The sequence below is a fragment of the Nonomuraea sp. NPDC050478 genome (genome assembly GCF_044458265.1).
In the GTDB taxonomy this organism is placed as follows: Bacteria; Actinomycetota; Actinomycetes; order Streptosporangiales; family Streptosporangiaceae; genus Nonomuraea; species Nonomuraea ferruginea.
On sequence record NZ_JBITHT010000009.1, the window covers coordinates 112604 to 169289 of the forward strand.

50 protein-coding genes (2 of these 50 cut by a window edge) are annotated in these 56686 nt (G+C 72.4%); 24 read left to right on the plus strand and 26 right to left on the minus strand.

Features of this window, described 5'->3' with window-relative positions; genetic code table 11:
- Window positions 1–86, plus strand: partial view of an acetate--CoA ligase family protein gene (locus ACIBF7_RS38005; protein ID WP_397199284.1) — the end only. Its footprint begins 2032 nt before the window's first position; 86 of the gene's 2118 nt are visible here — the last part of the coding sequence; its start codon lies off the left edge, out of view; it ends in the stop codon at window positions 84–86.
- Window positions 87–168: 82 nt separating this feature from the next.
- On the opposite strand, the gene ACIBF7_RS38010 is transcribed toward ACIBF7_RS38005, so the two are convergent.
- The 5 genes from ACIBF7_RS38010 to ACIBF7_RS38030 form a co-directional block, all read right to left on the minus strand.
- A complete protein-coding gene (locus ACIBF7_RS38010) occupies window positions 169–906 on the minus strand; it encodes an NIPSNAP family protein (RefSeq protein ID WP_271278197.1) in 738 nt (245 codons plus the stop codon).
- 17 nt (window positions 907–923) lie between these two features.
- Entirely contained in the window at window positions 924–1751 is an 828-nt protein-coding gene (locus ACIBF7_RS38015) for an acyl-CoA thioesterase domain-containing protein (protein ID WP_397199285.1), read from the minus strand.
- A complete protein-coding gene (locus ACIBF7_RS38020; RefSeq protein ID WP_397199286.1) occupies window positions 1748–3460 on the minus strand; it encodes a hypothetical protein in 1713 nt (570 codons plus the stop codon). The genes ACIBF7_RS38015 and ACIBF7_RS38020 overlap by 4 nt, the downstream gene beginning before the upstream one ends.
- The gene (locus ACIBF7_RS38025; RefSeq protein ID WP_148031141.1) at window positions 3457–3702 is read right to left on the minus strand and encodes a hypothetical protein; all 246 of its coding nucleotides are present in this window, start codon (window positions 3700–3702) and stop codon (window positions 3457–3459) included. Before ACIBF7_RS38025 ends, ACIBF7_RS38020 begins: the two co-directional genes overlap by 4 nt.
- A 173-nt stretch (window positions 3703–3875) precedes the next feature.
- Window positions 3876–4622 carry an FCD domain-containing protein gene (locus tag ACIBF7_RS38030; RefSeq protein ID WP_364234332.1) on the minus strand — a complete coding sequence of 249 codons (747 nt, stop codon included), beginning with the start codon at window positions 4620–4622 and terminating at the stop codon, window positions 3876–3878.
- Window positions 4623–4657: 35 nt separating this feature from the next.
- On the opposite strand from ACIBF7_RS38030, the gene ACIBF7_RS38035 reads away from it, so the two are divergent.
- The 4 genes from ACIBF7_RS38035 to ACIBF7_RS38050 all read left to right on the plus strand — a co-directional run bounded on the left by ACIBF7_RS38035 (window position 4658) and on the right by ACIBF7_RS38050 (window position 8909).
- Window positions 4658–5224 (plus strand): VOC family protein, encoded by a 567-nt coding sequence (locus ACIBF7_RS38035; RefSeq protein ID WP_271278194.1) that lies wholly within the window; start codon window positions 4658–4660, stop codon window positions 5222–5224.
- 106 nt (window positions 5225–5330) lie between these two features.
- Window positions 5331–7634, plus strand: coding sequence for a xanthine dehydrogenase family protein molybdopterin-binding subunit (locus ACIBF7_RS38040; protein ID WP_397199287.1), 2304 nt, complete (start codon window positions 5331–5333; stop codon window positions 7632–7634).
- Entirely contained in the window at window positions 7624–8091 is a 468-nt protein-coding gene (locus ACIBF7_RS38045) for a (2Fe-2S)-binding protein (RefSeq protein WP_148031137.1), read from the plus strand. The genes ACIBF7_RS38040 and ACIBF7_RS38045 overlap by 11 nt, the downstream gene beginning before the upstream one ends.
- Entirely contained in the window at window positions 8088–8909 is an 822-nt protein-coding gene (locus ACIBF7_RS38050) for an FAD binding domain-containing protein (RefSeq protein WP_397199288.1), read from the plus strand. The genes ACIBF7_RS38045 and ACIBF7_RS38050 overlap by 4 nt, the downstream gene beginning before the upstream one ends.
- A 44-nt stretch (window positions 8910–8953) precedes the next feature.
- On the opposite strand, the gene ACIBF7_RS38055 is transcribed toward ACIBF7_RS38050, so the two are convergent.
- The 3 genes from ACIBF7_RS38055 to ACIBF7_RS38065 form a co-directional block, all read right to left on the minus strand.
- The gene (locus tag ACIBF7_RS38055) at window positions 8954–9424 is read right to left on the minus strand and encodes an Lrp/AsnC family transcriptional regulator (RefSeq protein WP_345483103.1); all 471 of its coding nucleotides are present in this window, start codon (window positions 9422–9424) and stop codon (window positions 8954–8956) included.
- Window positions 9425–9431: 7 nt separating this feature from the next.
- Window positions 9432–9821, minus strand: a complete 390-nt coding sequence (locus ACIBF7_RS38060; RefSeq protein WP_397199289.1) for a nuclear transport factor 2 family protein — start codon at window positions 9819–9821, stop codon at window positions 9432–9434.
- A gap of 283 nt (window positions 9822–10104) precedes the next feature.
- Complete coding sequence (locus tag ACIBF7_RS38065; RefSeq protein ID WP_397199290.1) at window positions 10105–11292, minus strand: cytochrome P450; 1188 nt, start codon at window positions 11290–11292, stop codon at window positions 10105–10107.
- Window positions 11293–11491: 199 nt separating this feature from the next.
- Between ACIBF7_RS38065 and ACIBF7_RS38070 the strand changes: the two genes are divergently transcribed.
- The 4 genes from ACIBF7_RS38070 to ACIBF7_RS38085 all read left to right on the plus strand — a co-directional run bounded on the left by ACIBF7_RS38070 (window position 11492) and on the right by ACIBF7_RS38085 (window position 14632).
- Entirely contained in the window at window positions 11492–12712 is a 1221-nt protein-coding gene (locus tag ACIBF7_RS38070; RefSeq protein WP_271280491.1) for a cytochrome P450, read from the plus strand.
- Window positions 12709–12927, plus strand: coding sequence for a ferredoxin (locus ACIBF7_RS38075; protein WP_397199291.1), 219 nt, complete (start codon window positions 12709–12711; stop codon window positions 12925–12927). The genes ACIBF7_RS38070 and ACIBF7_RS38075 overlap by 4 nt, the downstream gene beginning before the upstream one ends.
- A gap of 87 nt (window positions 12928–13014) precedes the next feature.
- Window positions 13015–13755, plus strand: a complete 741-nt coding sequence (locus tag ACIBF7_RS38080; protein WP_219549585.1) for an SDR family oxidoreductase — start codon at window positions 13015–13017, stop codon at window positions 13753–13755.
- 97 nt (window positions 13756–13852) lie between these two features.
- Window positions 13853–14632, plus strand: coding sequence for an SDR family NAD(P)-dependent oxidoreductase (locus ACIBF7_RS38085; RefSeq protein ID WP_345483102.1), 780 nt, complete (start codon window positions 13853–13855; stop codon window positions 14630–14632).
- 733 nt (window positions 14633–15365) lie between these two features.
- On the opposite strand, the gene ACIBF7_RS38090 is transcribed toward ACIBF7_RS38085, so the two are convergent.
- The 4 genes from ACIBF7_RS38090 to ACIBF7_RS38105 form a co-directional block, all read right to left on the minus strand.
- Entirely contained in the window at window positions 15366–16061 is a 696-nt protein-coding gene (locus ACIBF7_RS38090; RefSeq protein WP_397199292.1) for a ThuA domain-containing protein, read from the minus strand.
- Window positions 16062–16329: 268 nt separating this feature from the next.
- On the minus strand, window positions 16330–17034 hold the full coding sequence (locus tag ACIBF7_RS38095; RefSeq protein ID WP_397199293.1) for an SDR family NAD(P)-dependent oxidoreductase: 705 nt from the start codon (window positions 17032–17034) through the stop codon (window positions 16330–16332).
- 145 nt (window positions 17035–17179) lie between these two features.
- On the minus strand, window positions 17180–18211 hold the full coding sequence (locus ACIBF7_RS38100) for an amidohydrolase family protein (RefSeq protein ID WP_271280112.1): 1032 nt from the start codon (window positions 18209–18211) through the stop codon (window positions 17180–17182).
- The gene (locus ACIBF7_RS38105) at window positions 18204–19565 is read right to left on the minus strand and encodes an amidohydrolase family protein (RefSeq protein WP_397199294.1); all 1362 of its coding nucleotides are present in this window, start codon (window positions 19563–19565) and stop codon (window positions 18204–18206) included. Before ACIBF7_RS38105 ends, ACIBF7_RS38100 begins: the two co-directional genes overlap by 8 nt.
- Before the next feature lie 120 nt (window positions 19566–19685).
- On the opposite strand from ACIBF7_RS38105, the gene ACIBF7_RS38110 reads away from it, so the two are divergent.
- The 6 genes from ACIBF7_RS38110 (at window position 19686) to ACIBF7_RS38135 (ending at window position 25415) form a co-directional block, all read left to right on the plus strand.
- Window positions 19686–20582 carry a TrmB family transcriptional regulator gene (locus ACIBF7_RS38110; RefSeq protein WP_261808494.1) on the plus strand — a complete coding sequence of 299 codons (897 nt, stop codon included), beginning with the start codon at window positions 19686–19688 and terminating at the stop codon, window positions 20580–20582.
- Between the two features lie 249 nt (window positions 20583–20831).
- On the plus strand, window positions 20832–21692 hold the full coding sequence (locus ACIBF7_RS38115) for a branched-chain amino acid ABC transporter permease (RefSeq protein WP_148031125.1): 861 nt from the start codon (window positions 20832–20834) through the stop codon (window positions 21690–21692).
- On the plus strand, window positions 21692–22708 hold the full coding sequence (locus ACIBF7_RS38120) for a branched-chain amino acid ABC transporter permease (RefSeq protein ID WP_148031124.1): 1017 nt from the start codon (window positions 21692–21694) through the stop codon (window positions 22706–22708). The genes ACIBF7_RS38115 and ACIBF7_RS38120 overlap by 1 nt, the downstream gene beginning before the upstream one ends.
- Complete coding sequence (locus ACIBF7_RS38125; protein ID WP_271280114.1) at window positions 22705–23475, plus strand: ABC transporter ATP-binding protein; 771 nt, start codon at window positions 22705–22707, stop codon at window positions 23473–23475. The genes ACIBF7_RS38120 and ACIBF7_RS38125 overlap by 4 nt, the downstream gene beginning before the upstream one ends.
- A complete protein-coding gene (locus tag ACIBF7_RS38130; RefSeq protein WP_219549569.1) occupies window positions 23456–24163 on the plus strand; it encodes an ABC transporter ATP-binding protein in 708 nt (235 codons plus the stop codon). Before ACIBF7_RS38125 ends, ACIBF7_RS38130 begins: the two co-directional genes overlap by 20 nt.
- A gap of 31 nt (window positions 24164–24194) precedes the next feature.
- On the plus strand, window positions 24195–25415 hold the full coding sequence (locus ACIBF7_RS38135; RefSeq protein WP_271280115.1) for an ABC transporter substrate-binding protein: 1221 nt from the start codon (window positions 24195–24197) through the stop codon (window positions 25413–25415).
- An 87-nt stretch (window positions 25416–25502) separates the two neighbouring features.
- Here the strand turns inward: ACIBF7_RS38135 and ACIBF7_RS38140 are convergent, their stop codons facing one another.
- The gene (locus ACIBF7_RS38140) at window positions 25503–26267 is read right to left on the minus strand and encodes an SDR family NAD(P)-dependent oxidoreductase (protein ID WP_261808493.1); all 765 of its coding nucleotides are present in this window, start codon (window positions 26265–26267) and stop codon (window positions 25503–25505) included.
- 232 nt (window positions 26268–26499) lie between these two features.
- On the opposite strand from ACIBF7_RS38140, the gene ACIBF7_RS38145 reads away from it, so the two are divergent.
- The 3 genes from ACIBF7_RS38145 to ACIBF7_RS38155 are packed head-to-tail and all read left to right on the plus strand — an operon-like array spanning window position 26500 to window position 32968.
- Window positions 26500–29907 carry an indolepyruvate ferredoxin oxidoreductase family protein gene (locus tag ACIBF7_RS38145; RefSeq protein WP_397199295.1) on the plus strand — a complete coding sequence of 1136 codons (3408 nt, stop codon included), beginning with the start codon at window positions 26500–26502 and terminating at the stop codon, window positions 29905–29907.
- A complete protein-coding gene (locus ACIBF7_RS38150; protein WP_397199296.1) occupies window positions 29904–31916 on the plus strand; it encodes a 2-oxoacid:acceptor oxidoreductase subunit alpha in 2013 nt (670 codons plus the stop codon). The genes ACIBF7_RS38145 and ACIBF7_RS38150 overlap by 4 nt, the downstream gene beginning before the upstream one ends.
- A gap of 5 nt (window positions 31917–31921) precedes the next feature.
- Entirely contained in the window at window positions 31922–32968 is a 1047-nt protein-coding gene (locus tag ACIBF7_RS38155; protein ID WP_397199366.1) for a 2-oxoacid:ferredoxin oxidoreductase subunit beta, read from the plus strand.
- Between the two features lie 67 nt (window positions 32969–33035).
- Here ACIBF7_RS38155 and ACIBF7_RS38160 read toward each other — a convergent pair whose 3' ends face one another.
- The 7 genes from ACIBF7_RS38160 to ACIBF7_RS38190 all read right to left on the minus strand — a co-directional run bounded on the left by ACIBF7_RS38160 (window position 33036) and on the right by ACIBF7_RS38190 (window position 43459).
- A complete protein-coding gene (locus ACIBF7_RS38160) occupies window positions 33036–35300 on the minus strand; it encodes a hypothetical protein (RefSeq protein WP_397199297.1) in 2265 nt (754 codons plus the stop codon).
- 118 nt (window positions 35301–35418) lie between these two features.
- A complete protein-coding gene (locus ACIBF7_RS38165) occupies window positions 35419–37986 on the minus strand; it encodes an ATP-dependent Clp protease ATP-binding subunit (RefSeq protein WP_364234292.1) in 2568 nt (855 codons plus the stop codon).
- 90 nt (window positions 37987–38076) lie between these two features.
- The gene (locus ACIBF7_RS38170; RefSeq protein ID WP_271277511.1) at window positions 38077–38856 is read right to left on the minus strand and encodes an enoyl-CoA hydratase/isomerase family protein; all 780 of its coding nucleotides are present in this window, start codon (window positions 38854–38856) and stop codon (window positions 38077–38079) included.
- 25 nt (window positions 38857–38881) lie between these two features.
- Window positions 38882–39919 carry a TIGR03617 family F420-dependent LLM class oxidoreductase gene (locus tag ACIBF7_RS38175; RefSeq protein WP_271277512.1) on the minus strand — a complete coding sequence of 346 codons (1038 nt, stop codon included), beginning with the start codon at window positions 39917–39919 and terminating at the stop codon, window positions 38882–38884.
- Window positions 39916–41484: an AMP-binding protein gene (locus ACIBF7_RS38180; protein WP_364234285.1), complete on the minus strand. Its 1569-nt coding sequence runs from the start codon at window positions 41482–41484 to the stop codon at window positions 39916–39918. Before ACIBF7_RS38180 ends, ACIBF7_RS38175 begins: the two co-directional genes overlap by 4 nt.
- A 149-nt stretch (window positions 41485–41633) precedes the next feature.
- Window positions 41634–42551 (minus strand): SDR family NAD(P)-dependent oxidoreductase, encoded by a 918-nt coding sequence (locus ACIBF7_RS38185; protein WP_219549557.1) that lies wholly within the window; start codon window positions 42549–42551, stop codon window positions 41634–41636.
- Window positions 42552–42619: 68 nt separating this feature from the next.
- Window positions 42620–43459, minus strand: a complete 840-nt coding sequence (locus tag ACIBF7_RS38190) for a MaoC family dehydratase (protein WP_219549555.1) — start codon at window positions 43457–43459, stop codon at window positions 42620–42622.
- 223 nt (window positions 43460–43682) lie between these two features.
- Here ACIBF7_RS38190 and ACIBF7_RS38195 point away from each other — a divergent pair, with 223 nt between their 5' ends.
- From ACIBF7_RS38195 to ACIBF7_RS38205, 3 genes are all read left to right on the plus strand, one after another.
- Entirely contained in the window at window positions 43683–44090 is a 408-nt protein-coding gene (locus ACIBF7_RS38195; protein WP_364234280.1) for a Zn-ribbon domain-containing OB-fold protein, read from the plus strand.
- Window positions 44087–45244 (plus strand): thiolase C-terminal domain-containing protein, encoded by a 1158-nt coding sequence (locus tag ACIBF7_RS38200; RefSeq protein ID WP_364234277.1) that lies wholly within the window; start codon window positions 44087–44089, stop codon window positions 45242–45244. Before ACIBF7_RS38195 ends, ACIBF7_RS38200 begins: the two co-directional genes overlap by 4 nt.
- Before the next feature lie 210 nt (window positions 45245–45454).
- Window positions 45455–46012 carry a TetR family transcriptional regulator gene (locus ACIBF7_RS38205; RefSeq protein WP_148031111.1) on the plus strand — a complete coding sequence of 186 codons (558 nt, stop codon included), beginning with the start codon at window positions 45455–45457 and terminating at the stop codon, window positions 46010–46012.
- A gap of 6 nt (window positions 46013–46018) precedes the next feature.
- On the opposite strand, the gene ACIBF7_RS38210 is transcribed toward ACIBF7_RS38205, so the two are convergent.
- The 6 genes from ACIBF7_RS38210 to ACIBF7_RS38235 form a co-directional block, all read right to left on the minus strand.
- Window positions 46019–46783, minus strand: a complete 765-nt coding sequence (locus tag ACIBF7_RS38210; protein ID WP_364234273.1) for an SDR family NAD(P)-dependent oxidoreductase — start codon at window positions 46781–46783, stop codon at window positions 46019–46021.
- 26 nt (window positions 46784–46809) lie between these two features.
- On the minus strand, window positions 46810–48039 hold the full coding sequence (locus tag ACIBF7_RS38215; protein WP_364234270.1) for a CoA transferase: 1230 nt from the start codon (window positions 48037–48039) through the stop codon (window positions 46810–46812).
- Window positions 48039–49325 (minus strand): CaiB/BaiF CoA transferase family protein, encoded by a 1287-nt coding sequence (locus ACIBF7_RS38220; protein ID WP_397199298.1) that lies wholly within the window; start codon window positions 49323–49325, stop codon window positions 48039–48041. The genes ACIBF7_RS38215 and ACIBF7_RS38220 overlap by 1 nt, the downstream gene beginning before the upstream one ends.
- Window positions 49322–50320: a nitronate monooxygenase gene (locus ACIBF7_RS38225; RefSeq protein ID WP_364234266.1), complete on the minus strand. Its 999-nt coding sequence runs from the start codon at window positions 50318–50320 to the stop codon at window positions 49322–49324. The genes ACIBF7_RS38220 and ACIBF7_RS38225 overlap by 4 nt, the downstream gene beginning before the upstream one ends.
- A gap of 65 nt (window positions 50321–50385) precedes the next feature.
- Window positions 50386–51495: an acyl-CoA dehydrogenase family protein gene (locus tag ACIBF7_RS38230; RefSeq protein WP_219549539.1), complete on the minus strand. Its 1110-nt coding sequence runs from the start codon at window positions 51493–51495 to the stop codon at window positions 50386–50388.
- Between the two features lie 25 nt (window positions 51496–51520).
- On the minus strand, window positions 51521–52717 hold the full coding sequence (locus ACIBF7_RS38235; protein ID WP_271277523.1) for an acyl-CoA dehydrogenase family protein: 1197 nt from the start codon (window positions 52715–52717) through the stop codon (window positions 51521–51523).
- Window positions 52718–52972: 255 nt separating this feature from the next.
- Between ACIBF7_RS38235 and ACIBF7_RS38240 the strand changes: the two genes are divergently transcribed.
- The 3 genes in view from ACIBF7_RS38240 to ACIBF7_RS38250 are tightly spaced (at most 36 nt apart) and all read left to right on the plus strand, a layout consistent with a single transcriptional unit that may run on beyond the window.
- Window positions 52973–53785 (plus strand): ABC transporter ATP-binding protein, encoded by an 813-nt coding sequence (locus tag ACIBF7_RS38240; RefSeq protein ID WP_271277524.1) that lies wholly within the window; start codon window positions 52973–52975, stop codon window positions 53783–53785.
- A gap of 25 nt (window positions 53786–53810) precedes the next feature.
- Entirely contained in the window at window positions 53811–56645 is a 2835-nt protein-coding gene (locus ACIBF7_RS38245; RefSeq protein WP_397199299.1) for an ATP-binding cassette domain-containing protein, read from the plus strand.
- Window positions 56646–56681: 36 nt separating this feature from the next.
- Window positions 56682–56686, plus strand: the 5' end (the start) of a protein-coding gene (locus tag ACIBF7_RS38250; RefSeq protein WP_271277526.1) for an ABC transporter substrate-binding protein. 1408 nt of this gene lie beyond the right edge of the window; 5 of the gene's 1413 nt are visible here — the first part of the coding sequence; its start codon is at window positions 56682–56684; its stop codon lies off the right edge, out of view.

The following is a 56686-nucleotide window of genomic DNA, read 5'->3' on the forward strand; positions in this document are numbered from 1 at the left end:
TACGCGAACTGGACGTCAACCCCCTGCTGGTACGGCCGAGCGGCCTCGGAGCGGTGGCCGTCGACGCCCTGGTGATCACGTCCTGACGTGAACCCCCGCACGACGCGGGGCCGGGCCGGGCTCCCACACCCGGCCCGGCCCCGCGCGCGGTGCGGCGGGCTGGTCTGGTTACTCTGACCAGTCCTCGGTGCGGTCGGAGCGGGCCGGTTGGCGGCCGATGCGCATGGGGGACAGCGGGGCGTCGACCAGGAGGATGCGCTGGAACGACCGGGCCGTGTCGCGGAGCCGGGTCTTCCAGCCGCCGGCGGCCCGGTCGGCGTCGTTCGCGGCCTCGAAGGCGGCCCACCGCTCGTAGTCAGGCACGGCCCAGAGCAGGAAGCACTCGGAGTCGTCGCCGAGCGCGGTCCGCCAGGCGCCGGCCAGGTCCCAGCCGAAGCGCCCGTAGTGCGGGACGGCCTGGTCGCGGACCCGTTCCAGAAAGTCGGCCGCGTCCCCCGGCGGCACCGTGATCCGCTCGTGCGCGTACACCTCGCCGCGCACCCCGTCGGCGCACAGCTCCTCGATGGTGCGCGTCCACGGCGCGGGCAGGAGCAGGCGGTCGACGCCGCCGGAGCGCATCTCGGCGGCGGCCGCCCACCAGGCGGCCAGCTTCGGGTCCTGCAGCGACGGGTGGCCCAGCTCGTGCCGGAACGACGACGCCAGGCCGTCCCACCCGTCCTCCTCCCAGATGTTGACCACGCCCGGCCACCAGGCGGTCGAGCCGACGACGCCCCACACCCCGTAGCAGAGCTGGTCGCGCTCCTCCTGGGCGATGGGGCTGAAGTTGGCGGTCATGTGGTGCATGTAGCGGGCGCGGTTGTGGCCGGTGACGTCGATGAACTCGTGGATGTACATCTTGTCGTTCACGGGGACCCTCCGGAGGTTCAGGCGCTGAGGCGCATGGTCTGCTCGGCGACCCCGGCCAGGGAGGCGCCGTCCTGCCACAGCGCCACCCGGCCGGCGGCGGTGCGGCCGGCGCGGGCCACCAGGCTCACGTCGAGCAGGACCCACTCGGCGACGGGACCGCCGAACAGCCGGAGCGACGCGCTGACGGTGGTCACCCGGGGCCGTCCCGGCAGGGTCCGGCGCAGCAGGTAGGGGACGTGGTCGCTGACCACCGCGAGCCGCACCTCGTCCGGCACGTCGCAGAGCACCCGCGCCCACAACAGCACCGACCCGGGCGACCCACCGGCCACCCGGACGTCGAGCATCATCGCGCCGCCTGACCCCGACTCGTACGAGCGCTCCGGACACTCCAACGGCCCGGGAACCCGCGGCGGGCTCGCGACGCCGCCCGAGGTCACCGTCCCAGGGCGAGCGACGCCGCCGCCCGGCGCCACCGTCCCAGCGCCCGCGATCTCAAGGAGCGCGGCGGCCCCGGCCGAGGCCGCCGTCTCAGGGTGCGCGGCTGAGGTCGCCTCCACGACGGCGGTGCCGGTGAGGGCCGGTCGGTCGCCGTCGGTGGCGTCGAGGCGGCAGTGGGACAGGGCCCGGCCCTCGGTGAGCACGTCGCACCGTACGGAGAGCCGGGCGCCACGCGCGACGGGCCGCAGGAAGGCCGCGGACAGGTCGCGCAACCGCCGCCCGGTAGCGCGCTGGGCGGCGTCGGCGAGCAGCCCGAGCCCCCAGCCGCCGAAGAGCGCGCCGGTCCCGGAGCAGATCTCGCGGGACACGGGCACGTCGGACGGCGGGCCGCCGAGCGGCCAGGTCATCGCCTGATCACGGGTTTGGTCACCGAGTTGGTGCCGCCGAAGCAGAACTGGCTGCGCCCCGCCTTGGCCCCGACCACGAACAGCTCGAAGCAGTCGGCCGACGGGTTGACGGTGACCGGCGTCTCGGGGGCGTCGAGCAGCCAGCGCAGCTCGGGGTGCGAGGTCTCGAAGGCCGGCATCGACTGGTTGAGCATGAGCTGGCGGAAGGGCAGCTTGGTGCGCCGGTGGATGGCCTCCTTGATGTCGGCGGGCGTCCACCCGGCGGCGGCGAACGCGGCTGCGTGGTCGGGCGCCATCAGCAGCAGGTTGGAGAACGTGCCGTGGAACGGGTAGCCGGCCTCCAGCGGCGCGTCCTTCTTGATCAGCCACGCCCCGGCGGACGGCGTGCCGACCGCGTGGGAGGTGAGCGTGGACCAGCTCTCGATGAGCTTCTCCGGGTCGGAGTTCTGGAAGTCGAAGAACTCGGTCATTCCGTACGGCACGTTCACGGTGACCGTGGAGTCTTCGAGGGAGTGGCCCTGCTGCACCCGCCACGGCGCCCACGGGGTGCGCTCCTCGTTCTCCGCCACGCAGGCGGAGAACTTCATCGGCGTGCCGATGGTGTCCATGTCGGTGATGCCGGGGTAGGACAGGCCGACGTTCATCATGATCAGCCGCAGGGCGCGGCCGATGGCGACGTTGACCTCGGAGACGGAGCCGGGGCCGAGGGCGCACATGCCGCGGTTCATGCCGATCTCGTCGGCGATCGGGCCGGACACCAGCACCACGGGCGCCTGCGGGCCGGTGGACATGGCCCAGGTGCGCAGCCCGATGGACGGGTCCAGCACGCACTCCATCATGGCCATGATCACCGGCATGGTCTCGGGCCGGCAGCCGGCCATGACCGCGTTGGCCGCGATCTTCTCGACCGTGCCGATGCCGAACCCCGGCGCGAAGTCGCCCACGACGTGGCCGCCGTCCAGCCCGGACGCCGCGACCATGGCGTCGACCTTGGCCCGGGTGGGCGGCACCAGCGGCATGCCGTCGCTCCAGCCGTTGGCCACGAACCGGCGCTGCATCTCGTCGAACGCCTCCAGCAGGTCGCCCCCTCCGTAGTGCAGCTCGGGGGCGCTCTCCAGGACCATCGAGGCGAACTCGGGCAGCACGTCGAAGACCGGCCGCGGCTTGGTCAGGCACTCGACCACCTCGGCGAACGATTCCTCGACCATGCGGTGGATCTCGGCGGTGTCCTTGTTGGAGAAGCACTCGGGCACGATGACCGGGCAGGCCTCGGGCACCCCGAAGGTCTTGGCGCTGAACCGGGCGTCCTCGTCGAAGATCGCCGCGGTGTAGCCGATCGCCGGCACGCCGCGCCGCTCCACCTCGCACAGGTCGCGGATGAGCCAGGAGGTGCAGCTGCCGCAGTCGGCGGAGGTGCCCACCAGGGCGTCGACCTTCTCCTCGATGAGCGTGAGCTGCTCCTCCGACAGGTAGCGGGTCGTGCCGCCGAGCGCGCCGGTCATCTCGACGAACGTGACGTCCTCGTACGCGGCCTCGATCAGCTCGCGGGCCTTGACCAGCGCGTCGAGGCCGTTCTGCTTGCCGTTCCAGTAGAGCGCCACCGTGGCGCCGTCGAGCGTCTCCGGCCGCGGCGCGGGCGGGAACCGGTCGCCGTCGGCGTGGGAGCGTGGCGTGGCCACCGGGTTGACGATGCTCAGCCGGGCACTCATGTAAGGACCTCCACCACGATCTCCGTTCCTGGGCTGCGGCGGCGCAGTGTCTCCGCCATGAGCTGGCTCAGCTCGTGCTGCGGCAGGACGCACACGTCGTCCGCGCAGTCGGGACCCGCGCTGCCGGGCCGGTAACCGACCCGGATCGTGCCGGCGTCCTCCGCCAGCAGCACGAGCTCGCCGCCGTCACGGCTGACCATCCGCTCGAACTCCGCCACCAGCCGCGCTCCGGTCGACGTCACGGCCATCACCACCCTTGCTTCCATAACCAGGTACCTAGTTTTACAGCCCGTGCGAGCGGCCGACAAGAGACCGGAGGAGAATTCAGGTACCTAGTTTTTCTCAGCTATGTTTTCTATCATTGCTACGATAAAGTGAAACGGTGGCAACCCTCAAGCGGGTGCGCGCGGGAAAGTCAGGACGGCTCGCGCACGTCCGACCAGTCGATCACCTGGGCGATCTGCCGGGGGTAGCCCTCGCGCAGCCGCCGCCCGAACTCCTCCTCCAGCTCGCGCATCGCGTCGCGGGCCGCCTGCGCGTCACGCGCCGCCACCGCCGCGTGCACCGTGCGCAGCCGGCCCAGCACCTGCGCGCGGTAGCGCTCGTCCGGCACGAACCCGGCGCTGTTCACGATCGCCCGCAGGGCCGGGCTGAGGAAGGCGAACAGCTGGTTGTGGCAGCTCTCGGCCAGGTGGCGCCAGTAGGACTCGTAAGCCGCGGAGAAGGCCCGGTAGGAGCCGAGCCCGCGCTCGATCGCGTCGAGGTCGCCCGCCATCGCGGCCAGCTCCTCGTCGGTGGCGTTGCGCGCGGCCAGCTCCGCCAGGCCGGGCTCGATCATCACCCGGGCGTCCAGCACCGAGCTCAGCGGCGCCCCGGCGAACTGCAGCAGCAGGGCGACGGTGGAGGCGAGGTTGGGCCAGCCGGGCTGCACGATCTCCGGCCCGCCGTTCGGCCCCGGCCGCATCACGATCAGCCCCTGGTGTTCCAGGAACCGGAGCGCCTCCCGGTAGGTGCCCCGCCCCACGCCGTGCCGCCGCATCGCCTCGGCCTCCGGCAGGTAGCGGTCGCCCGGGCCCATGCCGCTGTCGCGCATCGTCTCCACGATCTGCCTGGCGACCTCGAGAGACAGCTTCGGGCGGCGCTCACCGGGATCAACTCGCACCCGCAGATTGTACGCAGCACGCACAGGAGGACCCGATGACCGATCTCGGCCTGCTCGGACTGTGCCACGTGGGCATCGCCGTGCCCAGCGTGGCGGAGTTCACCCGCACCTGGGGCACGCTGCTGGGCGTCTCCGACTGGCTGGTCACCGAGATCGACCAGCCGGCCGGCCTCCTCCAGCTGCACGGCGAGCGGCAGGGCCCGTCCCGCTCCAGGATCGCCATGGCCCGCCTGGCGGACACGGCGATCGAGCTGGTCGAGCCGCTGGAGGGCCGCACCCGCACCTCGGCCTGGCTGGAGACCCGCGGCCCCGGCATCCACCACCTGGCCTTCTGGGTACGCGACCTGGACCACGCCGTGGCCGCGCTCGCCGATCACGCCGACGTCACCTACTCCCCCGCCGCCCGCCTCCGGCCCGGGCCCGCCGGGGCGCCGGTGTCCGCGGTGGCCCGCGGCAGCGGCCCGCTTCCCGTCGATCCGGGGTTCTGGCTGTACTCGGAGTCGCGTGACGCCCAGGTGCCCTGGTGCCTGGAACTCCTGGACGCGCGCCGGGCGGACGTGGTGCGCGCCGCCTTCGGCGACCACGTCGTGTACCCCTCTTGATGATCGGCCGCACCAAGGTCTTGCCGGAGGTGTGACGTAGGCGACAATATAAGTCGCTATACGTCTAACGACGCGCCCCTGGCACCAACGGAGGTGGCCTGTGACGATGATCGGCTCGGCAGTACCACGCAAGGAGGACGCCGCGTTGCTCACCGGGCGCGGCACGTTCGTGGACGACATCCATCGTCCCGGGCTGCTCCACATGGTCTACGTGCACAGCACGGAGGCCCACGCGCTCATCACCGGCGTCGACGCCGAGGAGGCCCGCTCGCTGCCCGGCGTGGTCGGCGTCTGGACCGCGCGGGACTTCGCCGGCCTGCCGCCCCGCCCGTCCGTGCCCGGCCTGGAACGCGGCTACCTGGCCGCCGGCAAGGTGCACTACGTCGGCGAGCCGGTGGCCGTCGTCGTCGCCGCCGACCGGTACGCCGCCGCCGACGCGGCGCGCGCCGTGCGCGTGGCGTACGAGCCGCTGCCGGTGATGGCCACGGTGGCCGACGCGCTGGCGCCGGACGCGGTGCCCATCTTCGCGCCGCTGCCCGGCAACCTCGCCCTGGAACAGCAGGTGACGCCGGACGACGTGACGGCCGATCTGGAGGCCGCCCCGCACCGGCTGCGCGCCCGCCTGGTCAACCAGCGCTGCGCCGGAGCGCCGATGGAGCCGTACGGGGTGCTCGCCGACTGGACCGGGGCCGGGCCGACCGTGTGGGCCACGGTGCAGGCGCCGCACCGGGTCCGGGCGGAGATCGCCGAGCGGTTCGGGCTCGCCAGGCACCTGGTCCGGGTGGTCGCGCCCGACGTCGGCGGCGCCTTCGGGGTGAAGTCGTCGTTCATGCCCGAGCTGTTCCTCGCGCCCGAGCTGTCGCGCCGGCTCGGCCGGCCGGTCAAGTACGTCGAGACCCGCGGCGAGCACATGGTGCACACCTACCACGGCCGCGACCAGCTGCAGGACGTCGAGGTGGGCTTCGACGACGAGGGCCGCATCCTCGCCCTGGACGTGACGCTCACGGTCAACATCGGCGGCGTGCCCGACCCGGTGGGCATCGGTCTCGCCACGCTCACCTCGTACATGCTGGGCGGCTGTTACAAGATCCCGAAGATCGCCGCGCGCTACCGGAGCGTCGTTACCAATACCACGCCTACCGCGTCCTACCGGGGGGCGGGACGGCCCGAGGCGAGCTTCCTGATCGAGCGGGTGGTCGACCTGGTCGCCCGCGAGCTCGGCAGGGACCCCGCCGACGTCCGGAAGGCGAACCTGATCCAGCCGGGCGAGATGCCGTACCAGACCCCGTTCGAGGGGATCGTGTACGACGAGGCCGACTACCCGGCCGCGCTGGACCTGCTGCTGGACCGGCTCGGCTACGCCGGGTTGCGCGAGGAGCAGGCGCGGCGGCTCGCCGACCCGCGCGCGCCGCTGCTCGGCGTCGGGCTGTCCACGTTCGTGGAGATGGGCGGGTTCGGGCCCACGCCGCTGTTCGAGCAGTTCGGCTACCTCGGCGGCTGGGAGTCGGCGAACGTCCGGATGCAGCCGGACGGGTCGGTGATCGTCCTGGTCGGCACCGCCCCGCACGGGCAGGGCCACCAGACGGCGCTGGCCCAGATCGCCGCCGACCAGCTGGGCGTGCCCTTCGACGCCATCAGCGTGCTGTACGGGGACACCGCGGTCGTGCAGGAGGGCACCGGCACCATGGGCAGCCGCGGCATGCCGGTCGCGGGCAACGCCGTGCGGATGGCCGCGGTGGAGGTGGCGGACAAGGCCAGGCGCGTCGCGGCCCACATGCTGGAGGCCGACGCGGACGACCTGGTGCGGATCGGCGACGGGTTCCAGGTCAAGGGCGTGCCCGACGCGACGGTGACGCTGGCGGAGGTGGCGGAGCGCGCCTTCAAGCCGCACCTGCTGCCCGAGGGCGCCGCGCTCGGCCTGGAGAACACCTCGTACTTCGAGCCGAAGAACCTCAGCTACCCGAGCGGGGCGCACGGGTGCGTGGTGGAGATCGACCGCGACACCGGGCGGGTGTCGATCCTGCGCTACGTCTGCGTGGACGACTGCGGCACCGTCATCAACCCGATGACGGCCCGCGGGCAGATCCACGGCGGGGTCGCCCAGGGCATCGCGCAGGCGCTGTTCGAGAAGGTCGCCTTCGACGCCGGCGGCCGGCCGCTCACCGCCTCCCTGGAGGACTACATGGTGCCGGGCGCGCTGGACCTGCCCCCGTACGAGACCCACCACATCGAGACGAGGTCCAGCTTCAACCCGCTCGGCGCCAAGGGGCTCGGCGAGGCGGGCGCGACGGCGGCGCCGCAGGCCGTGGTGAACGCCGTGGTGGACGCGCTGGCCCATCTCGGCGTGCGCGACGTGGAGATGCCCTGCACGCCGGAACGAGTCTGGAAGGTCATGCACGATGCGAGTTGAGATCACCGTCAACGGGCAGGCGCACAGCCGGGAGATCGAGCCCCGGCTGCTGCTCGTCCACTTCCTGCGCGACACGCTGTCCCTGACGGGCACGCACGTCGGCTGCGACACCTCCAGCTGCGGCGCCTGCACGGTCCTGCTCGACGGCGAGGCCGTGAAATCCTGCACCGTCCTGGCGGCGCAGGCCGACGGCCTCGCGGTCACCACGGTCGAGGGGCTGGCCGGTGAGGACGGGCTGTCGCCCGTGCAGGAGGGTTTCCGGCAGTGTCACGGGCTGCAGTGCGGGTTCTGCACGCCGGGCATGGTGATGGCGGCCACCGCGCTGCTCGCCGAGAACCCCGACCCGACGGAGCAGGAGATCCGCGGCGGGCTCAAGGGCAACATGTGCCGGTGCACCGGCTACCAGATGATCGTCGAGTCGGTCCAGTGGGCCGCCGCGAACGGAGGCGCGAAGTGATCCCGGCCGGCTTCTCCTACGTGCGCGCCGGCTCCGTCGAGGAGGCGCTCGACGAGCTCTCCCGGCACGGCGACGCCGCCAGGCCGCTGGCGGGCGGTCACTCGCTGCTGCCCGCGATGAAGCTGCGGCGGGCCGAGCCGGGCGTCCTGGTCGACATCGGCCGGCTCCGCGAGCTGTCGTACGTCAGAACGGACGGCGACCGGATCGCGGTCGGCGCGCTCACCAGCCACCGGACCCTGGAGCGCGACCCGGTGGTGGCCGCGCAGGTGCCGCTGCTGGCCGCCGCCGCGCGCCGGATCGGCGACCCGCAGGTGCGCAACCGGGGCACGATCGGCGGCTCGCTGGCCCACGCCGATCCGGCGGCCGACCTGGCCGGCGCCGTGCTCGCGCTGGACGGGGTGCTGGTGGCGCGCGGCCCTGCGGGCGTACGGGAGATCCCGGCGCGGGAGTTCTTCACCGGCCGGCGCCGTAACGCGCTGGCGCCGGGCGAGCTGCTCACCGAGATCCGGCTGCCGGCCGCGCCCGGCCGGTCGTACGCGTTCGAGAAGTTCAGCCGCCGCGCCCTGGACTGGGCCGTGGTCGGGGTCGCGGCCCAGGCCCGGCCCGGCGGGGGCGTGGCGATCGCGCTGATCGGCATGGGGCCGACGCCGGTGCGGGCGACGGCGGTGGAGGAGGCCCTGGCGGCGGGCGAACCGGCCGCCGAGGCTGCCCGGCTGGCCGCGTGGGGCTGCGAGCCGCCGGACGACGCGGTGGCGAGCGCGTCCTACCGCACCCACCTCGCCGAGGTGCTGGTGACCCGCGCCCTGGCCGCGCTGTAGAAGCCCGGGGCCCGGCCGCGACCTCGCGGCCGGGCCCCGCTCGTTCAGGACGTCGGCTTGACCTGCTGGAGGAGCGGGAGCACGCGGTACGGGACGCGACCGCGCAGGGCTACCTCGGTACGGGTCCGGACCACGCCGGGAAGCGCGAGCAGGGCCTGCACGATCTGCTCCAGGTGACCGTTGTCCAGGGCGGCGATCCGGCACAGCAGGTCGCCCTCTCCGGTGGTCGAGTGTGCCTCCAGCACTTCCGGGAGCTGGCCGAGCCGCTCGGTCACGTCGTCCAGCCTGCCCTGCGCGAGGTGCAGGTGCACGAACGCCTGGACCGTGTAGCCGAGGGCGGCCGGCGACACGTGCGCGGCGTAGCCGGTGATCGCCCCGCGCCGCTCCAGCCGCGCGATGCGGGCCTGCACCGTGCCCCTGGCGACGCCGAGCACCCGCGCGTACTCGCGGTAGCCCGCGCGCGGCTCCTCCAGGAGCAGGCGCAGGAGGGCCAGGTCCAGGTCGTCGAGGTCCACGAGACTGTCAGCCCGCCAGCACGGGGGCGATCAGCGCCCGCCAGGGGGCCAGATCGGTGTAGTCGCGGAAGCCGGTGATCAGCTCGCGGGCGGGATCCACCTCCGCGACGCCGTTGCAGGCGACGCTGTACTCCCGGCCGTCGATCCAGAACCGGTCGACCCGTTCGAGCCACGCGCGCTCGTCCGTGTAGCTCGCGGTCACCAGCTCCCACCGCACCCGCTCGGCGCGGCCCAGAATCGGCCGGAGCAACGCCGCGACGGGGGCCCGCCCGGCCACGGGCGCATGCGGGACGTTCGCGTAGGTACCGTCCTCCGCGAAACATCCGGCCGCCGCGTCCGCATCCCTGGCGTGCACCGCCGCCAGAAAACGCTCCGTCACCCGATACCCGGCCGTCACCCGTCCCCACCCACCCTCCCGTGAGCGCCCAACACCCCACAGCCGGTCGTCACCGCACAGACGGACCTCACCGCACAAGCGGACGCCACCGCACAGGCAGATGTCACAGCGCGAGCGGATGTCATCGCCTGGTCAGGCGTCACCGCGCAAGCGGACGCCACCCTCCGGGCGGATGGCACCGCCTGGTCGGATCCCACCCCACAGCCGGTCGTCACCGCACAGACGGATCTCACCGCACAGACGGATCTCACCGCGTAGGCCGATCTCACCGCGTGGGTGGATGTCATCGGAACAGCACTGGATAGGAGGCGAAGTGGTCGCGGGAGGAGTTGGGGTCGCGCCTGGGCGGATGGTGGGGGTCGGGGCGGGCGCCGGCGGTGAGCAGGGCCGACAGCATGAGGGTGACCGTACCGAGAACCTGCTCGGCGTCGTCCGCCGCCGGGACACCGCCGGCGAGTTCGGTGCCGATGCACGCGTGGGTGCCGCCGCCGAAGGCGTGGCCCCAGCGGGGGACGCCGGCCGGGACCTCGCGCAGGGGGTCGAACTCGTCCGGGCGCTCGAACATCCGGGGGTCGCGGTTGGCCGCCGCGATGTCCAGCACGACGAACGCGCCCTCGGGGATCTCGGTGCCGCCGCGCAGCACGGCGGGGGCCAGCGCGCGCCGCTGCGCGACAGGGCTGGCCGGGTGCAGCCGCAGGGTCTCGTGCACACAGCGCTGGAGCAGGGCCGGGTCGTCGAGGGCCTTCTCGGCGGCGGCCGGGTCGCGGCGGACCCAGGCGAAGAACTCGTCGGCCGAGTGCGTGAACGCGTCGGCGGTGCTGTGCGAGCCTGCCTGGAGGTAGAAGGCGCATTCGCGGAGCAGGATCTCCTGGTCGATGCCGAGCTCGTCCCAGTGGCGCAGCAGGCCGGTGAGCACGTCGCGGGGCAGGTCCTGCTCACCCAGCTCGCCGGCCGCGTGCCGGGCCAGCAACGCCCTGCGGCGCTCCAGCGACGGCCGCATGAACGTGGCGTCGAACTCGTCCAGCGCCGCCCGCACCTCGGCCCGGACGACGTCCGGGTCCCGGGTGGTGTGCACCAGGGTGGCGCCTTCGGAGAACTTCTTCGCGTAGCGGTAGAGCGCGTCCGCCTCGGCCGCGGAGCCGGTGGGCCGGTCGATGCCGGCGACCAGCGCGGTCAAGCTCATGATCGTGCGGTAGCCGAGCTCGACCAGGTCCGCGCGGCCGTCGGCGGCGAACGGCGCCAGCGTGTCGCGGACGACGTCGTGCAGGAACTCGCGCTCCCAGTGCCGGAACGTGCCCCGGCGGAACAGCCGGTTCTCCACCCTGCGCCGCACGCGGTGGTCCTCCCCGTGCAGCACCAGCAGGCAGTCGGCCATGACGACCCCGCCCTCGTCGTAGAGCGCCTGCTTGAGGTCGCGCAGCCGGAAGGCCTCGCGTACGTCGGCGTAGCCGTCAAGAGTGATCGTCGTCATCGCCACGCGCTCCCTGATTGACACGGGGTTAGAACACTAACGACGCTACCAGCGGACACCGCCCTGCGGAAGATGTGACCCTGCGTACCGCCCTGTCATTCGTCGTTAGGGTCTTGACGCCGCTCGGTGAGCCACGAGACCCTCAGCAGGGACCGGCAACCCCCCGATCCGGTCGTGCGCAACGGAGGAGCAAGTCCAGATGACAGCCGTCGCCGAAGAGACAACGATCGTCCTCACCACGTTCGCGGACGCCAAGGACGCCTATCGCAGCAAGGACCTGCGCCAGTCGCTCTACGACGAGGGCGAGGTCGTGATGGCGGACGTGCTGGTGAACCTGCACGGCGACGAGCACCGGTCCCGGCGCCGGGTGGAGAACCGGATGTTCCGCCGCGAGGTGTTCGAACGCTACGAACGCGAGCTGTTCCCGCGGGTGATCGAGCAGACCCTGGCCCCGTACCAGGCGGAGGGCCGGGTCGACCTGGTGCACCTGGGGCACGAGCTGATGCTCAACCTCGCCGCCCTGACCGCGGGCGTCGACCGCCCCGCGGGCACCGCCGAGGAGACCGGCCGGCTCTACGCGTACATGATGAGCTTCATCGAGGGCGCCACGCTCGCGCACTCGACGAAGGACAAGGACGAGCAGCGGCGCGTGATCGCGCGGGCCCTCGAAGACTGGGACGCGGAGTTCCTGGCCCCGTCCATCGCCCGCCGCCGCGACCTGCTGGAGCGGGAGGCGGCCGGCGAGGACGTGGACGTGCCCAGCGACGTGCTGACCACGCTGCTGCGCCACACCGGGGAGTTGCGCCTGCCGCACGAGGTGATCCGCAGGGAGGTCGCGTTCTTCCTGCTGGCCGGCGCGCACACCAGCGCCACCGCGTTCGTCCGCTCGGTCGATCACATCCTGGGCTGGATCGAGGCGCACCCCGAGGACGCCGGGCTCGCCGCCGCCGACCCGCTGTTCGTCCAGCGCTCCGTGCACGAGACCGTACGGCTCAACCCGTCCAGCCCGATCGGCCGGAGGCGCGCGCTGGCTCCGGTCTCGCTGCGTTCCGGCATCGAGATCCCCGAGGGCGCGACCGTGGTGATCGACCTGCAGTCGGTCAACCGCGACCCGGAGGTCTTCGGCGCGGACGCCGCCGCGTTCGACCCGCACCGCACGTTCCCCCCGAACGTGGCCCCGTTCGGGCTGAGCTTCGCCGCGGGGATGCACGTGTGCATCGGCCAGGACCTCGCCGCCGGGGTCGTGCAACGGGCCGGCTCGGATCCGGACGACCACCTCTTCGGCCTGGTCACCGGTGTGGTCCAGCGGATGTTCGCGGCGCGGGTGCGGCGCGACCCGGACAACCCGCCGCAGCGTGACGCCAACACTCAGCGGCCCTACTGGGGCTCCTACCCGGTCCTGTTCGGAGGCGGCGAGTGACGTACCGGATCCAGCTCGACCGGGACGTGTGCATCAGCTCCGGCAGGTGCGTCGCGGAGGCGCCGGAGTCGTTCCGCTTCGACGACGACGAGATCGTCGCGCTGGTCCCTGGCGGGCCGCGGCTGACGGACGAGCACATCTTCGACCTCGCCCGCGACTGTCCCTCCGGCGCCATCCGCGTCTTCGACGGGGACGAGGAGATCGATGTCTACTGAGGGCGCCTTCGCGTCACGACTGATCCCGTTCGTGAACACCTCGGGCGGGCTGCTCGGGCGGTCCGCCGCGCGGCGCGAGCCGTAGTCGTGGACCTGGGAATCCGGGGCCGGCGTGCGGCCGTGGCGGCGGCGAGCGCGGGGCTCGGTCACGCGAGCGCGGCCGCGCTGGTCGCGGAGGGGGCGCGGGTCACGATCTGCGGCTCCGACGAGGAGCGGGCGCGCGCCGCGGCGGAGCGCCTGGGGCCCGGCGTGCGGTGGCTGCGCGCCGACGTCTCAGGACCGGACGGTGCCGCGGCGTTCGTGGAGGAGGCCGCGGCGCTGATGGGCGGGCTCGACATCCTGGTGGTGAACGGGCCGGGCCCGCCGCCCGGCACGATCGCGCAGACCCCGCTGGACGCCTATCGACCGGCGCTGGAACGCAGCCTGCTCGCCGTCGTGCGGATGTCGCTGGCCGCGCTGCCGTTCATGCGGGAGGGTGGCTGGGGCCGGATCGTCGCGATCACCTCGCTCGGCGTGCGCCAGCCGTACCCGAACCTCGCGCTGTCCAACACCGCACGCGCGGGCGCCACGGGTTTCCTGCGCACGCTGGCCCGCGAGGTGGCCGCGGACGGGATCACGGTGAACTCCGTGCAGCCCGGCCTGCACCGTACGGAACGGGTCACGCAGGTGTACGGCGACAGCCCGCCGGTCGGCGACGTGCCGGCGGGACGGCTGGGCGAGCCGGCCGACCTCGGCGCGGTCGTCGCGTTCCTGTGCTCGGCGCAGGCCGGTTACCTCACCGGCGCGGCGGTGCCCGTGGACGGAGGGGCCTACCAGGCGCTGCTGTGACCCGTCGAACGTTGTGAACAAGGCACGCCGCCGCGTCCACTAGCGTAGTTAACCTTATGACGACGCTTAGGACAGGCCGACAAGGGGAGAGAACAGCATGACGAAATGGGCCGTGGTCACCGGGGCGGCGCACGGCATCGGAGCCGTCATCGCCGAGTACGCGGTGAAAGAGGGCTACCGGGTCGCCGCATGGGACGTCGACGGCCCGGCCGTCGAGCAGACGGCCCGCGACATCGGCGACGCGTGCGCGGGCACGGCCGTCGACGTCGCCGACGAGGAGTCGGTGCGCGCCGCGGCGGCGCTGCTGCCGGAGCCGCCGCAGCTGGTGGTGAACAACGCCGGCATCGTCCGGTTCGGGCCGCTGCTCGACCTCCCGGTGGCCGAGTGGGAGGCCGCGCTGCGGGTCAACCTGACGGGCACCTTCATCGTCGCCAGGACGCTCGCCAGGGCGATGGCCGACGCCGGCGGAGGCGCGATCGTCAACCTGGCCTCGATCAACGGCATCGCGGCCGCCCCGAACGCGGGCGCCTACTCGGCCAGCAAGGCCGGCGTCGTCCGGCTGACCGAGCACATGGCGATGGAGTGGGCCAGGCACGGCATCCGGGTCAACTGCGTGGCTCCCGGGCTCATCCACGCGGGCATGTCCGACGCCATCTACGCCGACCCCGAGGTCCGGCGCGTCCGCGAGGGCGCGGTGCCCCTGGCCCGGCTCGGCTCGGCCGAGGACATCGCCGCCGCCGTCCTCTTCCTCGGCTCCGAGAAGTCCGCCTACGTCAGCGGCCAGACCCTCGCCGTCGACGGCGGCCTCATCAAGAGCACCCTCGCCTCCCTCCCGCGCCCGGCATCAGTGGACTCCGTCGGCTTCGCCGAGGCCTGACGACTGGGGGCGCGTCACGTCGTACGTGACGCGCCCCCGCCGTCGTGTGCACGGGCTGCTCGCGCACCTGCGGGGCCGTCTCGCGTATGTGGGGCCGTCTCGCACACCGCGTGCCGGGGGCGATGGAGGGCTGTCTCGCACATGCGGGGCTCTCCATACATGTGGGGCCCTCGCGAGTACGGAGCCCTCGCGTATGTGGGGCCGTCTCGCGAACGCGGACTGTTTTCGCGCACGCGGTACCACCGTCTCGCCTGTACGACCCAACTCGCGCGTACAAGGCCATTTCCCCGACTCGTGGACCCCATTCGCGCGTATGCGGGGCCGTCTCGCGAACTCCCGCCTGTTCAGGCGCACGCGGTACCACGGTTCTCTCCTGTAAGAGCGACTCCCTCGTACGAGGCCGTTCACGGGCTCGTGGGCCTGTCCGGCGCGTACCCGCCAACTCCCGTATCCGCCGCTCCGCATGTACGAGCCGACTCGCAAGCACGTAGGGCTCGCGGCACGGGGACTCTGGGGTGTCTGCGGTTGGCTGCGCGTGGGACTCACGGGTGCCTGCGGACTGACAGATACGGCGGTGCCACAGGCATGGACCGTCTCGCGTGTGCGTGGCGTCTCACGTGTGGCGGGTCGTCTCGCGGTGGCGGCCGTTTCATGGCGCTGGTCGGTAGGGGGGTGCGGGTTGTCTTCACATGTGCGGGTGTTTCGCGTGCGGGTGCGGTTTGGGGTGTGTGGGTCAGCCGTGGGTGGTCCAGTGGATGGCGCGGCGGAGGATTTCCCGGTGTTCGGGGACCTCGTACGACGGCGGGTGGTGGCCGAGGGCGTCGTAGACGATGCGGCCGCCGGCGTGTTCGCGGGCCCACAGCAGGGGGTGACGGCTGTGGGTGTCCGGGCCGGTGGGCTGGGCGGCGGTCAGGAGCGGGACGGTCCCGGGCGTCCGTTCCAGGTCCCCGTAGACCTCGTCGACGACCGTGAACGGGTCAAGGCCGTCGACCAGTTCGTGCCCGTACTCCGGCCGCACCTCGACCGCGGGGCCGATGGGCGGGTGGTGCGAGCGGCCCCACACCCAGGCGGCGCCGAGCGCCCGCCCCCACTCCGGCCAGTCGTCGAAGCAGATGCTCGCCGTGTGCATGCCGAGCACGCCGCCGCCCGCTTCTAGATGGGCCGCCAGCCTGGCCCTGGCGCTCTGGGACGGGCTCACGCCCTCCGTTCCGGCCAGTTCCCGATAGCGGTCGGGGGTGCCTGGCCCGGTCATCGTCCAGCGCAGCGCGTTCACCACCAGCAGCCCTGCACCGGGCAGGGCCCGCAGGGCGGCGTCGACGTCGGTATGGACCTCCGCCCGGATCCCTTGCCCCGACAGGAGCTCCACCAGGCAGGCGGTGGTGGCGGGGAAGTCGTGAGTGAGCCCTCCGGACAGCACAACGGCACGCATGGGGTGTCCCCTTCGCAGTTAGGTGTCAGATCAGCCTGGGTGCCCTATCGACAGCCACCGGGGCAGGCTGGGTATCCGCACGAAGCCTCCGTCTCCGCACGGAAGCTCTGTCTCCGCACGAGAGCTCTGTCTCCGCACAAAAGCTCTGTCTCCGTACGGAAGCTCCGTCGCCGTACGTTCCGTCTCCATAGGAAAGCTTCGTCTCCGTACGGAAGCTCCGTCGCCGTACGAAACGCTGCACGAAGAGGCTGTGGAGGGCATGGGGTCGTCAGGTGGCTGTCCAGGCGCCGTCGACCGGGATCACCGCGCCCGTGAGGTACGACGCTCCGCCGGAGAGCAGGAACGCCACGGTCGCCGCGACCTCTTCCGGCTCGCCCACGCGCGCCATCGGGACGCGGTTCATCAGCCACGCCGCCTGCTCGGGTGCGCCGAGCCGGTCCGCTGTCATGGGGGTACGGATGACGCCGGGCGCGATGGCGTTGACCCGGATCCTGGCGGGGGCCAGCTCGGCCGCCGCCGCGCGGACCAGCCCGGCGACCCCGGCCTTGGCGGCCACGTAGTGCGGCTGTCCGGCGACGGCGTGGGTGCCGGTCACCGAGCTGATGGTGACGACGGCGCCGCCGACGCCGGCCGCCAGCCAGCGCCGGGCGCAGCCCTGGATGCCCAGGAATGTCCCGGTGACGTGCACGGAGAGCATGCGTTCGAACTCGGCGACGTCGAGCTCGGTGATCGCGCCGCGGCTGCGGTGGCCGGCGCAGTTCACCAGGGCGTCGAGCGGCCAGGCCGCGTCGAGCACGCGCTCCCAGGACTCCCGGTCGGCCACGTCGAGCTCGTGCCGCCCCTGCCCGGGGCGCAGGTCGGCGACCTCGACCTCCCAGCCCTGGGCGGCGAGGAGCTGCGCGCACGCGAGGCCGATGCCGGAGGCGCCACCGGTGACGAGGACGCGGCAGGATGCGCTGGCCGAATCTCCCACTTGGCCGAGGGTCCTCGATGGACTTCCCACGTGGCCAGGCGCCGTCATCGGACCTCCAGCAGACTTCCCTCGCGGCCGGGCGCCGTTAGCGGACTTCCCTCGCGGCCGAACGCCATCAACGGACCTCCCACACGGCCGAACGCCGTCATCGGACCTCCAGCAGGTCAGGGCGGCGCAGGAGTCTGGCGGCGTTGGCGGCCAGGACCGCGGGGTCGAGCCCCGGCCCCTCGTGGGCGCCGGAGTCCCAGCCTGCGAAGTTGGTGCCGAACACCAGCCGCTCGGTCCCCGCGTGCTCGGCGAGCAGGTGAAGCGACAGGTCGTCGTGCACGTGGGTGTCGAACCACAGACGGCGGTAGTAGTGCTCGAACCCGTTCTCCCGCAGCTTCGCGCCGGCCCACGGGCGCTTCTCCACGGCGCGGGCGAACCGACCGGCGACGAACGCCGCGGCGCCGCCGCCGTGCGAGACGCACACGTCCAGGCCGGGGTGCCGGTCGAGCACGCCGCCGAAGACCAGCGCGGCCACGGCCAGCGTCTCGTCGCGGGCGAACCCGAAGAGCAGGTCGAGGTCGAAGCGGCGCAGCCGGGGGTCCTGCGGCGGCCCGTCCGGGCCGAGCGGCGACGGGTGCACGAACAGCGGCACGTCCAGGTCGGCGAGCGCCTCGTAGAGCGGGTCGAGTCCGGGGTCGTCGAGGGTGCGCCCGGCGGGGTCGGTGCCGATGTACACGGCCGCCATCCCCAGCTCGCGCACGGCGCGCCGGGCCTCGGCGATCGACGCGGGGACGTCCTGCACCGGCAGCTGGGCGGCGCCGAGCAGGCGCGCCGGGTGCTTGCCCACCGTCTCGGCCAGCGCGTCGTTGTGGGTGCGCGCGTAGGCCACCGCCGCGCCGGGGTCCAGCCGGTCGAAGTAGGTCAGCGGGTTGGGCGACAGCAGCTGCACGTCGACGCCGGCCTCGTCCATGGCGGCGATGCGGACGTCCACGTCCATGAAGGGGCTTCCGGCGTAGCGCACGCCGTTCAGCACGTACCCGCCGACGCGGTAGAAGGGCGTGCCGTCGGGCGAGACGCCCAGCTCGGGCCCCGCCGCGCCGGCCGCCCCGAGGCTGACCTCCAGTACGGCGTGCGCGTGCACGTCGATCACCGGGGAACGCCGGGAAGGAAGCTCGGGGTGGTCAGACACGGGCCAGCTTCTCCAGTTGATCCTCGGTCAGGGCCAGCCCGCGGGTGAGGGGGCAGGAGGCGAGGAACCTCACCTGGTCGGTGGAGCGCATGCGGCGCTCGGGGATCGGGGTGGTGAGGTCGATCCGGCGCCCGCCCTTGATCACCTCGGCGATCCGGGTGCGGTCCTGGAGGATCGTGACGTCCTTCAGCGGGTCGCCGTCGACGATGAGGACGTCGGCGAGCCGGCCGGTCTCCAGGGTGCCGACCTCGCCTTCCATGCGCAGCGCGAAGGCGCCGTTGCGGGTGGCGGCGACGATCGCCTCCATCGGCGTCATGCCCATGTACTGGACGAACATCTCCAGCTCGCGGGCGTGCCACTCGCCGACGGGGGTGACGGCGAAGCCGGTCTCCGAGCCGGTGAGGAACGGCACGCCGGCGGCGTGCGCCTTGGCCATCTGCGCGGCGGTGACCTCGATCTCGGCGCGGAACACGTCGAGCAGCTCGGGCGCGCTGCCGATCTTCTGGCCGTAGTCGGCGAGGTTGCCGAGGAGCGTGAACGTCGGGCACAGCGCGCTGCCGGACTCGACGACGGCTTCGAGCGCCTCGTCGTCCATGTAGGAGGCGTGGTAGATCAGGTCGACGCCCGCCCTCGCGGCGTCGCGGGTGCTCTCGGAGTTGCGGCAGTGGGCGACGACCTTGGTGTTGAGCTCGTGCGCGGCGTCGCAGACGGTACGGAGCTCGTCGAAGCTCCAGACCTTGACCTCGGGGCCCTTCATGGACGGGATCAGGCCGGTGACCATGATCTTGATCCAGTCGACCCCGTACTTGATCTGGCGTCGTACCTCTTTGACCATCATGTCGCGGTTGTGGACGACGGTCGCGTAGCCGGTGGTGCCCTCGTCGCGGATCATCCGGCCGGCGGTGCCGCCGAGCATGGTCATCAGGGCCTGTCCCCCGGCGCGCATGCGGGGACCTTCCACGATGCCGGTGTCGATGGCGTCCCGCAGCTCGACGCCGATGGACCACAGGCAGTCGGCGTCGAGCACGCCGGTCACCCCGGCGCGGAGCACCTTGCGGGCGTGGTAGGCCGACAGCATCGAGCTGTAGCCCTGCGTGCGGTGGTTGAGCAGCTCGTCGTTGCCGGTCGGTTCGCCGAAGCTGAGGTGGGTGTGGGCGTCGATCAGGCCGGGCATGACCGTGCGCCCGCTCGCGTCGATCCGCTCGTCCACGCCGCCCGACTCGGCCTGGGCCAGCGCCTCGGCGCCCAGGGCGGCGATCCGGTCGCCGCGCACCAGCACCGCCTCGTCGGCTCGCGGCGCGGCGCCGGTGCCGTCGATGACGGCGCCTCCGGTGATCAAGATGCTGTCGGCCATCGGCTCTCCTCGGACCTCGTTATGCGTCAGAAGGTTAACTACTATGAAGCGTCCTGGCTAGACTGGCCTGGCGGTGATCGGAATTCGTCCCGGAGCCCGAGGTGATGCGACGATGGCAACGTGTCTCAGCAGAGAGTGATCGAAGAGCTCCAGCGCCTCGGCATGTCCGGTTACGAGGCCAAGGCCTACGTCGCGCTCGTGGCGGCCGGCGCCCCGCTCAACGGCTACGAGGTGGCCAAACGATCGGGAGTGCCGCGCAGCACGGTCTACGAGACGCTGGGCAAGCTCGTGGGCCGGGGAGCCGCCTACGAGGTGCGGCTCGGCGACGCGGGCGTGGGCTACATCTCGCTGCCCCCGATGTCGCTGCTCGACCGGATGCGGCGCGAGTTCGACCAGTCGATCAGCACGCTGCGCGAGTCGCTGCCCGAGGTGGCCTCGCCCACCCAGGTCCGGCTGATCCACAACCTGACCGACCGGTCGTCGCTGATCACCCGGGCCGAGGACGTGGTCTCGGCGGCGCGCAGAGACCTGTTCCTGTCCGGCTGGCCGGCGGAGCTGGAGCCGCTCAAGCCGCTGGCCCGCAGGGCCGAGTCCGACGGCGTCGACGTCTCCACGGTCGTCTTCGGCGACGACCCCGACCCGGTGGGCCACACCACCCAGCACCGCTTCTCCAGCCCCAAGGTGGCGCTTGAGAACCTGGGCTGCCGGCTGCTGGTCGTGGTGGCCGACCGCGAGCAGGCGGTCATCGGCGGCGTGATCAACGACGACGCCTGGGGCGTCTACACCGACGACCCGGCGGTGGTCCTGGTCGCGGTCGAGTACGTGCGCCACGACATCGCCATGCACCTCATCGTGGAGAAGTTCGCAGCCGAGGACTTCGAGACCTTCTGGAAGTCCGATCCGGCGCTGCTGCGGCTGCGCGCCGACCACGGCGCCCCCGCCACGCTGCTCAGAAGGGGCGCCGGCGCGCCCCCGCCCGCCCCCGGCCGCCGGCGCGGGAACGACACGTCCCGCTGATCCGCTGACGCGGGGGCGTCCGGCGGACGGACCCCCGGACCCGCCGGACGGCCCCGCCCGCCGATCCGGCCGCATCAGGATCGCGACGGCGTCCATCTGACGATGGGCGCCGTTTCCGCGTGCCCGCAGGCCGGGCCGCCTGATCGCGCTCCGGTCGCTCCGGTCTCGCCGCGTCGTTGCCAAATCGGGACTGTCGCGTCTTCCCATTGGACGTTAGCATCCTGACGACTAGCGGCTGGAGGCGTAACCGTGTGGCAACAGATCATCAGCGGCTTGCAGGCGGGGAGCTGGTACTCCCTCATGGCACTGGCCATCGTCCTCGTGCTGAAGGCGACCGACGTACCCAACTTCGCCATGGCTGAGCTGGGATTGTTTCCGGCTTTCTGCACCTGGGCGCTCATCGACGGCGCGCACCTGTCATGGTGGCTCGCGGTACCGATCGGGTTGCTCATCGGCGTCGCGCTGTCCGTAGTGGTGGAACGAACGGCTATCCGTCCGATCCTGGCGGAGAACCACTTCGCCACGGTCCTGATGACGATCGCGGTCTTCGTCGTGATCAACGCGGTCGTCCAGCTCGTGTGGGGATCCGAGCCCCGCAAGATCGACTCCCCGTTCGCGGGCTCGTTCACCGTGGCCGGGCAGGTCGTGGCGTACGAGCAGCTGCTCAGCATCGCGGCCGGGCTGGCGGTGATGGCCGGGCTCATCCTCTTCTTCCGCACGCCGCTCGGCGTGCGGATGCAGGCGATCGCGGAGGACCGCGTGACGCCGAGGCTGCTCGGCGTCTCGGTCACGACGGTGTTCCGCACCTCGTGGGCCCTGGCGGGGGCGATCGCCACGATCGCGCTGCTGCTGCAGGGGCAGGCTTCGCTGCTCACCGACCAGAATGGCTCCGGGCTGCTCATCAAGGGCTTCGTCGCGGCGACGCTCGGCGGGTTCTCCAGCATCACCGGGGCGTTCGTCGGCGGGCTCGCGCTCGGCGTCGCGGAGAACCTGGCGGGCGCGTACATCTCGACGTCGAGCAAGACCGCGATCGCGCTGCTGGCCATCGTCGTGGTGCTGTCGATCAAGCCGCAGGGGCTGTTCGGCCGCCACCAGGTCCGGGAGGTCTGATGACACCGCTCGCGCTGCTCTCCGGCTCGCCCCGGCGGGTCGCCGGCGTGGCCGGCGCCGTGGCGGCGGCGCTCGTCCTGCTCGCGCTGCCCGGCCTGGTCAACCCGTACCTGCTGTTCCAGGCGTGCCTGGTCATGGTGACGGCGACGGCCGGGCTGGGGCTGGTCCTGATCATGGGATGGTCGGGGCAGATCGCGCTGTCCCAGGCCGGTTTCCTCGGCGTCGGGGCGTACGCGACCACGTACCTGGTCGCGCAGGGCTGGGCCTGGCCGCTCGCGGCGGTCACCGCGGGCCTGGTCGCCGCGCTGTTCGGGGTGCTGATCGGGCTGCCGGCCACCCGGCTGCGCGGCTTCTACCTGGCGATCGCCACGCTCGCGTTCGCCGAGCTGATGATCCGCGTGTTCGTGGAGGCCACGCCGGTCACCGGCGGCATCGCCGGCACCGCCGTGCAGGCCGTGGTGCTGCCCGGGATCGACGTCGACGGCAGCCGCTGGTACCTGTGCCTCGCCGTGGCGGCCGTCACCACCGCCGTCGTCATGCGCATCGGCCGTGTCGGGCTCGGCAGGCGCCTGCGGGTCGTGCGGGACGCGGAGATCGCCGCGCCGTCGCTGGGGGTGAGCCCGATGCGGACGAAGCTGCTGGCCTTCGCGCTGTCGGCGTTCATCGGGGGCGTCGCCGGGGCGCTGTACGCGCAGTGCCTGTCGTACCTGACGCCGGAGATCTTCGACATGGGGCTGCTCATCGAGTTCCTGGTCGTCGCGTTCCTCGGCGGCGTGGGTTACGTCGCCGGGCCGTTCCTCGGCGCGGTCGTCGTGGTGGTGCTGCGTGACCTGCTGCAGGACCTGGGGAGCTGGCAGCGACTGGTGTACGGGCTGATCCTCGCGCTGGCGATCGCGTTCCTGCCGCGCGGGCTGGCCTCGCTGCCCGCCCGACTGCGGGCCAGGCGCCCGGCCCCGCCTGCGCCCGAACCGCCGCCCGTGTCCGGGCAGGCCGACCTGACGGGAGCCGCCCGATGAACGCGCTCGAACTGTCCGGGATCGCCGTGCGCTTCGGCGGCAACGAGGTGCTGAAGGGCGTCGACCTCGCCGTCGGCCCGGGGTTCACCGGGCTGATCGGCCCGAACGGCGCGGGCAAGACGACGGTGTTCAACGTGGTGACCGGCTATGTGCGGCCGGTCGCGGGGTCGGTCCGGATCGCGGGCGAGCCCGTACGCGCCGGCCGCCCGGCCGTCGTGGCCCGCAGGGGCGTGCGCCGGACGTTCCAGACTCCCCGGCTGGTGGCCGAGCTGTCGGTCGAGGCGAACGTGCTGGCCGGGCTGGACGCCGGGCTGCCCCCGGGCGGCGGGCTGGCCGACTTCCTCGGGGTCTCGCGCGGGGCCCGCGCCGCCAGGGAGCGGGCGCGCGAACTGCTCGACGCCTTCGGGCTGGCCGCACGCGCCGCCGAGCCCGCCGGCAACCTGCCGCTGGGCAGCCAGAAGATCGTCGAGGTCGTCCGCGCGCTGGCTCCGCGGCCGCGCATCGTGCTGCTGGACGAGCCCGCCGCCGGACTGTCGGCGGCCGACGTCGACCGGATGGTGGCGCCGCTGGCCGAGATCGGCGAGCGGGACGAGCTGTCGATCCTGATCATCGAGCACGACCTGGAGCTCGTCTCGCGGCTGTGCCCGCGGGTCGCGGCGCTGCACTTCGGGCGCATCCTGGCGGACGGCACTCCGGCCGAGGTCGTCGCCCATCCCGATGTCGTCAAGGCCTACCTGGGAGCCGGCGTTGCTACTGTCGATTCGTGAGCTGACCTCCGGCTACGGCCGGGTCCCGGTGCTGCGCGGGGTCGACCTCGACGTGGCGGAGGGCGAGATCGTCGCGCTGCTCGGGGTCAACGGCGCGGGCAAGACCACGACGCTGCGCGCCGTCTCCGGCGTGCTGCCCACCTGGTCGGGCTCGGTGAGCTTCGACGGCGCCACGCTCGGCGGGCGGCCGCCGGAGGCCAGGGCCAGGCTCGGCCTCGGCCACGTCCCCGAGGGCCGCGGCATCCTCTCGTCCCTCACCGTGCGGCAGAACCTGCGCCTGGGCGCCACCGCCCGCGGGCGCGGCGCCCGGGACGTCGCCCAGGACGAGGAGCGGCTGCTGGAGGTGTTCGACGCGCTCCGCGACAAGCTGGCCGCGCCCGCCGGTTCGCTGTCCGGCGGCCAGCAGCAGATGCTGGCCGTCGCCAGGGCACTGCTCGGCCGGCCGCGCCTGGTGATGGTGGACGAGATGTCCTTCGGCCTCGCGCCGATCCTGGTCACCCAGCTGCTCGGGCTGGTCGCCCGGTTGCGGGCGGAGTCGGGCACCGCGTTCCTGCTCGTCGAGCAGAACTCGGCCGTGCTCGACATCGCGGACCGCGCGTACGTGCTCGCCGGCGGAGCCGTGCACACCTCGGGCCCCGCCCACGAGCTCGCGGACTCGGAGAACCTCGTCCGCGCCTACCTCGGCTGAACCACTAGCACCATTCTGACTGGAGGGTCCCATGAGGCCACGACGGTTCCCGCTCACCGCCCTGCCCGTCCTGCTGACCGCACTCGCCGTCGCGGGCTGCTCGTCCCAGGCGGCCGCGCCGTCGGACGCGGGCGGGACGGTGCAGGGTGTCACGGACGACACCATCACCATCGGCACCACCCTGCCGCTCTCCGGCGGCGCCGCCACCTCGGGGAAGGGCTTCGAAGCCGGGCTGAACGCGGCGGTCAAGGAGATCAACGACAAGGGCGGCGTCCTGGGGCGTCAGGTGAAGCTCGTCGTGCTCGACGACGGGTTCGAGGCGGCGCGCAGCGTCGCCAACATCCGCCGCCTGGGCGACCAGGAGAAGGTGTACGCGGTCGTCTCCCCCGCCGGGTCGGCCAACATCCCGGGCAGCTACCCCTACCTGGCGCAGAAGGGGATGCCGCTGTTCGCGCCGGTGCTGCCGCCCGACCCGGAGCAGGACTCGGTGTTCCTGCTCGGCACCAGCCAGCGTGACCAGGCCAGGGTGATCGTGGACTTCCTGGCGGGCAAGGACGTCAAGAAGGTCGCCGTCATCGGGCAGGACAACGAGCTCGGACACGCGATCCGGGACGGGGTCAAGGAGGAGGCCGCGGCCATGGGGGTCGAGGTCGTCGCGAACGAGACGACCGAGCCCAACTCGACCGAGGTGAGCTCCGCCGTACTGAAGGTGCGGGAGGCGAAGCCGGACGCCATCGTGCTCGGGACGGACAACACGCAGTCGGCGCTGATCATGAAGGCGGTCGGCGAGCTGGGCTGGAAGCCCACGATCATGGGCACCTCCTCGACCGTGACCACGGGCAGCGCGGGCACGGTGGGACCGGCGGGGCCCGCGGCGAAGGGCATCTACGGCACGTTCATCTCCGAGCTGCCGACGTCGGACGCCCCGGAGGCCGCGGCGTGGCGGACCGCCCAGCAGGCCGTCGCCCCGGACCAGGCCGGCAGCGCCTACGCCCTGCAGGCGTACGCCAACACGAAGATCTTCTTCGAGATCGTGAACCGGATGGGCGACGACCTGAGCTGGGCGAGCTTCCAGAAGACCGCCGAGTCGCTCAAGGAGCACGCGTCCGGCATCTACCCGCCGATCACCTTCGGCCCGGCCGCCGGCGGCGGGCACGTCGGGACGACCGGCGCGAAGGTCGCGGAGTGGGACGGCTCCGCGTGGAAGCTCGTCAGCGAGGACTGGCTGGAGCCCGGCAAGTCCGCGTCCTGACACGACCCGAAGGGCGCGTGGTGTCCCACCACGCGCCCTTCGCCGGTAAAGGCCAGGACCGCGCCGCGCACAGGCCCGTCCGTGTCGTCAGGCGTTGGTGACGCCGAGGCCGAGGCCGCCGTCGATGGTGAGCACGCCGCCGGTCGCCCACTCGGCCGTGATCAGGTACTCGACGGCCTCGGCGACCTCGGCCGCGGTGCCCGCCCGGCCGAGCGCGTGGGCGGGGCCGAGCGAGCGCATGCGCTCGGCGGCGGTGGCGTCGTCCATGAGCCCGGCCCGCTGGTTGATCTCGGTCAGCACGCCGCCGGGCCGCACGCAGCCGACCCGCACGCCCTGAGGTCCCAGCTCCGCGGCCAGCACCCCGGTCAGCGTCTCCAGCGCGCCCTTCGTGGCGGCGTACGGGGACGCGCCGGGAAAGGCGCGCTGGGTGTGCACGGAACCGAAGAAGACCACGGCGCCGGAGCGCTCCCGCAGGTGCGGCAGGGCGAGCGCGGTCAGCATCATCGGGCCGATCGTGTTGGAGGCGAACACGTCGTGCAACGCCTGCTCGTCGAGGTCTTCGAGCGCGCCTCGGTACATGTTGCCCGCGGCGTGCACCACGGCTTCCAGCCCGCCGCCGTGCTCGACCGCCCGCGCGACCATGCGCTCGCGGTCGGCGGCCACGGTGACGTCGGCGACGACGCCGCACGCGCCGGAGCCCGCCTGCCTGGCGACCGCCTCGACCCTGTCCGCGCGCCGGCCCGCGAGTGTCACCTTGGCACCGGCCTTGACCAGGCGGTGGACCACCGCCTCACCGATCCCAGAACCGCCCCCGGTGACGAGCACCGGCATCCCTTCGAGCGAACGCCCCACGGAAGCCTCCCGACCTCACTGTCTTTGGACGGGATGCTAACGACGACTACACCGCTCCAGGAAGCCGTATCCGCTGACTTTTTAGCCGTTAATGGGTTAGCGACTAGCCAAGTGTCCAGTGGGCCCGCCAGCCGACCGGCCTCTTCTGTGCCAGTGGCCCAGACCCTCTTGAGCCCGCCGCGCCCGCCTGGCTGAATCTCGCCCAGCCACCCATGGAAGGGGGACGGACCGGATGCGGCTGGAAGATCGCTACGAGGCGACCACTGGACGGGTCCAGCTGACCGGCGTGCAGGCGCTGGCCCGGCTGCCCATCGACCAGCACCGCCGGGACCTGGCTCGCGGCCGCCGGGTCGCCACCTTCGTCTCCGGCTACGAGGGCTCGCCGCTCGGCGGCTACGACCTGGAGCTGCACCGCCAGCGCCGCCTCCTCGACGCCAACGACGTCGTCTTCCGGCCAGGGTTGAACGAGGAGAGCGCGGCGACCGCGGTGCAGGGCAGCCAGCTGGCCAACACCCTCGACGGCGCCCGTTACGACGGCGTGCTCGGCATCTGGTACGGCAAGGCCCCCGGGCTGGACCGGGCCACGGACGCCCTGCGGCACGGGAACCTGATGGGCGCCCACCCGGACGGCGGCGCGATCGTGCTGGTGGGCGACGACCCGGCCGCCAAGTCCTCCAGCGTCCCCTGCTCGTCGGAAGCGGCGCTGGCCGATCTGGCCATGCCGTTCCTGTATCCGGCCGACTCCCAGGACGTGCTGGACCTGGGAGCGCACGCCGTGGAGCTGTCCCGGGCCACCGGGCTGTGGGTGGGACTGAAGATCGTCACCGCCGTGGCCGACGGCTCCTCGACGGTCTTCCTCGACGACGAGCGGCCCGAGCCGGTGCTCCCGCCGGGCGCCGGGCGCCACCGGCCCACCGCGCGGCTGTTGCAGCCCACGCTGGGGCCGCTCGAACGCGACCTGGTGACCAACCGGCTGCGGCTGGCCGTCGAGTACTCCCGGCTCAACCGCCTGAACCGCGTCGTGGGGGCGGCGCCGGGCGACCGGGTCGGCGTGATCGCCGCGGGCCGCACCTTCCTGGACGTGGTCGAGTCGCTGCGCCGGCTCGGCGTCGACGAGCCGGGCCTGCGCGCGAGCGGGCTCCGGCTGCTCCGGGTGGGCATGCCGTTCCCGCTGGAGCCGGAGACCGTCAGGGAGTTCGCGGACGGGCTGGCCGAGATCGTGGTCGTCGAGGAGAAGCGGTCCTTCCTGGAGACGGCCGTCCGCGACATCCTCTACGGCGGCCCGGCCGTCCCGCTGGTCACCGGGAAGCGTGATCAGGACGGCGACGAGCTGGTTCCCGCGTACGGGGAGCTGGACGTGGACGCGATCGTCCCCCGGCTGCGCCGGCGGCTGCTCGCCAACGGCATCCCGGTGACGCCGGGACCGCGCCCCGACCCCCGCCGTCCGCTGCCGCTCCTGCGGCGGGCGCCGTACTTCTGCTCGGGCTGCCCGCACAACACCTCCACCAAGACGCTCGAAGGCAGCCTGGTCGGCGGCGGCATCGGCTGCCACGCCATGGTGGTGCTCATGGACGAGGCCCAGGTCGGCTCCGTCACCGGGCTCTCCCAGATGGGCGGGGAGGGCCTGCAATGGGTGGGGATGGCGCCCTTCGTCGAGCGTGACCACTACGTACAGAACCTGGGGGACGGCACCTTCGACCACTCCGGCTCCCTGGCGATCCGGGCGGCGGTGGCGGCGGGCGTCGACATCACGTACAAGCTGCTCTACAACTCCGCCGTGGCCATGACCGGGGGGCAGCGGACGGTCGGCGGGATGGACGCGGCGCGGATCGTCGGCGTGCTGCTGGCCGAGGGCGTCTCGAAGATCATCGTCACCACCGAGGACCGCCGCAGGTACCGCCGGATCCGGCTGCCGCGCGGCGTCGAGGTCTGGGACCGGTCGCGCGTCGAGGAGGCGCAGCGGGTCCTGGCCGGCACCCCGGGCGTCACCGTGCTCCTGCACGACCAGGAGTGCGCGACCGAGACCCGCCGCAAGCGCAAGCGGGGCCTGCTCCCGCGACCGGCGACGCGGGTCTTCATCAACGAGCGGGTCTGCGAGGGCTGCGGCGACTGCGGCCGCAAGTCCAACTGCCTGTCGGTGCAGCCGGTCCCGACGGAGTACGGCCGCAAGACGCGCATCCACCAGGCATCGTGCAATCTCGACACCCGTTGCCTGGACGGCGACTGCCCCGCCTTCATGACGGTCTCCGCCGCCCCGGTGACCCGCGAGGGCGGTGCGATCGAGGCGGACCTGCCGGAGCCGGAGTCCGTGGTGGGCGGTGACGCCTTCGGCGTCCGGGTGCTCGGCATCGGCGGGACCGGCGTCGTCACCGTCTCCCAGATCCTCGCCACCGCCGGGCTGATCGCCGGATGGAACGCGCGGTCGCTCGACCAGACGGGGCTCGCGCAGAAGGGCGGGGCGGTGGTGTCGGACGTGAAGTTCTCCCGCGACCGCAGGCTGACCTCCAACCGGCTCGCCGGGGGCGAGTGCGATCTCTACCTCGGTTGCGACCTCCTGGTCGCCGCCGACCCCGGGAACCTGACGGTCGCCTCGCCCGAGCGGACCGTCGCGGTGCTGTCCACCTCCGAGGTGCCCACCGGCCGGATGGTCGCCGACCCGGCGGTGGGTTTCCCCGAGCCGGGCGAGGTCACCGGCCCGATACTCGACCGGGTCCGCCCCGGCCTGGCCCGGCTGCTCGACGCCCGCGTGCTGGCCTCCGACCTGTTCGGGGACGACCAGACGGCCAACATGCTGCTGGTGGGCGTCGCCTTCCAGCAGGGCGCGATCCCGCTGCCGGCCGAGGCGATCGAGGAGGCCGTCCGGCTCAACGGCGTCGCGGTGGAGGTCAACCTGCGGGCGTTCCGGCACGGCCGCAGGTTCGTCAGCGACCCCGCCGTGCGGGACGTGCCCGGGCCCGCTCCGCAGGAGGACGTGACGGGGATCGTGCAGGCGCCTCCGGGGTCGGAACTGGCCCGGCTGGTGGGGCTCCGGTCCCAGGAGCTGCTGGCCTATCAGGACCTCGGCTACGCCCGCCGCTACACGCGCCTGGTGGAACGGGTGCGCGCCCTGGAGGCGTCGCGGGTGCCCGGTTCGGCCGCCTTCGCCGAGTCGGTCGCGCGCCACCTGTTCAAGCTGATGGCCTACAAGGACGAGTACGAGGTCGCCCGCCTCAGCCTCGGCGACGACGTCCGGTCGGCGCTGGCGGAGCGGTTCGGACCCGGCGCCAAGGCGTCGTGGAAGCTCCACCCTCCGCTGCTGCGGGCGATGGGCGTGCGGCGGAAGCTCACGCTGGGCCCGTGGTTCCGGCCGGCGCTGGTGGCCCTGCGCGGCCTGCGCCGCCTGCGCGGGACCGCCTTCGACCCGTTCGGCCGTACGAGGGTGCGCCGGGTCGAGCGTGAGCTGGTGCGGGAGTACGCCGGCCTGGTGGAGCGCCTCGCCGGCCGCCTCTCCCCGGACAACGTCGCGCTCGCGGTCCAGCTGGCGGAGCTGCCGGACCTGGTGCGCGGGTACGAGGACGTGAAGCTGCGCAACGTCGAGAGATACCACGAGGAGCTGGCGAGACTGCTCGCCCGGTTCGAGAACGGAGTTCAGGAGCTGTGATCAAGCAGGTTCGGCAGCTCGATCGGGTGATCATCCGGTTCGCCGGTGACTCCGGTGACGGCATGCAACTCACCGGTGACCGGTTCACCGCGGGCACCGCCGAGTTCGGCAACGACCTGTCCACGCTGCCCAACTTCCCCGCCGAGATCCGCGCCCCGGCCGGCACCCTGCCCGGCGTGTCCAGCTTCCAGCTGCACTTCGCCGACCACGACATCCTCACCCCCGGCGACGCCCCCAACGTGCTGGTGGCGATGAACCCCGCCGCGCTCAAGGCCAACCTGGCCGATCTGCCGCGCGGCGCGGACATCATCGCCAACACCGACGAGTTCACCAAACGCAACCTGGCCATGGTCGGGTATGCCGCCAGCCCGCTGGAAGACGGGTCGCTGGCCGAATGGCGGGTGCACTCCGTGCCTTTGACGTCGTTGACGGTCAAGGCGCTGGAAGACTTCGACATCAGCAAGAAGGACGCCGAACGCGCCAAGAACATGTTCGCGCTCGGCCTGCTGTCCTGGCTCTACCACCGCCCGACCGAGCAGACCATCAGCTTCCTGGAGACCAAGTTCGCGCGGAAGCCGGAGATCGCCAAGGCCAACATCGCCGCCTTCCAGGCCGGCTGGAACTTCGGCGAGACCACCGAGTCGTTCTCGGTCTCGTATGAGGTGAAGCCGGCCCGGCTGGCGCCGGGCGTGTACCGCAACATCTCCGGCAACCAAGCTTTGGCCTACGGCCTGATCGCCGCCGCCGTCCAAGCCCGGCTGCCCCTGTTCCTGGGGTCGTATCCGATCACTCCGGCCTCGGACATCCTGCACGAGTTGTCCAAGCACAAGCAGTTCGGCATCCGCACCTTCCAGGCCGAGGACGAGATCGCGGGGGTGGGTGCGGCGCTCGGGGCGGCGTTCGGCGGCGCGCTCGGGGTGACCACCACCAGCGGTCCCGGCGTGGCGTTGAAGGCCGAGACGGTCGGCCTGGCGGTCACCACCGAACTGCCGCTGATCGTGGTGGACGTGCAAAGGGCCGGCCCCTCCACCGGGATGCCGACCAAGACCGAGCAGACCGACCTGCTGATGGCGTTGTTCGGCCGCAACGGCGAGTCGCCGGTGCCGGTGATCGCGCCGATGTCGCCCAGCGATTGTTTCGACGCGGCGGTGGAAGCGGCTCGTATCGCGGTGGCCTATCGGACGCCGGTGATGTTGTTGTCGGATGGGTATCTGGCCAACGGGTCGGAGCCGTGGCGGCTGCCGGAAGTTGCCGCGCTGCCGGACATCAGCGTGCCGTTCACCACCGAGCCGAACGGCCAGGACGGCGCGTTCCTGCCGTTCCAGCGGGATCCGGAGACTCTGGCGCGGCCGTGGGCGATCCCCGGCACGCCGGGGTTGGAGCACCGTATCGGCGGTATCGAGAAGGCCGACGGCACGGGCAACATCTCCTACGATCCGGACAATCATGACCGGATGGTGCGGTTGCGCGCGGCCAAGGTGGCCGGCATCGACGTGCCGGATCTCCAGGTCGACGACCCCCACGACCCGCACAACCCCGACGACCCTCACGACCCCGATGTCCCAGGCGGTCCTGGCGGTCCTGGCGGGCCCGGCGGTCCTGGCGGGCCCGGCAGGTCCCGCGCTCACGCCGGGTCTGGCGGGAGGTCTGGTGGTGCGCGGGTGCTGGTGCTCGGGTGGGGTTCCACCTACGGTGCGATCGCCGCTGGGGTGCGGCGGGTGCGGGCGGCGGGCGGGAAGGTGGCCCAGGCGCATCTGCGGCATCTGAACCCGCTGCCGGCCAACATCGGTGACGTCCTGGCGCGCTATGACAAGGTGTTGCTGCCGGAGATCAACCTGGGCCAGCTGGCGTTGCTGCTGCGGGCCCGGTTCCTGGTCGACGTCATCAGCTACAACCGGGTGCGCGGGCTTCCGTTCAAGGCCGAGGAACTGGCCGCAGTGATCCAGGACGTGATCGACCGCGATGGACCGTATGAGCGACCTGTTGATCCGGCAGGTGAACGGCAGTGACTGACATGAACGGGCTCGTCAACGGCAAGGGCCTGTCGCTGGTGCCCAAGACCGACACCAAGCAGACCCTGAAGGACTTCAAGTCCGACCAGGAAGTGCGCTGGTGCCCCGGCTGCGGCGACTACGCCATCCTGGCCGCCGTCCAGAGCTTCCTGCCCGAACTCGGGCTCAAGCGCGAGAACATCGTGTTCGTCTCCGGGATCGGCTGCTCCTCCAGGTTCCCGTACTACCTCAACACCTACGGCGTGCACTCCATCCACGGCCGCGCCCCCGCCATCGCCACCGGGCTGGCGGCCTCCAGGCCGGATCTGAGCGTGTGGGTGATCACCGGTGACGGGGACGCCCTGTCGATCGGCGGCAACCACCTGATCCACGCGCTGCGCCGCAACGTCAACCTCAACATCCTGCTGTTCAACAACCGGATCTACGGGCTGACCAAGGGCCAGTACTCGCCCACCTCCGAGGTCGGCAAGGTCACCAAGTCCACCCCGATGGGATCGCTGGACAAGCCGTTCAACCCGATCTCCCTGGCCCTGGGGGCCGAGGCGTCGTTCGTGGCCCGCACCCTGGACTCGGACCGCAAGCACCTACAGAGCGTGTTGCGGGAGGCGACCGCGCACCGGGGCACGTCCCTGGTGGAGATCTACCAGAACTGCAACATCTTCAACGACAACGCCTTCGAACCGCTCAAGGACCCGGAGCTGCGTGACGACATCACGTTGAAGCTGGAGCACGGCCGGCCGATCGCCTCGGCCTCCAAGGCGGTCATCCGGGCCGCGAACGGCAGCCTGGAGGTCGTCCCCCGCGACAGCGTGGAGGAGGACCGGATCCTGGTGCACGACGCGCACAACCCCGACCCGTCGGTGGCGTTCGCGCTGTCCCGGCTGGACGAGCCCGCGTTCGACCACGTCCCGATCGGGATCTTCCGCAGCGTGGACCGGCCGGCCTACGACACGCTGATGACCAGCCAGCTCGACGAAGCGGTGGCACAGAAGGGCCGGGGCGACCTCACGCGCCTGTTCGACTCCGGCGACACCTGGCGCGTCCCCTGAGCGACCGGCGTACCGGCGCCGCACGCCGGGCGCCGTACCGGCGCCGACGGCGCGCGGGCGCCCACGCTCACGCGGCCAGCCCCGGCAGGTCGGGCCGGACCAGTTCCTGCTCGATCGCCTCCAGCAGCTCCCGAGCGGTCCTGATCTTGCCGGCGGGCGCGGCCCGGTCGTCGACCCGGCCCGCCTCGACCGCCTTGGTGTGGGCGATCCGTTCCGCCATCCGCTTGTCGACCTTGTCCGCGATCTCTGCGCTGCCTCCGGCGGTCGTGAACACCATCCGCAGCTCCGACCTCGACACCCCGTCGAACTCGCCGAACCAGTTGCCGGGCAGCCGCCCGCAGTGCCGGTGCAGCAGCGCCAGCCGGACCAGCCCGTACCGGCGCAGCGTCGGCGTCCGCTCCGCCAGCAGGAGAGTGCGCACGATCAGCGCCTCGATGTCGCGGCGCTGCGTGGCCAGATCGCGGCCGGACCAGCGCACACCGCGCAGGGCCACCCATCGCGCGTCCAGCCAGCCGGACGGCCCCCCGGACCGCCCGGCCCGGCGCGGCGGCTGCGGCCTGGCCGACGAGTTGGCCGCGACGGCGCGCGCCGACTCGTCCCACAGGTCCGCGAAGCGGTCGGCCAGGTCCTGGTCGCGGCCCTTCCACGTGTCCTTGCGCGTGCGGGTGATACGGCCGCGCAGCAGCTCCAGTTCGCGGGTGGACGACAGGCGCAGATAGCGCTCCAGCCGCCGGAACGTCCGGTGGAACCAGCTCGACCCCATCCGCTGCGACCACAGCGACTTCGCCGTCACGCCCAGCACGATCGCGGCCAGCAGGCCGAGGACGCCCCACACCATCACGTGCAGCCGGCGGTCCGCCATGAACAGGTCGTCCACGACCTGCTTGTGTTCGATCTCCATGAAGAAGTCCATAAAGGTGAGGACCGCGAAGGCGCCTATCGTCATGCTCAGCCAGAAGCCCGCCCGTTGCAGCACCTCCAGCTCCCTGAACCGGCGCTCGTCGAAGGCGTGCGCCATCGACTCGAGCAGGTTCTTGTACTGCTCGGTGGCGCGGTCGGCGACGTCCCGCGCCCGCGAGCCGAACCGTTTGAGTTCGGTGAAGTGGCTGGCGTCGGCCAGCGCCTCCCGCAGCCCGCGGCCCGCCCAGCCGAGCGTCTCGGCGAACCGCTCGTCGGCGAGGTGCTCCAGCCGTTCGATCCGGCTCACCCGTTCGTCGACGTGGCTGGCCACGTCGGCGAGGTCCGCCATGCCCTGCAGCAGCATCAGGTGAATCAGCTCCACCGCCCGGTGCGCGCGGTTCAGCCGCCACCAGCGCCGGATCGGCAGGTGGGTGGCCACCCCGTCCCACAGGGCCCCGGCCGTGCGGGCGGCGTGCTGGTAGATCATCGCGTGCTCGCGCCAGACCTGGAGCTGCTCGCGGATGTCGTTGCCGGAGGCGGCCAGCGCCTCCAAGGTCAGAAGCCCCGCCACCGCGGGACGTAATCGCTCCCCCACGACCGTGCCGTTGAGATGCGGCGTGTCGGGCAGCACCACGTAGCATTCGCGTACCGTGCGGTCGTCGCGCCGGGCGGGCTCCACACACACGTCCGCGCTGCTCAGCTCCGTGGCGCCGGCGCCACCGAGCAGCCGGCGCAGCGGGAAGCGCCTGCGCGCCCCACCGGACGTGGCACCTCCGTGCACCACCTCGTACAGGTCACGCGCGTTCTTCAGGCTCGGCCGGTCCCCCGTGCCGTTGTCCTCCAGCGCGATCCAGAACTCCGGGGCCTCGTACTCCCTGATGTCCTGCTTCGCCTTGCGAAAGTGGGCTCTCACGTGGGTGCGGGCCTGCCGCTCGCAGCGCATGAACCATTCGTGCCGCCGGTGGGCGCTCGTCTCCCGCGGTGCGCGGCCCAGCGCCTCGTCGGGGATCCAGTTCGGATCGCCGACCCAGAAGCTGACGCCGATGAACATCATCCGCGAGCTCCAGCGGTTGCGGAACTGGATGTCGAACAGGATCCACGGCTTCCCGCCCTCGCCCTCCCGCTTGAACGGCCCCACTTCGTGGTCGGGGTGGATCAGGACGTGGTACCAGTGGAGGCTGTCGGCCGCGTCCAGGTAACCGGCCTCGATCTCCCGGTACGCCTGGTCGACCTTCTCGTTGCCCCGGTCGAGCTCCCGCAGCGCGGCGTCGCCGGTGCGCCAGGTGACCTGGTCGAGCAGGCCGTCGGGCGACGTCGCCAGCCACACCCCGGGTTCGGCGCCCCCGTTCGACTCGAGCAGCTCCCTGATGATGCGGTCGTCCGCCTCGCCGCCCCCGGGCCCCCACGCCCGCCACTCCCGCCAGTACGTCACCAGATAGACCAGATGTGTGGACGATTCCGACGACCCCACCGAGAACCCCCCTTCACTCCCCCCTCATGTGATGATCGGTGGAGTGAAGGGACTAACGCGACACATCGTCACGATCCGATTACAGGTAGAGCCCGGGGTCGCTCCGGTCGCGGCGTTCCTCGGGGGAACGCGGCTCGGGCTTGGCCAGGACCTGCGGCTCGGTGTCCGGGCCCATCTCGGCGCCGGCGTCGAGGACGGTGATGGCCAGGTCGCCGTTCCTGACGCCGATGTGGGCGTGCTGTTCCGGCTTGAGCGTGCCGTCCAGCAGCAGCCGCGACAGCGTGTTGTCGAGCTTGCGCTGGATGGTGCGGCGCAGCGGCCGGGCTCCGTACTGCGGCTGGTAGCCCTCCTTGGCGAGCCAGTCGACGGCCGCCGGCTCGATCTCCATGACGACCTTCTGCGCGTGCAGCCGCCGCCGGGTCTCCTCCAGCAGCAGGACGGTGATCTGGCGGAGCTGCTCGGCGTCGAGGCCGCGGAAGATGATGATCTCGTCGACGCGGTTGAGGAACTCCGGCCTGAACTGCATCTGCAGCAGCCGCGAGAGCTGGCCGCGCAGCGCCTGCGGGTCCTCGCCGGCGTGCGCCATGATGAGGTCGGCGCCGAGGTTCGACGTCATGATCAGCACGGTGTTCCTGAAGTCCACCGTCCGGCCCTGCCCGTCGGTCAGCCGCCCGTCCTCCAGCACCTGCAGCAGCAGGTTGAACACGTCCGCGTGGGCCTTCTCGATCTCGTCCAGCAGGACCACCGCGTACGGCTTGCGCCGGACCTGCTCGGTGAGCTGGCCCGCCTCCTCGTAGCCCACGTAACCGGGGGGCGCCCCCACGAGCCGTGAGACGGTGTGCCGTTCCTGGAATTCGCTCATGTCCAGCCGGATCATCCGGTCCTGCTCGCCGAACAGCGCTTCGGCCAGGGCCCTGGCCAGCTCGGTCTTGCCCACGCCGGTGGGCCCGAGGAACAGGAAGGAGCCGATCGGCCGGTTGGGATCGCTCAGGCCGGCGCGGGAGCGGCGCACGGCCTCGGCGACCGCCTCCACCGCCTGGTCCTGGCCGATGACGCGCTGGTGCAGGTGTTCCTCCAGGCCCAGGAGCCGGTCCCGCTCCTCCTCGGTGAGCTGGGCGACCGGGATGCCGGTGGCGCGGGAGACCACGGCGGCGATGTCGTCCGGGGTCACCTCGGCGACTCTCCCGCGGCCGTCGCGGGTCTGCTCGATCCTGGACTGGAGATCGGAGATCTCGTCGCGGAGCTCGCGGGCGCGTTCGTAGTCCTCGCGCGTCACCGCCTGCTCCTTCTCCCGCTGCCGGTGGCCGAGCTCCTCCTCCAGCTCGCGGGTGCCGGTCGGGGCGGTGCCGGTGCGCAGGGCCACCCGGGCGCCCGCCTCGTCCATCAGGTCGATCGCCTTGTCGGGCAGGAAACGGCTGGAGATGTAGCGGTCGGACAGGTCGGCCGCCGCCACCAGCGCCTCGTCGGTGAACTTGACCTGGTGGTGGGCCTCGTACCGGTCACGCAGGCCGCGCAGGATCTCGATGGTGTCCGCGACGTCCGGCTCGGGGATCAGGATGGGCTGGAAGCGCCGTTCGAGCGCGGCGTCCTTCTCCACGTGCCTGCGGTACTCGTCCAGCGTGGTGGCGCCGATCACGTGCAGCTCGCCGCGGGCCAGGGCGGGTTTGAGCATGTTGGAGGCGTCGATGGCGCCCTCGGCGCCGCCCGCGCCGACGACGGTGTGCAGCTCGTCGATGAAGATGATGAGCTCCTCGCTGTGCGCGCGGATCTCCTCCATGACCTTGCTCAGGCGTTCCTCGAACTCGCCGCGGAACTTCGTCCCCGCGACCAGGCCGGCCAGATCCAGCTGGACCACGCGCTTGCGCTTGAGCGTCTCGGGCACCTCGCCGTCCGCGATGCGCTGCGCCAGCCCTTCGACGACCGCCGTCTTGCCGACGCCCGGCTCGCCGATCAGCGCGGGGTTGTTCTTGGTCCGCCTCGACAGCACCTCGACCGCCCGGAGGATCTCCTGGTCCCGGCCCACCACCGGGTCGATGCCGCCCTCGCGGGCCTCGCCGGTCAGGTCCCGGCCGTACTGGTCGAGCGTCGGGGTGCTGCTGGGCGGCGCCTGCTGGCCAGTCAGCGTCTCCCCGTTGCCCGCGCCTTCCTGGACGAACGACTGCGGGGTGACGTGCGCCTCCCGGAGCAGCCGCCCCGCCATCGACCGGGGGTTCGCCGACATGGCGAGCAGCAGGTGATGCGGGTCGATGTAGGAGGCGCCGGTGGCGTGCGCCACCTGCCTGGCGTCCAGCAGGGCCCGTTTGGCCGCCGGTGCGAGCGACATCGGGTCCTGCCGGGGCTCACGCTTCTCGACGGCCTGCTCGACCTCACGGGCCAGCGCGGCCGGGTCGGCCCCGGCCCGCTCCAGGAACTGCCGGGCCGTGTCCACCTGGGCGGCCGCCCACAACATGTGCTCGGTGTCCACGTAGTCGGCGCCCCACTCGGCCGCCTTCTCCGTCGCCACGCGCAGGAGGTCGATCGCGTCCTCGCTGAGCAGCCTCCCGATGTCGACGCGGCGGGGCATCGCCGGCTGGCCGTACCCGAAGAACCTGGCCAGGAGATCGTCCATGGGGCCGTAGCCGTAGTTCCAGAAATCACCCGTTGTCATGGTCCCCTCCCCCGAAGGTGACGTCGGTTACGCCCGCCTACCCCCGACGTCAGGAGGTAACCAACACCTCCCACCCAGGCGACCACGACGCTACCGGTTGCGGAACACGGGATCCCGCTTCTCCAGGAAGGCCCGGATCGCCTCGCGGGTGTCCTCGGTGGTCCCGTTGATGTTCTGGGCGGCCGCCTCACGCAGGACGCTGTCGTGGAAGCTTCCCGAGGCGGCGAGGTTGAGCATCTCCTTGGTCTGCGACAGGGCGAGGGGCGCGAGGGCCAGCAGCTCACGGGCCCACTCGTACGCCTGCGCCAGGGCCTCCCCCTCGGGCACGACCTTGTTGAGCAGGCCGAGGGCGTGGACGTCGGCGGCGGGGAGCATCCGGCCGAAGAAGGCGAGTTCCTTGGCTCGGTGGAGCCCCAGCATGTGCGTCAGGAACCAGGTCCCGCCGAAGTCGACGGAGAGCCCGCGCCTGGCGAAGATCTGCGAGAACCTCGCCGTCTCCTCGGCGACCGCCAGGTCGCAGGCGAGCGCCAGGTTGAAGCCGCCGCCCGCCGCGACCCCGGAGACCGCGGCGATCGTGGGCTGCGGCAGGTCGCGGACGGCGAGCAGCGCCGCGTTGACGATCCGCATCGCGCGGCGCGGCGAGTCCGCGGAGTCGCCACCGCGCAGGTCGGAACCGGAGCAGAAGTCGCCGCCCGCGCCGGTGAGCACCACCACGCGGTCGTCCGCCCGGCCCGCGATGTCGCCGAACACCTCGGCGAGCTCGATCCAGCCGGCGCGCGGCACGCTGTTCTTGGTGTCGGGCCGGTCGAGCGTGACGGTGACGATGCCGCTCCCGTCACGCTCCACCAGGACGACAGGGTTGTCGGACACGGATGCCGTTCCTCTCTCCCGCCGGTCAACGGACGCCGGACGCCTGGTTCTTCAGCGACGCCAGCGCCGCGCGGATCTCCGGCGCGGGCGTGCCGGCCGGCGGCTGGATGTGGACCTGGTCGACCAGCCCGCCGAACCGGCGGGAGACCTCCGCCGTCACCTCCGCGAGGGAGCCGCTGACGCAGAACGTGTCGAGCACCTCGTCGTCGACGAGGTCGGCCATCCGGTCCCAGCGGTCCTCGTCGGGGGTGACCGACAGGGCGTGCAGCCGCTCGTGCAGCTCCTGCCAGCCGTGCAGGTCCAGCACGCCGCGGTAGGCCGGTGTGGAGCCGTAGAAGGCGACCCGCCCGCGCAGCATCCGCCGCTGCGCGTCGACGTCGTCGCCGGGGGCGTGGACGTGCACGAACCCCGGGCAGTGGACGGTCACCTCCGAGCGGTCGCGGCCGGCCCGCGCCAGGCCCTCCTCCAGGGCCGGGAGGGTCACCTCGCGGAAGTAGCGCTCGGTGCTGAAGCCGTGCGGGATCAGCCCGTCGGCCACCTCTCCGGCCAGCCGGGTCATGAGCGGCCCGACCGCGGCGAGGTGGATCGGCGGGTTGCCGTGACCGTGCGGCGCCGGGCGGAAGGTCGCCGTCATCAGCGTGTGCCGGTAGTGCTCCCCTTCGTGCCGGACCGGGCGGCCGGTGTTCCAGTCGTCCCAGATCGCGCGCAGGGCGGTGATGTACTCGCGCATCCGCGCCGCCGGCCGGCCCCACGGCATGCCGAACCGGCGGGTGATGTGGGGCTTGGTCTGGGTGCCGAGCCCGAGGACGAACCTGCCTCCGGACAGCGCCTGCAGGTCGTTGGCGACGTACGCCATCGTCATCGGCGTGCGGGCGAAGGCGACCGCGATCGTGGTCGCCAGCCGCACCCGGCTGGTGTCACGGGCGGCCAGCGCCAGCGGCAGGAACGGGTCGTGGTCGACCTCGGCGCTGGCCACGACGTCGTAGCCGGCCTCCTCGGCCCACGCGGCGCAGGCGGCGACGTCGGCGATGCCGGCCTCGAAGGCGTGCACGCCGGTCTTCACGGCTTCTCCCCCTCACCCGCGTAGTGGTCGCGGAGCTTGCGGCGCTGCAGCTTGCCGGTCTCCGTCCGGGGGAAGTCGGCCCGGAACTCGAAACGCCGGGGGATCTTGAACGAGGCCAGGCGCTCGGCGCAGTGGGCGCGCAGCGCGGCGGCGAGCTCGTCACCGGGGACCGCGTCCTCGGCCGGCTGGACGACGGCCAGCACGTTCTGGCCCCAGTCCGGGTCGGGGACTCCGATGACGGCGACGTCGGCGACGGCGGGATGCGTGATCAGGGCCTGCTCGATCTCCGCCGGGTAGATGTTGACGCCGCCGGAGATGATGAGGTCGGTGCGCCGGTCGAGCAGGAACACGTAGCCGTCCTCGTCGAAGTAGCCGTAGTCGCCGACGGTGGCCAGCCCTCCCTTCCGGCTTGCGGCGGTCTTGGCCGGGTCGTTGTTGTACTCGAAGAGCGCCTCGCGGCCGGGGATGCCGAAGTAGATCGTGCCCGCCGTCCCGGCCGGCACCTCCTCGCCGTCCTCGCCGAGGATCTTGACGATGGTGTTCGGCGTCGGGCGTCCCACGGTGCCGGGCTTGCGCAGCCACTCCCGCGGGCTCACCAGGGAGACGCCGCCCTCGGTCGAGGCGAGGTACTCCCACACCACCGGCCCCAGCCAGTCGAGCATCCGCTGCTTGATCGGCACCGGGCACGGCGCGCCCGCGTGGATCACCGCTTCCAGGCTGGACAGGTCGTACCTGGCCCGGACCTCCTCCGGCAGGCGCAGCATCCGGTTGAAGTGGGTGGGGACCATGTGCACGCTGGTCACCCGGTGCCGCTCGATCGCCTCCAGCACGCCCTCGGCGTCGAACTTGCCCTGGATCACCACGGTGTGCCCGAGCTGGAGGAACGCGTAGGCGTGCCCGGTCGGGGCGGCGTGGTAGATCGGCGAGCACACCAGGTGCACGCCCTTGTCCAGGGTGACCTCGTAGCGGGCGGCGAGTCCCCCGTACAGGGCGCTGATGACCGGCTCCGGCTCGGAGTCGGGGTAGAGGAGCGACCGCACGCCCTTGGGGTTGCCGGTGGTGCCGGAGGTGTAGCCCATGGTGCCGCCGAACCGGCGGTCCGGCGGCGCGTCGGACGGCTCGCCCTCGCCCAGCTCGGGGTACGGGCGCCAGCCGGCCGCCTGCCCGCCGATCACGAACCGGTGCTCGGGCAGCGACTCCTCCGGCAGCGTACGGGCCTGCTCGACGTCGGCGACGACGACCCTGGCTCCGGAGTCCTTGATGATGTAGAGCATCTCCGCAGGGGTCAGCCGCCAGTTGACCGGGACGAGGAACATGCCGACCTGCCCGGTGGCCAGCATCAGCTCCAGATACTCGTGGCCGTTGTGCACCGCCACCGCCACGCTGTCACCGGCCGACAGGCCGTGGGAGCGCAGCGCGCGCGAGACGCGGTTGACCCGCGCCAGCAGGTCGCCACAGGTGATCGTCGATCCGTCGGGGTCGATGATGGCGGGTCGGCCGGGGTCGGCGGCGGCGATCTCGTAGAAGCCGGTGGGTGCCGTGGTCGAGTGAGTGGCAGAGGACATGGTGCGTCTCTCTCCTGTCGGCGTGACGTAGCTAGACGATCCCCCCGTGGCCCCGTGCCCCGTGTCGTGGCGGCCGGGCGGGATCGCGGCCCGCCCGGCCGGTGCGTCCCGGTGAGCGGCTGCCCGGCCGCTTCACCTGGACGCGGCCCTCACTTGGGAAGCTGCCCCATGAAGATCGACGGGTGCAGGCCGTCCGCCTTGGGCCGGAACGACGTGGTGAGCTTGGCGGCGAGGTCCTGCAGGTCCCACGGCCCGTCGGAGCTGATGGTCTCGACGACCTCGGGGTTGTTCCACAGCCGGACCTCGTGGCCGGCCGCGCCGATGGTGCGGCCCGACAGCCAGTCGGACTCGGTGCCGGCGAGGTAGGTGACGATCGGCGCGATGTTGTCCGGCGACATGAGCTGCTCCTCGCCGGGGTCCTCGCCGAGCTTCTTGTCGTCGGGGACCGTGGCGGTCAGGCGGGTGGCCGCGCCGGGGGCGATCGCGTTCGCCGTCACGCCGTACCGGGCCAGGCCGTTGGCGAGGGAGGCGGTCAGGCCGATGATGCCCATCTTCGCGGCGGCGTAGTTGGGCTGGCCCGGGGAGCCCTGGAGGGCGGAGTCGGAGGTGAAGTTGATGATGCGGTAGTGCCCGTCCGGGTTGCGCTGCTGGCGCCAGTAGGCGGCGGCGGGCTTGATCGTGCTGAAGTGGCCGCGCAGGTGGACCCGGATGACCTCGTCCCAGTCCTCCTCGGGCAGGTTGAAGATCATTTTGTCGCGGAGGATGCCGGCGACGTTGACGACGACGTCGAGGCGCCCGTAGGACTCGACGGCCATCTCGACGAGACGCCGGCCGGTCGCGGTGTCGCCGATGTCGCCGCCGTCGGAGACCGCCTCGCCGCCGAGGTCGGTGACCTCCTTGGCGATGTCCTGCGCGGGCCCGGCGTCGCCGCCGCTGCCGTCCGGGCCGGCGCCGAGGTCGTTGAGCACGAGCCGCGCGCCCTGCTGGGCGAACGCGCGGCTGATGGAGGCTCCGATGCCGCGGCCGGCACCGGTGATGATGGCGACTCTGCCGTCAAGAGATCCCATGGGACGCCCTTCCGATGTGGAGGAGTTGGAGGTGTTCGCGCGGCAGGGCCGCGCCTGTCAGAAGCCGGTCAGCGGATGACCGCGGTTCCGTGGTCGATCACTACGGCCCCGGTCTCGTCGGTCGTCCGGAACCGGACGTCGGCGCCGTCGGCCCAGATCGACACCGTGATCGTCTGCCCGGGGAGTATCGGCTTGGTGAAACGGCCGGACATGGCGCGGAAGCGCCCGGGGTCGGATCCGGCGGCGGCGTGCAGCAGCGCGCGGCCGGTGAAGCCGTAGGTGCACATGCCGTGCAGGATCGGCCTCGGGAAGCCGCCCCTGCCGCTGAAGGACGGGTCGGTGTGCAGCGGGTTCCGGTCGCCGGTCAGCCGGTAGAGGAGCGCCTGATCGGGCCGGGTCGCGTAGGTCACGACGTGGTCGGGGGCGCCGGTCGGCAGCTCCCACGACGTGCCCGGCCCCCGCTCGCCGCCGAAGCCGCCGTACCCGCGGAAGAAGAGCGAGGTACGGATCCTGGCGAGCGGTTGGCCGGCGGAGTCGCGGGCGAGCGTCTCACTGGCGACGATGGCGCCGGATCCCTTGTCGTAGACGCCGACGATCTCGCCCGTCGCCTCGACCTCGCCCGCGGCCGGGACCGTGCCCAGCAGCTCGAAGGCCTGCTCGGCGTGGAGCATCCTGGTGAGGTCGAGATCGTCAGGCAGGGACATGCCGCCGCCCATCGCCACGTTGCAGAAGGTCGGCAGGACCCGCTGCGGCTTGCCCTCGGTGTTCTCGGTGGTGAACTCCAGCTCGGTCAGCGGGTCCTCCTGGCCGGCGCCGACAGCGATCGCGTAGAGCAGCGCGTCGGCGGACGTCCAGGACCTCGTGAGGGGCTCGCTCTTGCGGCCGACCAGAGATGCGTCGATTGGCATGATCCTCATTCCCCGCGAACGCTCGGCGGACATGACCACGGGATCCGTCCAGGTCCCACAACTGACGACAAGTAGAACACGTTACGGCAAACAGAACAAGAGTCCGTACCCCCTTGACAAGGGCCGCTCCGGCTTCAACCCTGCTATAAGCAGAACATGTTGTCTTTAACTCGGCCGGGCTCGGCCCGCCGACCGTCGTCCCGCGCCGTCGAAAGGAACCGCCATGCCCGGCCCGGCCCCCGCGCCCATCCCGGAGACGCTCCCGTTCTGGGAGGGCGCCGCGGACAAGGAGCTGCGCGTCCAGCGCTGCACCCCCTGCTCGCGGCACTACTTCTACCCTCGCCCGTTCTGTCCCCGGTGCGGCTCGGAGGAGGTGGAGTGGACGACGGTCAGCGGCGACGCGCGGCTGGTGTCGTACATCATCAACTACCGGCCGTTCCCGCCCTTCGACCCCGCGACGCCGGTCGTCGTGGCGCTGGTGGAGCTGGCCGAGGGGCCGCGCATGATGACGAACATCGTCGGCGTCGCGCCCGAGCCCGAGAACCTGGAGCTGGACATGCCGCTGAAGGCCGAATTCATCGAGTACGAGGACTACACGCTCCCGGTGTTCGCCCCGGCGGTGGCCCGATGACGTCGATGCACCGCGGCGGCATCGCCGTCGTCGGCGCCGCGGAGACCACCGGCATCGGCGTCCGCCCCGAGATGTCCGTCCTCGGCCTGCACGCGGAGGCGGCCAGGAACGCCCTCGCCGACGCGGGGCTCACCGCCGCCGACGTGGACGGCGTGGCCACCGCCGGGCCGCTGGCCATGGAGGTCTCCCACCACCTCGGCATCGAGCCGCGCTGGCTCGACGGGACCCTCGTCGGCGGCTGCAGCTTCATGCTGCACGTCCGCCACGCCGCGGCCGCCATCGCGGCGGGCGCCGCCGACGTCGTGCTCGTCACGCACGGCGAGTCCGGCCGCTCGCGCGTCGGCGTCGCGCCCTGGGCGCCCGACCCGGCCTCCGCGAGCGGGCAGTTCGAGACCGTGTACGGAGCCCAGGCCCCGTACTCCACCTTCACCCTCCCCGCGCTGCGCTTCCTGCACGAGCGCGGCATGACCCGCGAGCACCTGGCCCAGGTCGTGGTGGCGCAGAGGTCGTGGGCGCTGAACAACCCGCGCGCCTTCCGGCGCAAGCCCGTCACCGTCGAGGAGGTCCTGGCCGGGCCGCCGATCGCGTACCCGTTCACCAGGGACATGTGCTGCGTGGTGACCGACGGCGGCGGCGCGCTCGTGCTCACCTCGGCCGAGCGGGCGAAGGACCTGCCGAGCGGCGACCGGGCGGTGTACCTCCTCGGCTCGGGAGAGGCGGCCGAGGGCCCCCTGGTGTCGCAGATGGCCGACCCCGGATCGTTCGCGGCCTTCCGCAAGGCGGGCGCGGAGGCGTTCAGGACCGCGGGCATCACGCACGCCGACGTGGACCATCTCATGGCCTACGACGCCTTCGCGCACGTCCCGCTCTACATGCTGGAGGACCTCGGGTTCGTCGGCCGGGGCGAGTCGGGCGACTTCGTCGCGGAGGGCAACACGGTCAAGGGCGGCTCGCTGCCGATGAACACCAACGGCGGCGGCCTGTCCTACACCCACACCGGCATGTACGGCATGTTCGCCATCCAGGAGGCGGTGCGCCAGCTCCGGGGCGAGGCCGTGGAGCAGGTCCAGGACGTCGACGTCAGCTTCGTGCAGGGCGTCGGGATGTTCTTCGCCGCGGCCGGCAGCCTCGTGCTCTCCCGCCACCGCGGCTGAGCCCGGCGGGGCGGCGCCGGGGAAGGCGCCGCCCCACTTGATAACCTGTACTCTTTGTTTCCGGCTTTCAGCCGTCGACGCCGTACCACGCGGGGTGGCCGTCGCGTTCTCCACCGGCCGGAAAGGGGGCTCTTCGTGGGCCGTGTCAGCAGGAAGGGCCGGACGCCCGAGGCCCGGGCCTTCAGAGCGGAACGCGTTTTGGATGCCGGGATGGCCCTGGCCACCAGAGGCGGCTACGAAGCGGTCCAGATGCGCGAGGTCGCCCGCATCGCGGACGTCGCCCTGTCGACCCTCTACCGCTACTACCCGTCGAAGGACGCGCTGATCAGCGCCGCCATCATGGTGCAGCTCGAAGAGCTGCGGCAGGACATCATCCGGCGCCCGCCACGGCAGCGCACCCCCGAGGGACGGGCCGCTGAGGTGCTCAACCGCGCCTTCCGGGCCATGCAGTACAACCGGGGCTGGGCACACGCCGCGCTCAGCGCCTACCACATCCCCAAGCCGCTGGGGCAGCAGCCGGAGGACGCCTCGCCGCTGGTGGAGAAGTCAGACCCGACCGCGCTCACCGACCTCCTCGCGCTCGCGGCCTGGGGCCCGTCACACCGCACCACGACGGCCGAGTACCGCGTGCTGCACATGCTGGAGTCGCTCTGGAACAGCAGCGTCATCGGCTGGCTCAACGACCAGATGACCCCCGAGTACGTCGAGGAACGGCTGAAGTTCGCCGCCAAGCGCCTGCTCGCCCCGGAGCCCGAGGCGGGCAGGTGATCCGCGTCAGCGCGCGCCCTGGCCGTCGTCGACCTTGACCACCGTCCCGGTGACGAACTCGGAGTGCGGCGAGACCAGGTAGAGCAGCGTGCTGTCGAGCTGCCGCGGGTCGCCCATGCGGGCCCGGGGGAAGTAGCCCGTCGGGTCGGCGCCGGTCCGCTCCACCATGCCGTCCATCATCTCCGAGGCGAAGGCCCCCGGCGCGATGGCGTTGACGTTGATGTGGAACCTGGCCCACTCGACGGCGAGCACCTCCGTCATCCTGGACAGGGCGGCCTTGGTCACCGAGTACAGCGCCGCTCCCCCGCCTCTGTACTCGTAGGCGCCCATGGAGGAGATGTTCACCACCCGGCCGCCGGTGCCCGCCTTGATCAGCCGGCGCGCGAAGTCGCAGGACAGGAGCCAGGGCGCGCGCAGGTTCGTGCCCAGCACGCGGTCGACGAGCTCCACGGGCATCTTCGTGGCGTACTGGGCGTCGGGGACGCCGGCGTTGTTGACCAGGATGGTGGCGGTGCCGAACCGCTCCTCGGCCGCGTCGAGCAGGCCGCCGAGCTGGGCGTCGTCGGTGAGGTCGGCGCCGAGCGGCAGGCAGGAGCCGCCGGCCGCCTCGATCTCGTCGGCGAGGTCCTTGAGCCGGTCGGCCCGCCGCGCCACCGCGACCACGTGGGCCCCGTGCTCCGCCAGGGTGACGGCGAACCGCCGCCCGAGGCCCGAGGAGCAGCCGGTCACGACGGCGGTCTGGCCCGTGAGGTCGACGATCTGAGGGGACATGGCGGTCACCTTCCGTTGCGGGTGGGTCAGTCGAGGACCTGCTCCAGAGTGCCCGACGCGGCGAGTTCCGCCACCTCGGCCCGGCTGAAGCCCAGCAGTGCGGTGAGGACCTTCTCGTTGTCCTCGCCGAGCAGCGGGGCCGCCTTGGTGACGCGGTGCGGCGTCAGCGACATCTCCGCCTGGGCGCCCTCGTAGGGCATCTCGCCCATGACGGGGTGCGGGTGCCGCCGGAAGTAGCGCCGGTGCGCCACCTGCGGGTCGGCCTGGAGCCCCCGGGCGTCGTGCACCGGCCCGGCCGGCACGCCCGGCTGGAGCGCGCCGGCCACCTCGGCGGCGGTGCGGGCGCGCGTCCAGGCGGCGAGCTCCGCTTCGAGCCGGTCCTCCTGCTCCTTGCGCCCGGCCAGGGTGCCGAGGCGGGCATCCGCCGCCCATCCGGGGTCGCCCAGCGCCCGGCGCAGGGCCGCCCACTCGGCGTCGGACGTCACCGCGATGGCGACCCACCGCTCGCGGCCGTCCTCGGGCAGGCATGGGAAGACGCCGTGCGGCGCCGCCTCGCGGCTCCGGTTGCCGTCGCGCGTCGCGACGCGCCCGGTCCGCTGGTAGTCCACCAGCTCCGGCGCCAGGAACATCAGGGCCGTCTCCATCTGCGACAGGTCGATGTACTGTCCCTCGCCGGTCCGGTCGCGGTGCTCCAGCGCGGCGATGACGGCCGCGGCCGCGAACCGCTGGGCGATGAAGTCGGTGTACGCGCCGTACGGGGAGCCCGGGTCGCGGTCGGGCCACCCGGTGAGCTCGCAGAAGCCGCTCATGGCGGCGAGCACCGTGCCGAAGCCGGCGAAGTGGCGGCGCGGGCCGGTCTGGCCGATCATGGACGTCGAGATCATGATCAGCGCGGGGTTGACCTGCCGCAGCCGGTCGTAGCCGAGCCCGAGCCGGTCCATCACGCCGGGCGTGAACGCCTCGATGACGACGTCGGCCCAGGCCGTCAGCCGGTTCGCGACCCGCTTGCCGCCTTCGGTGGACAGGTTCACCCCCAGCCCCAGCTTGGAGGCGTTGTAGTCGGCGAAGAACTGCGAGCGGTTGACGCCCGGCACGCCGTCCTTGAACGGCGGCGCCATCCGCAGCACGTCCACCGACCGGAGGCTTTCCGTGCGCACCACCGTGGCACCGTACTCCGCCAGGTATCTCGCCGTCAGCGGGCCGACGCCCACCCACGACGCGTCCCACACCTTGACGCCGCCGAGCGGCCCGGTCATCAGATCACCCCTTCGTCGCGGTGACGGCGCAGCTCCAGGGCGGAGAGCCCGGCCTCGTCCCGCCACACCGTCTCGTTGTCGGCCCCGGCCTCGGCGACCTGCCCGCCGCCCGCCAGCGGGGTCGCGGACAGGCGGGCCCACGTGCCGGGCACGCGCAGGGTCTCGCCGCCCGCGCGGACCGTGCGGAAGTAGTCGCGCCCGGCCAGCTGCTCGTCCTCCATCAGGTCGGCCACCGTGTTGACGGGAGCCACCATGAGCCGGCGCTCCAGCGCCTTGCGGGTCAGCGTCGCCTTGGTCTCGGTGCGGAAGTACGCCGCCAGCGCGCCGGCCAGCAGCTCGGGGAACCCGGGATCGCCGTCGGCCGGAGCCTCCAGCCCGGGGGTGAGGTGCCCCTCGTCGCGCAGCCAGGCGAGATACCCCTCCGGTCCTGGCCCGAAGGGGACGGTCGCCAGGACGTGCCCGTCGCGGCAGGCGTACAGCTGGCGGTAGGGCAGGCCGGAGACCGGCTCCCCGAAGGAGGCCCGGTCCACGACCGAGCCGTCCGTGTACGGGCCGGGCACCGCGTTCATGAGCGAGCGGATCGTCGCCAGCTGCGCCGACACGTCGACGTGCTGGCCCCGCCCGGTGAGCCTGGCGTGCCGGACCGCCACGAGCGTGTGCACCACGGCCTCGGCCGCGGCGTGCAGGAAGTACTGGTCGGAGCTGATGCGGACCGGCGGGCGGTCAGGGTCGCCGCTGAGCCACACCGCGCCGCCGGTGGCCGCGACGACGAGGTCGCCGGCCGCGTGGCGGGCGTACGGGCCGGTCTGGCCGAAGGGGGTGACGCCGGCCAGCACGACGCGCGGGTTCACCGCCGCGAGCGCGTCGTGGCCGAGGCCCAGCTCCTGGAGCGTTCCCGGCGCGTACGACTCGACCACGACGTCGGCGGCGGCCACCAGCCGCAGGAACAGGTCGCGGCCACGGCACAGGTCCAGGGTCACCGAGCGCTTCCCCCGGTTGAAGGCGAGCCACGCGGGACCGGACCGGGCGGGATGCCCGCCGGGCGGCTCCACCAGCGTCACCTCGGCTCCGAGATCGGCCAGCACGCGCCCGCTCAGCCAGGCGCGCTCGGTGGTCAGGTCGAGCACCCGCAGCCCCGCGAGCGCGCCAGGCGGGTTCGCGCCGTGGCGGGAGCCGGGCGGGCGCGGACCGTCATGGGTGCCGGGCGGGCTCGCACCGTCGCGGGCGGCGGACGGGCGCCGACCGCCACGGGTGCAGGGCTCGTGCGCGGCGTCGGGGGCGGTCATCGCCGCACCCCGGAGGCCAGGGCCAGCATCGCCTCGGCCGCTTCCCCGTACTCGCGGGCGAGCCGGTCCACCAGCTCGGCGACGGACGGCACGTCGCGGACGCCCGAGACGGAGTGGCCGGCGCTCCAGATGTCGCGCCACCGTTTCGGGGCTCCGCCTTCGCGGCCTTCCAGCGCCGTCATGGAGAAGCGTTTCGGCCCGATGCCGAACTCGGCGGGGTCGAGCCCCTGGGCCGGCAGGGACCGGCGCAGCAGGTTGGTCTCCAGGCCGGACAGGGCGTTGGTCAGGTGGATGTCGTCGAGCTCGCTCTCGACGATGAGGTCCTTGTAGCGCGCCTCGGCGCGGGCCTCCCGCGTGGCGATGAAGCGGGTGCCCATATAGCCGAGGTCGCAGCCCAGCGCCTGCGCGGCGAGCAGGGCCGCGCCGTCCGCCTGCCCGCCGGACAGCGCGATGATGCCGTCGAACCTCTCCCGTACGGCGCGTACGAAGGCGAACGGGTTGGCGTTGCCGGTCTGGCCGCCCGCTCCCGCCGTGAGCAGGATCAGCCCGTCGGCGCCCGCGTCGGCGGCCCGCTGGGCGTGGTGGACCGTGGCCACGTCGCACCAGACCTGGATGCCGGCGTCGCGCAGCGCGGGGGCGACGGCGGCGGGTGAACCGACGGAGGTGATCACCGCGGCGGGGCGGTGGCGGATGATGACCTCCAGGTCCTGCCGCAGCCTGGGGTTCGAGCGGTGCACGATGAGGTTGGGGACGCAGGGGGCGGCGTCCGGCGTCTCGGCGCACTCTTCCCCGATGCGGCGCAGCCACTCGTCGAGCCGGCCCTCCTCACGGCAGTTCGCCGTCGGGAAGCTCCCGAAGACGCCCGCCCGGCAGGCGGCGATCACCAGTTCGGGACCGGAGACGAGCAGCATCGGGGCGGCGACGAGCGGCAGCCGCGCGCGGCGGAGTATCGCCCGTGGGTCCGTGTCGGCGGGGGCCTGCGGGTCAGCGGTCATGGTTCACCCCAGGTGGGAGGCGTGGGAAGGCGGGCGCCGTGCGGGCGCCCGCCCGTGGCCGCGTGTCAGACGCCGAGCTTGTCGGCGAGCCGGTCCTGCTGGTAGTCGGCGTCGCCGGCGAGCACGTTGCCGGCGATCGCGTTCTTGTAGAAGAAGTGGGCGTCGTGTTCCCAGGTGAAGCCGATGCCGCCGTGCAGGAGCATGGTCTCCTTGGCCGAGGTGAGGTAACCGGGAGAGGAGAGCGTCCGCGCGGCCGCGGCCGCCGTGCCGAGCTTCGCCGGCTCCTCGTCGGCCGCCCGCGTCGCCTCCCGCAGCGCCGCGTCGGCGAGCGCCCACAGGTTGTACATGTCGGCCAGCTTGTGCTTGACGCCCTGGTAGGCGCCGATGGGCTGGCCGAACGCGTAGCGGACCTTGGCGTACTCGGTGGTCATGGTGAGGCACGCGAGCATGGCTCCGCACTGCTCCGAGGCGATCGCCAGGTTCGCGAGGTCGGCCACGCGGTCGAGCGCGGCGACGGCGTCGCCCGCGACGAGCCGGGCCGGGGCGCCGTCGAGCGTCACGGTGGCCGAGCTGCGGGTCGGGTCCACGACCTCGTCCTTGGTCACGGTGAGGCCGCCGGCCGAGCGCTCGACGAGGTACAGGCCCACGCCCTGCGGGCCGCGGGCCTGCACGAGCAGGACGCCGGCCTCCGCGCCGTTCAGCACCGCCACCTTGGCGCCGGACAGGGTGACCGCGTCGCCGGAGCCGGTCGCCGTGGTCTCCGGCTCCGCGGGGATCCACCGGCGGTTCCCCGGCTCGCTGACGGCGAGCGCGCCGACGAGGGCGCCCTCGGCGATCCGCGGCAGCACCTCCCGTTTGGCCTCCTCGTCGTCCAGGGCGAGCAGGGCGCCGGCCGTCAGCACACAGGCCAGCAGCGGCGAGGGCACCAGCCCCGCGCCCAGCTCGCGCAGCGCCGCCGACAGGTCGGCCTGGGTGGCGCCGGCGCCGCCGTACTCCTCCGGGATGGTCAGACCGGCCAGGCCGAGGTCCCCGGCCAGCCGCGACCACACCTCCTGGTCGTAGGCCTGGTCGCCGCCGATGACCTCGCGGACCTTCGGCAGGGGCGTGCGCTGCGCGACGAAGCGCCTGACCGTCTCGGCGAGGCTCTTCTGGTCGTCGGTGAAGATGAGTGACACGTGAGCTCCTGAGGTGATGGCCCGGTCAGCGGGACAGCTTCAGCTGGTTGAAGGGCGTGTTCCGGTCGACGCCGGGATCCTTCGCCAGCCCGAGCACGCGCTCGCCGACGATGTTGCGCTGGATCTCGTTGGTGCCGCCCGCCACGGCGCCGCCGGGGGCGGCCACGATGGCCGAGACCACCCGCTCCAGGTCGGCGCCGCCGAGCGCGATGTCGCTGCCGATGATGTCCTGCGCCAGGTCGGCCGCCCAGAGGGCCAGCTCGGCGCCGGCGAGCTTCGCGGCGGACCCGCGGGCGCCGATCTCGACGCCGGCGGTGGTCTCCTCGTGCAGCACCCGCCCGTACGCGCCGAGCGCGGACTCCCGGGCGTACAGGACGGCGAGCCTGCGCCGGACGGCGGTGTCGGCCTCCAGGCCGCGAGCGCGGGCCAGCTCGACGAGCGAGTCGAAGCCCAGCGGGTTGGAGCGGGCGCGGCCCCCGGCGCCGATGGTGACGCGCTCGTTGCGGAGCATCACCACCGCGGCGCCCCAGCCCTCGCCGACCTCGCCGACGACCGCGTCCGCCGGCACCTCGACGTCGTCGAAGAACACCTCGTTGAACGGGGCGTGCCCGGTGGCCACGACGAGGGGCCGCACGGTGACGCCCGGGTGGTGCATGTCGACGATGAACATGGTGATGCCGCGGTGCTTGGCCACCGTCGGGTCGGTGCGGGCGATGATGGTGCCGAAGTCGCTGTACTGGGCGCCCGAGGTCCACACCTTCTGGCCGTTGATGAGCCAGCCGGTCTCGGTCCGCGTGGCCGTGGTCTGCAGGCTGGCGACGTCCGAGCCCGCGCCGGGCTCCGAGAAGAGCTGGCACCAGATCTCGTCGCCGCGCAGCAGCGGGGGCAGGTAGCGCTTCCTCTGCTCCTCCGTGCCGAGCTCCAGGATCGTCGGGCCGGGCATGCCGAGGCCGATGGTGAACGGCCCGGTGGGCAGGTCGAAGTCGGCCGCCTCCTCGTTGAAGGCGATCAGCTCCGCGGCGCCGAGGCCCTGCCCGCCGTACTCCTTCGGCCAGGTGATGCCGGCGAACCCGGCCTCCCACAGGGCCTTCTGGAACCGCTTCGACTCCTGGAGCGGGACGGCGCTCCCCTCCAGGTCGTATCCGGCCGCCTCGTCGAAGGGTTTGGCGTGCTGCTCCAGCCAGGCTCGCGCCCTGGCACGGAACTCATCGATCGACGTCATCCGCGTTCCTCTCGGAGATGGAGACGGCCGGACTGCCGGGCACATCACGACCGTTTGGTAACACGTTCTGTTTAGCGAAGGCTCACCCGTCCGGCGGCATCTGTCAAGAGTGCCGCCGAGATTCTGTTGGCAGCGGAGATATTGACAAGCCGTACTCGGCTGGTCACGCTACCTCCAACGGTAACGGGTTCTCTTTGCCAGGACGCCGGTCGGCGCTTGCGGTGGAGACGCGCCTCTCCGAGGAAGTGAGCACACATGAACCTTGCCCAAGCCGCCCATGCCCGCCCGCCCGGCGATCCCGGCGGCGCGAACGTTCTCCGCCTGGCGGACGTGACGGTGCGATTCGGCGGGATCACGGCGGTCGACGCGGTCACCCTGGACGTTCCCGGCGGCCAGGTGGTCGGCCTCATCGGCCCCAACGGCGCCGGCAAGACGACACTCCTGGACTCGGTCTCGGGGCTGCGCACCCCCACCGAAGGGCGCATCGTCCTCGACGGCGCGGACGTCACCGCCAGGACGGCCTCCTGGCTCTCCCGGCACGGCATCCGCCGGACCTTCCAGCGGCATCAGGCGTTCGGCTGGCTGACCGTCCGGCAGAACGTGCTCGTACCGCTGGAATGGCGCACCCGAGGGCGCGGGCTGCTGGGCGACCTGCTGGGCCTGCCGCACCGCAGGCGCGAGACCGAGGCCCTGCTCCAGCGGGTGGACGAGGTCGTCGAGCTGTGCGGGCTCTCCGACGTGCGCGACGTGAGCGCGGCGACGCTGCCGATCGGCCGGCTGCGGCTGCTGGAGTTCGCCAGGGCCATCGTGGACTCGCCCAGGCTGCTGCTGCTCGACGAGCCGACCTCGGGGCTGGGGCAGCGGGAGACCGAGCTGCTCCGCGAGGTCCTCCTCGGGCTGGTGCGGCGGCACGAGCTGACGGTGATCCTCGTGGAGCACGACGTCGACTTCGTGATGGGCCTGGCCGACCGCGTCGTCTGCCTGGTCCAGGGGGCGGTGCTGGCCGACGGCACGCCCGCCGGGATCCGCAGGAACCCTGAGGTCATCGCGGCCTACCTCGGCAACTGACGCTTCAGGCACGTGAGGAGTATCTGTGCAGTTCTTCAGCATCGCGATCAGCGGCGCGGTGTCGGGAGCGATCTACGCCCTGCTCGCGATCGGGCTCGTCCTGTCGCACTCGACGTCCCGCATCTTCAACTTCGGCCACGCGGCCACCGCCTTCGCCTCCGCCTACCTCTACCACCAGCTGCACGTCGCCCTGGGCTGGAACAAGTGGCTGACGCTGCTGTTCGTGGTGGTGCTGTTCGCCCCGCTCATGGGCTGGGCCTGGGACCGCCTGGTGTTCTCCCGGCTGACCGACGCCGAGGAGTCGACGAAGATCGTCGCGGGCGTCGGCGTCCTCATCGTCGTGCCGGCCTTCGTGCTGCTGGTCTGCGGTGCGCTGCGTGACCTGTTCGGGATCCCGTTCCAGGACGTGGCCGAGGTGTACCAGGTGCCCGGCGTGCTGCCCCCCGCCCAGCACGTGCTGGCCGAGGGGCTGGTCCTGAGCAACGACCAGCTCGTCGCCCTGGCCGCCAGCATCCTGCTCTTCCTCGCGATGTGGGCCTTCCTCCGCTTCACCTCCCTCGGCCTGCACATGCGGACCGCGGTGGACAGCCCGGTGCTGGCGCGGCTGCGCGGCATCGACACCGGCCGGGTCTCGACCCTCTCGTGGGTGATCAGCTTCTTCGTGGCCGCCATCGCGGGCGTGCTCGCCGCCCCGTTCCCCGGCCCGTTCGGGCTGGTCAACGACAACTACACGCTGGCCCTGTTCGTCGCCACGACGGCCGCCGTGGTGGCGGGACTGCGCTCGGTCCCGCTGGCCTTCCTCGCCGGCCTGCTCATCGGCGCCCTGCGGAACGTGGTCGTGGCGTACGTCAACGAGGACTACCTGGGCGCCGTCGGCGCCTGGGCGGCCAAGGTCTACGGCCTGACCGCCTCGGTGCCGTACGCCGTGCTGTTCATCGCGCTGATCTTCCTCGGGTACGACCGCAAGCGGCGCAAGGCGGGCACCAGCGCGTCGGCGGCCAAGCCGACCCCGGACTACCGCGACGACCTCACGCCGTTCAAGAAGGCCCTGCCGTGGATCATCAAGTCGGCGATCATCCTGGTGCCGGCCCTGACCTTCGCCAACGGCATCTGGCGGCAGCTGATCATCTACGGGCTCGCGCTGGGCATCATCCTGCTGTCGTTCACCATCGTCACCGGGCTCGGCGGCATGGTGAGCCTGGCCCAGGGGGCGTTCGCCACCGCGGCGGGTCTCACCGTCGGCCTGCTGCTGGCCAACGGCTGGCACTACGTGCCGGCCGCCGTGGTCGGCGTCCTGGTGGCGGCCGCGCTCGGCGCGCTGACCGCGCTGCCTGCGCTGCGATTGTCCGGGCTCAGTCTCACCTTCGCCACGCTGGCTCTGGCGCTGCTCGCCACCAACGTGCTGTTCAAGATGGAGTGGTTCTCCAACGGCACGGCCGGCTGGTCGATCCCGAGGCCGCGGTTCGGGCCGATCGACCTCGGCGACGACCGGGTGCTGCTGGTCGTCTGCTTCCTCACCGTGCTGCTGATGGTCTGGATCGCCGGCAACCTCACCGACTCCGCGGCGGGACGCGCGATGATCGCGGTGCGTACGGCCGAGCCGGCCGCGTCGGCGTCGGCCGTCTCCCCGCCGGTCACCAAGCTCCTCATCTTCGTCATCTCCGCCGCGGTCGCGGGGCTGGGCGGCATCCTGGCCGTCACGGTGTACGGCACGATCCTCAACACCGCCAACCCTCCGCAGGCCACGTTCCTGTGGCTGGCGATCGTCGTGATCATCGGGATCCGCCGGCCCGGGGGCGCCATCGAGGCCGGCATCATCAGCGCCGTGCTGCCCTGGATCATGGCCCACGGCTTCACCCTCGGGCCGATCAGCTGGGGCGGCACCAGCAACGACCTCATCCCCCAGGTGCTCTTCGGGCTCGGCGCCATCCAGCTCGCGGCCCAGCCCAACGGCCTCCTCGCCGCACAGTCCAAGGCCGCCCGACACCGCCGCGACCGCAAACGAGCCGAACTCACCGCGACCGCAGCCAGCACGACGGTGGCGGCCGAGGCGGCGGAGGAGCCGCCCCTCACGGTGCGGGAGCCGGACGCCTCACTCGCGACGGCCGCCGGCGATCCTGCCGCCCCCGCGACCGCTGGGGCCGGGACCGGGACCGGGTCTGGGCTGCTGGAGTTGGATGGGGTGCGGGCGGCGTACGGGGAGGTCGAGGTTCTGCATGGGATCGACCTGGCCGTGCGGGAGGGGACGATTCTGGCGCTGCTGGGCGCGAACGGGTCCGGAAAGACCACGCTGTGCTCTGCCATCGCCGGGCTGGTGCCGGCGACCGGCGGGCGGATCGTCTTCGACGGCGAGGACATCACGGCGCTGGGCGCGCTGGAGCGCGTGGAGCGCGGTCTCGTGCTCGTGCCCGAGTCCCGGGGCGTCTTCCCCTCGATCACCGTCGACGAGAACCTGAGCATCTGGCTCCCGTCCAAGGCCGACCGGGCCAAGGTCTACGAGCAGTTCGAATCGCTGGCCCGCCGGGCCGGGCAGCCGGCGGGCAACCTGTCCGGCGGCGAGCAGCAGATGCTCAGCCTGGCCCCCTTCCTCGTGCGCCGGCCGCGCCTGCTCATCAGCGACGAGCCGTCGCTCGGGCTGGCGCAGCTCGTCACGGCGGAGATCATGGCCGCCTTCCAGCGCCTCCAGCGGGAGGGCACCACTGTGGTGCTCGTCGAGGAGAAGGCTCGGGACGTCCTCACCGTCGCCGACCAGGTCGGCGCGCTCCAGACCGGCCACCTCCGCTGGGTGAACGACCGGTCGGAGGTCGACGAGCAGCAGGTCGCCGCCGCCTATCTCGGCATGTCGGCCGTCGTGCACTGACGCCCCCATGGGTGACCGAACCAGAAAGGCAACACCATGAC

Bases quoted from the DNA above. Each gene is read 5' to 3' on its own strand.
- ACIBF7_RS38090 (WP_397199292.1), bottom strand. From the start codon at position 16,061: ATGCGTGCCGTTGTGCTGTCCGGAGGGCTCACTCACGACTTCCCCGCC.
- ACIBF7_RS38190 (WP_219549555.1), bottom strand. From the start codon at position 43,459: ATGCCAATCGACGCATCTCTGGTCGGCCGCAAGAGCGAGCCCCTCACG.
- ACIBF7_RS38105 (WP_397199294.1), bottom strand. From the start codon at position 19,565: ATGGCCGACAGCATCTTGATCACCGGAGGCGCCGTCATCGACGGCACC.
- ACIBF7_RS38145 (WP_397199295.1), top strand. From the start codon at position 26,500: ATGCGGCTGGAAGATCGCTACGAGGCGACCACTGGACGGGTCCAGCTG.
- ACIBF7_RS38065 (WP_397199290.1), bottom strand. From the start codon at position 11,292: ATGACGACGATCACTCTTGACGGCTACGCCGACGTACGCGAGGCCTTC.
- ACIBF7_RS38195 (WP_364234280.1), top strand. From the start codon at position 43,683: ATGCCCGGCCCGGCCCCCGCGCCCATCCCGGAGACGCTCCCGTTCTGG.
- ACIBF7_RS38085 (WP_345483102.1), top strand. From the start codon at position 13,853: ATGACGAAATGGGCCGTGGTCACCGGGGCGGCGCACGGCATCGGAGCC.
- ACIBF7_RS38180 (WP_364234285.1), bottom strand. From the start codon at position 41,484: ATGTCCTCTGCCACTCACTCGACCACGGCACCCACCGGCTTCTACGAG.
- ACIBF7_RS38235 (WP_271277523.1), bottom strand. From the start codon at position 52,717: ATGACGTCGATCGATGAGTTCCGTGCCAGGGCGCGAGCCTGGCTGGAG.
- ACIBF7_RS38155 (WP_397199366.1), top strand. From the start codon at position 31,922: ATGAACGGGCTCGTCAACGGCAAGGGCCTGTCGCTGGTGCCCAAGACC.
- ACIBF7_RS38070 (WP_271280491.1), top strand. From the start codon at position 11,492: ATGACAGCCGTCGCCGAAGAGACAACGATCGTCCTCACCACGTTCGCG.
- ACIBF7_RS38215 (WP_364234270.1), bottom strand. From the start codon at position 48,039: ATGACCGGGCCGCTCGGCGGCGTCAAGGTGTGGGACGCGTCGTGGGTG.
- ACIBF7_RS38240 (WP_271277524.1), top strand. From the start codon at position 52,973: ATGAACCTTGCCCAAGCCGCCCATGCCCGCCCGCCCGGCGATCCCGGC.
- ACIBF7_RS38185 (WP_219549557.1), bottom strand. From the start codon at position 42,551: ATGGGATCTCTTGACGGCAGAGTCGCCATCATCACCGGTGCCGGCCGC.
- ACIBF7_RS38125 (WP_271280114.1), top strand. From the start codon at position 22,705: ATGAACGCGCTCGAACTGTCCGGGATCGCCGTGCGCTTCGGCGGCAAC.
- ACIBF7_RS38200 (WP_364234277.1), top strand. From the start codon at position 44,087: ATGACGTCGATGCACCGCGGCGGCATCGCCGTCGTCGGCGCCGCGGAG.
- ACIBF7_RS38045 (WP_148031137.1), top strand. From the start codon at position 7,624: ATGCGAGTTGAGATCACCGTCAACGGGCAGGCGCACAGCCGGGAGATC.
- ACIBF7_RS38165 (WP_364234292.1), bottom strand. From the start codon at position 37,986: ATGACAACGGGTGATTTCTGGAACTACGGCTACGGCCCCATGGACGAT.
- ACIBF7_RS38040 (WP_397199287.1), top strand. From the start codon at position 5,331: ATGATCGGCTCGGCAGTACCACGCAAGGAGGACGCCGCGTTGCTCACC.
- ACIBF7_RS38020 (WP_397199286.1), bottom strand. From the start codon at position 3,460: ATGAGTGCCCGGCTGAGCATCGTCAACCCGGTGGCCACGCCACGCTCC.
- ACIBF7_RS38210 (WP_364234273.1), bottom strand. From the start codon at position 46,783: ATGTCCCCTCAGATCGTCGACCTCACGGGCCAGACCGCCGTCGTGACC.
- ACIBF7_RS38015 (WP_397199285.1), bottom strand. From the start codon at position 1,751: ATGACCTGGCCGCTCGGCGGCCCGCCGTCCGACGTGCCCGTGTCCCGC.
- ACIBF7_RS38220 (WP_397199298.1), bottom strand. From the start codon at position 49,325: ATGACCGCCCCCGACGCCGCGCACGAGCCCTGCACCCGTGGCGGTCGG.
- ACIBF7_RS38135 (WP_271280115.1), top strand. From the start codon at position 24,195: ATGAGGCCACGACGGTTCCCGCTCACCGCCCTGCCCGTCCTGCTGACC.
- ACIBF7_RS38120 (WP_148031124.1), top strand. From the start codon at position 21,692: ATGACACCGCTCGCGCTGCTCTCCGGCTCGCCCCGGCGGGTCGCCGGC.
- ACIBF7_RS38035 (WP_271278194.1), top strand. From the start codon at position 4,658: ATGACCGATCTCGGCCTGCTCGGACTGTGCCACGTGGGCATCGCCGTG.
- ACIBF7_RS38205 (WP_148031111.1), top strand. From the start codon at position 45,455: ATGGCCCTGGCCACCAGAGGCGGCTACGAAGCGGTCCAGATGCGCGAG.
- ACIBF7_RS38225 (WP_364234266.1), bottom strand. From the start codon at position 50,320: ATGACCGCTGACCCGCAGGCCCCCGCCGACACGGACCCACGGGCGATA.